Raw genomic sequence first — 56,072 nt, 5'->3', positions numbered from 1 at the left:
AGTACCACCATGGCACGCCGTTCACGACCGGAACCACGGTTGTATGTGGGCCGATCAACGGTGCCAGATGGGGGACCAGCGTGGGTAAGGATTGTGCCTTGACGCACAGGAAAACCACGTCCTGCTCGCCGAGCAGGACACAGTCGTCGCTGGCGTTTACCGGGGCGTTATGTTCGCCATCCAGGTCGGTCAGGCGTACGCCGTTTTCGTTTAGCGCGGTGAGTGTGTTGCCACGGGCGAACATATTCACTGGTTGACCTGTGGCCGCCAGGCGCGCCGCCAGGGTGCAGCCAATGGCACCGGCGCCAACAATGCACAGGCGTGAAGGGATCGAGCGAGCCATGGGGCTTTCTCCTTGCAAATAGGTTGCGCCCGCGAGACGGGCGCATGGTGGATCAAGTCGCGAGCATTTCCTGGTGCTTGCTGGCCAGGCCTAGGTAGGCCTCAATCACCCGCGGGTCATCGGCCAGTTCGGCGGCCGGGCCCTGCATGACGATCTGCCCGGTTTCCAGCACGTAGGCGTAGTCGGCAACACGCAACGCCGCGCGGGCGTTCTGCTCCACCAGCAAGATCGACACACCCTGGCGCCGCAGGTCGGCGATGATGCGGAAGATCTCTCGAGTGATCAGCGGCGCCAGGCCCAGGCTCGGCTCGTCGAGCATCAGCAGCTTGGGCTTGGCCATCAGCGCACGGCCTACGGCGAGCATCTGTCGCTCGCCGCCGGAAAGGGTCGACGACTCTTGCTTGCGGCGTTCAAACAGGCGCGGGAACAGGCTATAGACTTCCTGAAGGGTGCCGTCGAGGTACTTATCGCCTTTGCGGTAGCGCATAAAGCCGCCGAGGCGCAGGTTGTCCTCGACGCTCATGCTGCCGAACAGTTCACGCTTTTCCGGCACCAGGCCCAACCCGCGCCCGACCAGCACCTCGACTTCCGGTACGGCTTCCAGGGTTCCGTCGAAGTTGACTTGGCCCTTGGAGCCAAGCACGCCCATGATCGCCGAGAGCAGGGTGGTCTTGCCGGCGCCGTTGGGACCGATCACGGTGACGATCTGGCCTTCGCCGACGGTCAGGCTGGCATTGCTTAGCGCCTCGACCTTGCCATAGGCCACGCTCAGGTTTTTTATTTCGAGCAGGATGTTACGAGGTTGATTACTCATGGTCTTCACTCCGCTCCGCCGAGATAGGCTTCGAGCACCGCCGGGTTTTTTTGCACGTCATCTGGCAGGCCTTCGGCAATTTTCTGGCCGAATTCCATGACCGTGATGCGGTCCACCAGGCCCATGACAAAGTCCATGTCATGTTCCACCAGCAGTATTGCCATGCCTTCGTCACGCAGCTTGCGCAGCAGGTTGCCGAGGGCTTCCTTCTCTTTGTGACGCAGGCCGGCGGCGGGCTCGTCGAGGAGCAGCAGGCATGGGTCAGCACACAGCGCGCGAGCGATTTCCAGGATGCGTTGCTGGCCAAGGGCGAGGCTGCCAGCTTCTTCATAGAGGTAGTCGCCGAGGCCAACCCGCTCCAGTTGGCGCCGGGCCTCACGCAGCAAGTCGGCTTCTTCGGCGCGCTCCATGTGCAGCAGCGACGATACGATGCCCTTGTCGCCACGCAGGTGGGCGCCGATGGCTACGTTCTCCAGCACACTCATGGTTGATAGCAGCTTCACGTGCTGGAAGGTGCGGCTCATGCCCATGTGGGCGATACGTCGCGAGGGAATGCCGTTGATCTTCTCGCCAAGGAACAACACCTCACCCTCGGTGGGGGTGTCTACCCCGGAGAGCTGGTTGAACATGGTGCTCTTGCCCGCGCCGTTGGGGCCGATCAGCGCGAGGATTTCTCCGGCGCGGATCGATAGGTTCATCTGGTTGTTGGCAACCAGGCCACCGAAGCGTTTGGTCACGTTACGTGCTTCGAGGATAAGTTGGCCGCTATCTGGCAGGTCCCGGCGCGGCAGGCCGCTCGGCAGGTCATCTGCTCTGGGCGCGTTGTGGTCGTGGCGCCAACGGGCTGGAACCAAGCGCACCAGCAGTGGCCACAGGCCGCCCGGAGCACGCTGCATGAGCAATACGATAAGCAGGCCGAAAACGATCGTTTCGTAGTTGCCCTGGCTGCCCATCAGCGTCGGTAGCCAGTCCTGCAGCCACTGCTTGAGCATGGTCAGGATACCGGCACCGAGCAGGGCGCCCCAAACGCTGCCCACACCGCCGATCAGTGCCATGAACAGGTAGTCGATGCCCATGTTCAGTCCAAACGGCGTCGGGTTCACGAAACGCTGGGTATGTGCGTAGAGCCAGCCCGAGACGGTGGCGAACAGCGCGGAGATGAGGAACACCACCAGCTTGGAGCGAAAGGTATTCACGCCCATCGACTCGGCCATCACCTGGCCGCCCTTGAGCGCGCGGATGGCTCGGCCTTCGCGGGAGTTGAGCAGGTTACGGGTGATCAGGATGGCGACCAGCAGCACCGCCCAGATCAGGTAATAGATCTTCTCGCCCTTATCCAGCGTCAGACCGAACAATGAGATCGACGGCAGATCGGCGATGCCGCTCTGGCCGCCCAGCCCATCCAGGGTGCCGAACAGGTAATAGAGCGAAATGCCCCAGGCGATGGTGCCCAGCGGCAGATAGTGTCCGGACAGCTTCAGGGTCAGGGCACCGAGCAGCACGGCTACACAGACAGTGAGGGCGATGCCCACCAGTAATGACAGCCAGGGTGAACCGGCGGTCCAGGCGAGCCAGACGGGCAGTTGCTCGGCGGTGGTCAGATAGGCGCTGGTATACGCTCCGAGGCCAACGAACGCGGCCTGGCCGAAGCTGGTCATGCCACCGACCCCCGTGAGCAGGACGAGGCCCAGCACCACCAGGGTATACAGGCCTATGTAGTTGAGCAGGGTAATCTGGAAGGACGGCAGTAGCAGCGGCGCGACGCCGACGATGACGACCAGCAGGGTGACGAGGAGGCGCGGTTTCATTCTTCTTCCTCCACATGACGGCTAGTCAGTGAGCGCCAGAGCAGGAACGGGATGATCAGGGTGAACACGATGATCTCTTTGTAGTTACTGGCCCAGAACATCGAGAAGGCCTCCACCAGACCAACTGCCAGCGCGCCTAGGGCGGCGATGGGGTAGCTGACCAGGCCGCCGATGATGGCGCCAACGAAACCTTTCAGGCTGATGATGAAGCCGGAGTCGAAATACAGGGTGGTGATTGGGGCGATGAGAATTCCCGAGAGGGTGCAGAGAAAGGCGGCCAGAGCAAAGGTCGTCTTGCCCGCCAGGCTCGGCGATATGCCCATCAGCCGTGCCCCCATGCGGTTCACCGCAGTGGCGCGTAGCGCCTTGCCATACAGGCTGCGTTCAAAGAACAGGAACAGGCCGACGATCAAGCCCAGCGAGACAACGATCACCCACAGTGTCTGGCTATTCAGTGTCACTGGGCCGAGCTCCAACCCTGTTTCGGAGAACGGTCGAGTGCGTGCGCCATCGGGGCCGAACAGCAGCAGGCCGACCCCGACCATGGCCACATGCACGGCAATCGAGACGATCAGCAGCACCAGCGAGTGGGCGCCGGCGATTGGCTGGAAGAACAAGCGATACATCTGTGGGCCCATTGGCACCAGCAGGGCCAGGGTCAGCAGGGCCTGGATCGCCATGGGCAGGTTTGCCAGTAGTAGATTCTGTACCAGCAACACCATGGCTACGGCGTAGGCGAGCTTTATCGGCAGGTATTTGGGTAAGCGAAAGCCGTGGCCTTTGTGCAATGTGCCGAGCAGATCCAAGGTGCAGTCGATGACTGTCAGGGCGAGCAGCAGCCAGACCAGTCGGGTTGGCTGGCCAGCTTGCAGAGCCGCCATGGTCAGAGCGCCGAAGGTGACAAACTCACCCAGAGGGATCAAAAGAATTCGTGTCACGGTAAAGACCAGGAGAATGGAAAGCGCCAACAGTGCGTAGATCGCACCATTGGTCACGCCATCCTGACCCAGCAGCATGGCTATCTGAAAATTCATGGAGGCAATATCCTTCGATGACAGGATTCGTATTGCGCGCAGCGACTACCGGCCAAGAAGGCAGGTAGTGGTCTGGCGTCTAACGTACGGTCGGTGCCAGGCACCGGCTAAGGCGTGGCTGCTGTGTTACTTGAGCAGCACCCATTTACCGTCCTTGACGGTGATCAGCTCGCGGCCGCGTTTGTCGAAACCGCTGTGATCTTCAGGACTCATGTTGTACACGCCCTGGGTCGCAGCCAGCTCATGGGTCTGTTCCAGTGCATCGCGCAGTGCCGAACGGAACTCGGCGGTACCTGGTTTGCCTTTTTGCAACGCGGTGGGAATGGCGTGCTCCAGCAGCAAGCCGGCATCGTAGACATTGGCGCCGAATGTCGCTGGCGCGCTGCCATTTAGCTGGGTGTAATCATCGATGTATTTGCGCGCCACACTCTTGGATGGGTGATCGTCCGGTACTTCGTCAATCACCAGCATCAGGCTGGCTGCAAGGATGGTGCCTTCGACCTTGCGCCCGCCCAGTTGCAGGAACGGCGGGAGAGCCGCGCCATGGGTCTGGTAGACCTGGCCCTTGTAACCCTGGTCGAACAGGGTGGTCTGCGGCAGCACGGCCGAGCTACCCGGTGCGGCGACCAGTACGGCGTCCGGTTTGGCCATGAGGATCTTCAGGCTCTGGCCGGTGGTGGATGTGTCCTGACGCTGGAAGCGCTCGTTGGCGACGATTTTTATCCCGTTCTTTTCGGCCAGGGCCGTCATGACTTTGCCCCAGTTCTCACCATAGGGGTCGGCGGTGCCGATCAGGCCGAGTGTCTTTACGCCGGTCTTGACCATGTGCTCGACCAGCGCTTGGGCGATCAGGTCATCGTTCTGGGTGGTCTTGAATACCCATTTTTTTTGCTCCGTCATCGGTAGTACCACGGCGGCGCTTCCGGTTGGGGCGAGCATTGGCGTGCCCGACTCGGCAGCAAATTGAATCACCCCCATGGCATTGGGCGAGCCACTTGGGCCGATGATTGCGTCGACATGTTCTTCGTCGATCAGTTTCTTGAACGCCTTCACCGAGGCCGTCGGGTCGCTACCGTCGTCCAGCGAAATGTAGGTGATGTTCTGATCGCCGACTTTCTTCGGCATGAGCGCCACGCTGTTCTTCTGAGGGATACCGACCAGTGCGATAGGCCCGGTCGAAGAGGTGACGACACCGACTTTCACATCTGCCTGAGCCGCCATCGACGCGCAGAGCGCACTTAACATCAGGGTGGACACAGCTTTCTTGAACAGCATGTCGTGCTCCAGGGTGCAAGGCTAATAAGCGGGCTGAGTTGCGGTACCTATGGGGTATCCGCATAGCCTCTCGTAATGCGCTTGGTGATATTCACCGGCGAAAGCATCACCGCCTGACAGCGGTCGGCGTGCTAGCGACGAATTTGCAGATTGCATGCCAGAACTTGAGCTGCACCAGCAGTGCGCACACCTCGCTCATCTCCCCTCTCGACTAAAAAAGCCGGCGATCGGCAATCGTCGTTGGTCAGTCGCATCGTCAGTAAAAACAGCGATTTAAGTGATTTTTTTTCTGCTTTTTATGGCTAAAAATGTATGCAAAGAGCGTGGTTTTTTAAGATTTAAAATGACGAATATTTGTTTTCGATAGGTGTTTTCTTGAGCCTTTTTTCTGTTCAAAAAACAACCTGGTAACACTTGTCTGATTGCTGTTGACTCGGGTTTGTATGTGTAAATTATTGTTTTATATGAATTTATTTTTATTTATCGATGATGGGATGAACCTTTGGTAAAGCGTTACCAATCTGCACGTGACTGGTGCGATTCATGGAAATTCGCACCAAATCCGATCGATATTATTAAGTACAATTCAATTGACAATTCACGTAATTATGGCGATTTTAGATTTAGCGAATCGGCGGCCTCGTGCTCGCCACGCCAACAACGTTCGAGAAGGTAGACGGTATGACAATGGTGATCGAGCAAATGAAGGTAGGGGGTACTGGCCTGAAGGTGATGGTGAAGGACACCATCGATATTTCTGGCTATCCGACCCGCGCGTCCAGTAGGGCGCTACAGGATGTCGGTCCAGCTACGCAGAACGCCGCCGTGGTCGATGCCCTGTTTGATGGTGATTGCCAGGTTGTCGGCAAGACCGTTCTGCATGAGCTTGCCTATGGCACTACCGGCATCAACCATTACGCCGGTACTGCCGAGAATCCGCGATATCCCGGACGTATTCCTGGCGGCTCCTCCAGTGGCTCGGCGGCGGCCGTCGCTGCTGGGCTCTGTGATTTTTCCCTGGGCACCGATACCGGTGGGTCTGTGCGCATTCCTGCGTGCTGTTGCGGTGTGTTCGGCTTTAAGCCTACGTTCGGCCGCATTGATCGTCGGGGGGTGATGCCCGCGCAGAGCAGCCTGGATTGCGTCGGCCCCTTCGCGAGCCGCTTGTCCCTGCTGATTGAGTCGATGCGCATCATTGATCCTTCGTTCAAGCCATTACCGGAAGTCGCAGACATTTGTCTCGGTGTGGTCTCGGTGCAGGCATCGAGTGAGGTGCAGCGCGCTATCGACGCCGTGCTTCATGCCACCAACCTGACGCTCGGCAATGTACAGCTCAATAGCATGCAGGCTGCCTATGATGCCGGCATGGTGGTGATCAACCGCGAGACCTGGAATGCCTGCGGGCATCTACTCGATACCGGCTTGGTCGCCCCGGATGTCGCCGGTCGCTTGCAGGCAGCCGGGCAGACCAGCGATGACGCGCTGGCCGCCGCCGAACGAGTGCGCACCACGTTTACCGCCGAGGTAGATGCCGCCCTTGAGCGTTTTCCGGTTTTGGTCCTGCCGACTATGCCTGACTACCCATTGCGTCTCGAGGACGCGGCAGACACCCGTGCGGTGCTGGGGATGACCGCGTTCGTGAGGCCTTTCAATCTTTCTGGTCATCCGGCTCTGAGCATTCCCTTTGAAGGGGAATCCGGTTTGCCGGTCGGCCTGCAACTTATCGCCGCCAAAGGCGCTGACGAACTGCTTTTGGCGGTCGCTGGCGAGTTGTTGCGGCGTCTCGATTCCAACCTTCTCTGATCGTGGATCCTGTCATGACTTCGCTCACCCTGGTCGGCAATACGCCGTCTGCCGCCATTACCGACAATCAGGCCTTTTCGGCATTGTTGGTCGATATCAAAAAACGCGCCCGTAGTGGCGAATTCGACCGCCTTGGCTATATCGCCCAAGACGTGATTGACGCCTTCAAGACGCTGGGGGTTTACCGTGCTCTGGTGCCCCGCCGCTTCGGTGGTGACCAGTGCTCGCCAGGCGAGTTCTGTGCCATGGTCGAAGAGATTTCCAGGGCAGACGGTTCTGCTGGCTGGGTCGCCAGCTTCGGTATGAGCCCGGTCTACCTGGCGTCGCTGCCTTTGGATACCATTCGGCAGGTCTATGCAAATGGCCCCGACGTAGTCTTCGCCGGTGGCTTTTTCCCGCCGCAACCAGCCGAGGCCGTGCCAGGTGGCTTCAAGGTCAACGGCCGCTGGAAGTACTCCAGCGGCTGCATGGGGGCTTCACTGGTGGGCGTCGGTATCGCACCAAAAAACGGTGACAAGCTGGACTTGCCGCGCCTTGCGGTAATGCCACAAAGCAAGGTGCGTATCGAGCAGACTTGGGACACCGTCGGCTTGCTCGGTACCGGTAGTCATGACCTGGTGGTCGAGGATGTGGTCGTATCGGAGGAGTGGACGTTCGTGCGCGGTGGCGCGGCCAATCTTGACGAGCCGTTCTTCCGTTACCCCTCGCTGTCGTTCGCCACCCAGGTCCTTTCCGTCGTCGGTCTTGGCGTTGCCCGGGCTGCCTTGGACGAGCTCCGCGATATGGCTGCTGGGCGCATCTCGGTAACCGGTGCGCCGGCTGTGGCCGACAGGCCACTGGCCCAGGTTGAGATCGCTAAGGCTGAGGCTGCGCTGCGTGCGGCTAGAGCTTTCTTCTTCGAATCCATCGAGGACGCCTGGCAAACGGTGTTGCGGGGTGACTCGCTGTCGGTCGAGAAAACCAACCTGCTACGTCTGTCTTCGACCCACGCTACCCGCGTCGCCGCCGAGGTGGCGCGCACCGCGCAGATGCTGTCGGGCATGACCGGCGTCTACAACAGCAGCCCGTTGGCACGCTGCGTGAACGATGCGCAGGTGGTCACCCAGCATGCCTTCATGGGCGACATTACCTACCAGAATGCCGGCGCCGTCTTCTTCGGCAAGCAGCCCTTGCCGGGCTATCTCTGACCCTTATCTGGAGCCAATCATGAGTGAGAAAAAACCACTGCGCGTGCTGTTCTGCATGGGCATCAACCAGAACTTCTTCGATGCGCCGCGCGAGGAGCAACTGGAAGTATGGGGAGCGTTCAGTGCCATGTGGAACGGCATTCACGATCTGCCTGGAGTGACGGTGTTCGGCAACATGGACGATGACCAAAGCATGGTCGGGCCATCCAGCGGATACCCCTGGACCACTTACCTGCTGGCCGATGTGCCGGACATTGAGACTGTACACGCGGCCTGCAACCTGTTCCGAACCACACCGGTGGGCGAAGGCACCTACAAACTGTGGCGTTATGCCAAGGTCGAGGCCCGCACTGGCCGCGAACTGATCATCCAGCGCGCGTGATTGACATGTTGAACGAAGCCCTAATCGCCAATCTCGAAGCGCGTCTCAAGCGCTTCGAGGCCGAGCACGCCATACGCGCCTGTATGAATCGCTACATGGTGCTATGCGATGCCCTCGACGCAAGCACGCAACTGACTGAGCTGGCTGGCCTGTTCACGATCGATGCGGTCTGGGAAGGCAAGGGCGCCAAGTACGCCAACAGCTTCGGCGGCTATCGTGGGCGTGAGGAGATCGGCGCGATGTTCTCCACCTACATGCAGACCCCGGCGCACTTCGCCCTCAACGTGCACTTCCTCACCAGCGAACTGATCGAGGTCGGCACCGACGGCGCATCGGGCAGTTGGGTGATGTTGCAGACCTCAACCTTCGCCAGTGGCGCTTCGCACCTCAATGCCGCGCGGCTGACCGTGCGTTTCGCCGAGGAAAACGGGCAATGGCGCATGGCACATTTCCAGACCGAGAACCTGTTCAGTCGTCCGGTGGATGCCTGGAACAGCGAGGCGGCCTTGCCCGTTCCAAGCCGACCCTCGGCTGAATGAACCAAGACTTTTTAAAGTCGGCCAAACAAACCGACCAGGAGCCAACTGTGAATAACATGATCGATGTCGTGAACCTCGAATGTGATCCCGCCGAACGGGTGCAGGCGGACCGCGTACACACCTCGCTGTACACCGACGCGAAGCTGTTCGATGCCGAGATGGAAAAAATCTTCTACAGCACCTGGGTATGGGTCGCTCACGAGAGCGAAATCCCTGACTCTGGTAGCTACAAGAGTACTTATATCGGCAAGCAGCCGGTGATCGCCGTGCGTGATCGCAAGAAGCAGATCCATGTCCTGCTCAACCGCTGCCGCCACCGTGGTGCCACTGTTTGCGAGCACAAGAAGGGCAAGACCAACAGCTTCGTCTGCCCCTATCACGGTTGGGGCTACGCCCTGGACGGCTCTCTGCGCGGCATTCCGCACCCTGACAGCTACGGCGATTGCCTGGACAAGAGCGAACTGCCACTGGTCAGCCTGCGTACAGAGAGCTACGCCGGGATGGTCTTTGCCACCTTCAAGGACGACATCGAGCCGCTGGTGGACTTCCTCGGTCCAGCTAAAAAATGGATGGATCTGTTCATGAAACAGGGTGCTGGCTATGGCATCAAGGTGCCGGGCGAACACCGCTTCCGCTTCCCGGGCAACTGGAAGATCCAACTGGAAAACACCACGGACGCCTACCACTTTCCGCTGGTTCACAAGTCGTTCCTGCACTCGGTGGATCAGCAGACCATGGACATGCTCGATTTCGTTGATGGCTCAGGCTATGTCGAAGACCTCGGCAACGGCCACAGCGTGATGGTCATGATCCCTGACCTGATCGACCTGGAAGCCAACCTTGATGCACCGATTCCGACCCGCTTTGAAAGCCTGGCCCAGGAGTTGCGTGACGAAGGTATTGAGGACCTTCAGGTCCGCCGCATCGTCCGTGCGGTCGGTGGTTCGGGCTTCAACCTCAATCTGTTTCCCAACGTTGCCTGCTCTATGGCGTTCTTCCGGGTGCTGCAGCCGATCTCGGTCAACGAAACGGAGATCCATCACTCGGTGATCACCATGGATGGTGGCCCGGCAGCCGCCAACCGCTACCGCTTGCGTCTGCATGAGCACTTCCAAGGTCCGATGGGCTTCGGTACGCCGGACGATTCCGAAGCCTGGGAGCGTGTGCAGAAGGGGGCCAATGCTGGCGAAGATCTATGGATCATGCTCAACCGTGGCCTGCCAGGCGAGAAGCCGAGCGAAGACGGACGGATCAGCGACGTGTCAGCCGAAACAGGTATGCGCGCAGCGTACCAGCAGTGGAAAAAAATGATGTCGGCCTGACCGACCAGACCGACGGAGAACGCGAAAATGAATCTGCAATTGCTTCAGGAAGTCACCGCCTTTATCTGGCAGGAAGGCGACATGCTCGATCACAGCGAATACGACGCCTGGTTGGCGCTGTGGGCGCAGAAGGGCACTTACATCATCCCCATCGACCCGTGCGAGGAGGATTTCGAGAACAGCCTGAACTACGCCTATGACGACGCGCACATGCGTGAGCTGCGGGTGCAGCGGCTGATCGGTGGTGAGTCGATCTCGACGACTCCGCGACCGCGTACTGTACGCACCATTTCGCGTTTTCGCGTCCTGTTCAATGACGGCGAGTTTGTCACTGTGCGCTGTGCGCAAAACCTGCGCGAGTTCCGCAAGGACGTGCTCAAGCACTACAGCTCGGACACGGTGTACGAACTGCAACGCAGCGGCGAGAGCTTCAAGATCCAGCGCAAGCTGATCCGGCTGATCAATTCCGACGATACCCTCGCGGGTATCGGCTACATCCTTTGAGGGTCCGGCTATGAAGCAGATCGCACTGGTCACTGGTGCAGCCCAAGGATTGGGCTACGCCATTGCCGCCCGGCTGTTCGCCGCTGGCTACACAGTGGTTATCAGCGACCTTTCCCTGGAGCGCGCCCAGGCGGCTGCCGAGGCACTGGATGCCAGTGGTGAGCGGGTGTTGGCGCTCAAACTGGACGTTACCAACAAGGCCGATTTCGAGGCCGCACTGGCCGTTACTCTGGAACGCTTCGGTGCTCTACAGGTACTGGTAAACAATGCGGCAATGACCATGACCACGCCGGTCATGCAGATCAGCCCGGAAGAGTTCGACAGCGTTATGAGCCTCAACACCAGAAGCATCTTTGTCGGCTGCCAGGTATTTGGCACGCACATGGCGGCGGTCGGATACGGGCGCATCGTCAACATGGCTTCGCTGGCTGGGCAGAACGGTGGCACCGCTACCGGCGCGCACTACGCCGCATCGAAAGGCGCCATCGTCACCCTGACCAAGATTTTCGCCAAAGAGTTGGCCGCAAGCGGTGTGACGGTCAATGCCGTTGCGCCAGGGCCGATCGACTCGCCCATGGTGCATGCAGTGGTATCGCCGGAGCGCATGGGAGGAATGCTCGCCAATATTCCGGTGGGGCGCCTGGGGAATGCGGATTTTCTCGGCGACCTGATCGTGCAACTGGCACGGCCGGAAGCCTATTTCACTACCGGGGCAACCTGGGACGTGAATGGTGGTTTGTTCATGCGCTGAGTTTCAACGAAAACATAATGCGACGGCCGAACCAGCGGCCGCGTTCTTACCTTGACGTCCAATGCGGGTGAGCCCGAGATGATTGAAGAGCTCTTGACGGTGCAGGTGCGCAAGCGCCAGCTCCAGGGCGACGGTGTCGTCGTTCTTGACCTGATTCCGGTGGGTGGCGCCAAGCTGCCGGCCTTTGAAGCCGGTGCCCATGTGGATATCCACATCGCCCCCGGCCTGGTGCGCCCGTACTCGCTGTGCAGCGACCCGGCGGACAGCGCTGTATACCGCCTCGGCGTGCTCAGGGACCCCGCCTCGCGCGGCGGTTCCACGAGTGTGTACGACACGTTGCTAGAAGGGGCAGAGGTGCAGATCAGTGCGCCGCGCAACCTGTTTCCTCTGGCAAGCGAGGCGCGCCGCTCAATCCTTATCGGTGGCGGCATCGGCATCACCCCGATGATCGCCATGGCCTATGCGCTGCATGCCAAAGGCGAGGATTTTGAACTGCACTACTGTGGCCGCTCGCGCAGCCGCAGTGCTTTTCTCGACGAGTTGCAGAGCGCCGCTTTCGCCGAGCGCGTTCACACCCATTTCGACGATGAGGCACCCGCGCAGAAGCTCGACATGGACCGCGTGCTCGGCCAGGCCGAGAGCGGCGTACATGTCTACACCTGCGGCCCGTCCGGATTCATGGACTGGGTGATCGGTGAGTCGGTGAAGCATGGCTATGCCGATGACCATATCCACCGTGAATACTTCCAGATTGAAGTGGACAACAGCGGTGCCAGCTTCGAGGTGGTCGCCGCGCGCAGCGGCAAGACGGTGCAGGTCGCCGAGGGGCAGACGATCCTCGCGGCGCTGGCGGACGTCGGCATCCAGATCGAGATCTCCTGCGAGCAGGGCATCTGCGGTACTTGTCTATGTGATGTGCTTGAAGGCGAGCCGGATCATCGCGACGTGTACCTCACAGACGATGAGAAGCAGGCCAACGACCAGATCTTGATCTGCTGTTCTCGCGCCAAATCGAAAAAGCTGGTTCTGGATATCTGAGGAGGTAAAGCGATGGTCGATGTAAGCGGATTCCGCAATGCCATGTCCCGACTCGGAGGCGCCGTTTCGGTGATCACCACCGATGGCCCCGCAGGACGTTTTGGCTTCACTGCTTCGGCGGTGTGCAGTGTTACCGATTCACCACCCACTCTGCTGGTGTGTATGAACCGCGCGTCCTCTTCTAACGCGCACTTCAAGCACAACGGTGTGCTTTGCGTGAATGTACTGAGTGCAGACCTGAAGGACATTTCGGGCGTATTCGCCAATCGCGAGCTTGGCTCCGATCAGCGATTTTCCTCGACCGCCTGGACGTCCCTGGAAAGTGGTTCGCCGGTGATGGAGGAGGCCCTGGTCAACTTCGATTGCCGCATCGCTCAAGTTCATGAAGTGGGTTCGCACAGCATTTTTTACTGCGAAGTTCTGCGTATCAAAGAGGGCAGTGCTGAAGAGGGATTGGTGTACTTCAACCGGGCATATCACAAGCTCTGTGACGTATCCAAGGCGCTGTCCTGACGCTGTATTGGTCGTAACTTAAAAATCTTCCAAACCTATAAAACCCCCGACGCTTGCGTGCCGGGGAAGGGCTCTTGTTGCCTGCTTCGCGGATAACTGTGCCGTTCAGAGCACCCCGTGAATTGACTGCCAAGTTATCGATTTTTGTTGATCTGCTCACACCACAACACCCGGCTCGCCGGATAAAAAAAAGGAGCGTCACATGTTCCAAAAATCATCACTTGCATGCGTGTTTAAAAGTCTGTGCTTTATCGGTGGGGGCATTGCACCGATAGCCGCACAGGCAGACCTGGTCGACGACAGCCACCTGAAGGTGGACATGAAGAATCTCTATCTGAACCGTGACTTCACCACCAGCGACGCTGTCCAGTCCAAGGTCGGCAACTGGTCCCAGGGCTTCGACCTGCAATTTACGTCTGGCTATACCAATACGCCGATCCAGTTCGGTATGGACGTGGATGCCCAGTACGCTATTCGCCTGGATTCCCATGGCGACGACGGCTCTTTGCCTATGGACTCCAGCAGCGGCCGCGCCTCGGATAACTATGGCCGCGCGGGTGCCACATTAAAGATGAAGTACTCCAGGACCGAACTGAAGGTCGGTGATATGCGACCAGAATTGCCAGTCGCCTGGCACGACCCGAGCCGTCAGCTTGACACGATCTTCCAGGGGGCTGTGGTCGAGTCCAAGGAAATCGACGGTCTTACCCTCACCGGTGGACGTTTCTGGTCAGCGGTTACTCGCGAATCGTCCAACCACGAAAAGTTCTACAAGTACGGCTCCACCGACAACCTCGATAGCGACAAAGGCCTGGACTTCGGCGGTGCGACTTGGAACGTTACCAAGAACTTCCAGGCCAGCTACTTCTATGGCGTGATGCATGACATCTACAAACAGCACTACGTCGGCTTCGCCCACACTGTCGACTTAGGTGGTGACTTCCGTCTGCGTACCGATGCGCGTTACTTCAACAACAAGGAAGACGGTGACGCGTTGAACGGTAAGATCGATAACCGCGCATTCTCCGGCGGCTTCACTCTGACTAAGGGGGGACACAAGGCGAGCATCGTCTATCAGCGCATGTTCGGCGAAAGCATTTTCCCGACGCCCAACGGCTACATCCCGCAGTTCTACCTGCTGAACTGGGCCAACCAGCCATTCATGCGTCCACAAGAACGCTCTTGGGGGCTCGGCTACGGCTACAACTTCGCCGGGCTGGGCTTGCCGGGCCTGGCCTTCAGTAGCCGTTTCATCAAGGGCAGCGACATCGCCCAGGCCGGTCGCCCGGATGGCGCAGAGAATGAGCGCGACCTCGCCGTGAAATACGTGGTGCAGGAGGGGCTGCTAAAAGGCGTAGGCGTGGAGTGGAAGAACTATCTGGTGCAGCAGCGCGACTTCGGTCATGACTTCAGCGAGAACCGCGTCTACGTCACCTACACCTGGAACGTTTTCTAAGAGGCTGCCCGCGATCTGTTTCGAGTCGGTCAGATAGGGTGAAGCTACTTTTGTCTGGCCCTGGCTTGTGAGGTCGTGAGCAGACTCGACGTCGACCCCTTGCCCGCTTATGGCAAAAACCGTATGCGGGCAGCATGGATGTGGAGTTTTCTATGCATGCTCACTGTGAACAACCCAGGTCGCTGCGCCGCATCGTCGTCGCTTCGGTGTTCGGCAACGCCCTGGAGTGGTACGACTTCTTTCTCTACGGTACCGCCGCTGCCCTGGTGTTCGGTCCGTTGTTCTTCCCGCCCGGCACCGACCCGGTGATCGGCACTCTCGGTGCTTTTGCCGGCTTTGCCGTTGGCTTCGTCGCCAGACCTTTGGGGGGGCTGATATTCGGCCATCTTGGGGATCGCCATGGCCGCAAAAACGCCCTGGTGATCACTCTATCAATGATGGGGGGAGCGACCTTCCTGATGGGCCTGTTGCCGACCTTCGAGCAGGTCGGTTATCTGGCACCGATCTGTTTGGTGATTCTACGCATCGTTCAGGGCATTGCCTCGGGTGGTGAGTGGGGGGGAGGGGTGCTGATGCTCAGCGAGAACGCCCCAGCCAAACGAGTAGGTTTCTACGCGGCATGGAGTCAACTGGGTGTTTCGGGCGGCTTCGTACTCTCTGCCGTAGCTTTCTACCTGGTACAGATGCTGCCCGAACCGGACTTCATGAGTTGGGGTTGGCGCCTGCCGTTCCTGCTCAGCATCTTGATCTTTGGTGTCGGCATCTACATTCGCCGGCGCCTGCCGGAAAGTCGCGAGTTCGAGGCGGCGGTCGCAAAAAATGAGGTTCAGGCGCACCCGCCCGCGCTCCAGGTTCTGCGCGAGCATCCCAAGGCGGTACTGCAGGCTATGGGGCTGCGGGTGGCGGAGAATGGTGGTGCCTACATTTTCCTGTCCTTCTCCATGGCCTATGCCAAGTTCACCGGCCTGTCGACTCAGGTGGTGCTGATCGGGGTGATGCTGGCGATGACCGTGGAGGCCTTCAGCATTCTGTTTTGGGGCTGGCTGTCCGATCGTATCGGCCGGCGTGCGGTGTATGCCATCGGCTCGGTGAGCCTCGCGCTGTTCGCGTTTCCGTTCTTCTGGCTGATGGACACTCACCAGCCGCTGCTGGTGTACCTGGCCTTGTTGCTTGGCCTGCCGTTTAGCCATGCGGCGATGATAGGCACCCAGCCGGCGCTTATGGGCGAGTTGTTCCCCACCCATGTGCGCTACACCGGCCTGGCCATGGGGCATGAGATCGCCTCGATCTTTGCCGGCGGTCTGGCGCCTCTGGCTGCTACGGCGCTGTTCGCCGTTTACCGCGATGCCTGGCCGGTATCGCTGATGCTGGTGTTCTTCAGCGTGATCACGACCCTGACTCTACTCAGCATCAGCCGTAATCGCCCATATGCCATGCAAGAGGCAAGCGCCTAGTGTCCTTTTTATGGAGTTCCTGCTCCTTTGCCCGGGTCGCTCTCCCGAGCTTTTTTACCGTTGGACGATACCGTAGGTATCGCTGAGGATCGAAACATGCGTCGTTATTACCGCGGTACCGACTTGAGTCGCGTCCATAGCATTGCTGAGTTGGCAACGCTGGCCTGCCAGCGTCTGCCCCATTTCGTCTGGGAGTACCTGGCCGGCGGCGCCGAGGATGAGCTGACCTTGCAGCGCAATCGCCAGGCCTATGTCGAAGTCGGCCTGCAGCAGCGCGCGTTAGTGCCTTGCCATGTACCAGGTACCGCCCGCACGCTCTTCGGCAAGTCGGCTGCATTGCCGCTGCTGATCGGTCCCACTGGCTACAACGGCATGTTGCACCGTGATGCGGATATTCACTTGGCGCGAGCCGCGACCGCGCGAGGCGTGCCTTTCTGTCTGAGTACTGTGGCCAATGCCGCACTGGAGACGATCGTTCGCCAGGTGCCTGGCGTCGATTTGTGGTTCCAGCTCTACGCCATGCGCGATGCGAGCATTCAGGCTAGCCTCCTGGCCCGCGCTAGGGAGGCCGGTGTCAGTACCCTATTGTTGACCTGCGATGCGATGGTGCTGGGCAATCGCGAGTGGGACCGGCGCAACTTCGTGCGGCCCCGCCAGCTCAGCCTGCGCAACAAGCTGCAGGTGCTGCGCCACCCACGTTGGTTGCGTCAGGTGATGTGGCCCCATGGCTTGCCATCGATGGGGAACCTCGACCCTTACCTGCCTGAAGACGAACGCACGGCTCTGGGCTCGATGCAATTTATCGGTGAGCAGATGGATACGCTCCTCGATTGGGACGCCCTGGCTTGCGTGCGTGACCAGTGGGCCGGGCAGTTGCTGCTCAAGGGCGTGTTGCACCCGGCAGATGCCGAGCGCGCCATTGCCCTCGGGTTGGATGGTGTGGTGATCAGCAATCACGGTGGGCGGCAGTTGGACGGCGCGGCGAGCGGACTCGATGCCCTACGCCTGATCGCACCGTTGGCCCGTGGCCGCCTGACACTGCTGCTCGATGGCGGCATCCGCCGAGGTAGCGACATCGTCAAGGCCCTGGCTCTGGGGGCCGATGCCGTGCTGCTAGGGCGAGCCAGCCTATATGGCGTCGCGGTCGCGGGAGAGGCCGGCACGGCTCGTGCGCTCGACCTGCTCGCAGAGGAGCTGCGACGTACACTCAACCTGATGGGCTGCCCTGACATAGATGACCTCTCGGCCGAATGGCTGACCTTCAACATGCGGCCCGCCGTTGTGCGGGCCTACTGACCGATTGGAGTACCCATGCGCTTGTATGAACTGATCACCTTCACCGTGCGCGTGCGCACCCCGACCGTCGCCCTGGCACGTATCGAAGCGGCCCTGGCGCAGAGCCTGGATGGCGTAGAGTTGATGGGCTGCTGGCTCTCGGAGATTGGTCCGCAGAATCGCATCGTTCTGCTACGCGGCTTTCCCAGTGAAGCACTGCGCCAGGCCGAACGTGAGCGTTATCTGCTGGCTGACGATGCCTTCGGTATCGGCGAGTTCCTGCTCGACATGCAGGCCGACGACTACTGCCTGTTTCCCTTCCTCAAGCCCCTGGCTCCCGGCGCCCACGGGCCTTTCTACGAATTGCGTGAATACGATCTGATTCCTTCCGGCCTGCAACCGACTCTCGATGGCTGGGCCAAAGCCGTGTCGGCGCGCACTGGCGCAAACTACTCATCGGTGTATGCGGCTTTTTACGCCACCTCGGGCGCCCTACCTCGCTACCTGCACATCTGGCCCTACACCAACTTGGAGCAACGCCTTGACGTGCGTACGCGCGCAGTGGCCGACGGAGTTTGGCCTCCGGAAAACTCAGGGCCGCAACTGCGAACCATGCATTCTATCGTCTACCTGCCCGCGAGCTTTTCGCCGTTGTGCTAAACCTTAACGCCGTCTGTTTAAGTTGCCTGTTGGCGTCGACGCCGAATTGACCTAGTTGCCGAGATGTCACTGACCCAGTCTGATTCCTCAAAAACCATTGCCTGTTCTACATTGGTGTCTATTTGAGGTGGGGTCAGTCTTGCATCGGCACTTGGTTCAATTTGGCGTCGGCGCCTACAGGCATCGCCGTCAGGTTTGATCGTGACGACAGAAAAGCCCTCCCAAAAGGGAAGAAAAGTATTAATATCGCGCATAAGAACGCCGGTTTTTTAGATGTGTTTGCTCGCACGAACATCATCCATCAAATCGGCGTTCTTGTTTCTGTGTTTCCCGGGATTCCGTGAAGAACCTTTTTTTGTGCCTGCCATTCAGCTCGGCGCTCCCTGTGCGGCCTCGGCGTGGAGGGGCGCGATGGGGCGTCGACCGAGGAAAATGAGCACCGCCGCGGCCGTCAGCAAGGTGACGCCCGCCAGCAGTTGCAACAAGTTGTTGAAGCCGGCGATATAGGCCGTGCGCAACACCGCCACGGGCAGGCTCGCACTGGCGTGCTGCACATTGCCCATGACCAGGCTCTGCGCAATGACGGAAACGTCCAGCGCCGTGTGCTGCGGCAGATGATGCGCAACCAAGGCGCTCAACACCGCCAGGGTGACCGCCAGCGCCACGCCCTCACTGGCCACGCGTGTGGTATTGAAAATCCCCGCCGCCATACCCGCACGTTCTTTGGGAACCACGCTGATCGCCAGCCCGTCCATCAAGCCCCATGGCAACCCGGTGCCGATGCCGATGATCAGCATCGCGACCACTGTCTGCCACGACTGGCCGACCTGAACCAGGCTCAGCGCATACAAGCCCGTCGCCGCGATCAGCAGGCCAATGGCGCACAGCACGCCCGCCGACAGCCAGCGCGTGAGCGTCGCCGCGAGCATCGGCACCCCCAGCATGGGCGCCGACAGTGCGAGCATCATCAAGCCTGCCTCGGACGCGCCGTGGCCTTCGACGCCGATAAAGCGCAGCGGCAGCAACACGATCAGGACGATGTAGCAGTAACAGGTGCCGATCGGCAGCAGTTGCACGCCAAGGAAGCGCGCAAAGCGAAACAGCTGCAGGTCGAGCATCGGGTGGCGGACGCGATGTTCAACGAGGATAAACACCAGCAGCAACACGGCGGTCGCCGCCAGCAGGTACCGCGTGCTCGCCGCGCCCCAACCCTGTTCCGGCGCGAGGATGACCGCTGTGGTCAAGCTCACCAGCATGGCCGAAAACGTCAGCACGCCGGCCGTGTCCAGGCGCAGTGCCCGGGGATCGCGGCTTTCTCGCAGGGTCGGCGCGGCGAGCATGAGCGAGAGGCCTGCCAGCACGGCCGTGCCGAGGAAAATCGCGCGCCAGCCCCACTGTTCGATCAGCAGCCCCGACAACAGCGGGCCAAACGCCAGCCCCGCGCCGAAGGTGGTGCCCAGCAGGCTGAAGGCGCGCGTGCGCGCATGCCCGTCAAATTCCTGGGCCAGCGCCGCACAACCGCTGGCCAGCGCGATGGCCGCCGCGACGCCTTGCAGTGCGCGCAAGGCATCCAGCCAGAGCATGCCCGGTGCCACCGTCAGCCACAGGGAGGCGCCAGTAAACAGTGCCATGCCCCATAAAAACAAGCGCTTGCGCCCATAGCGGTCGGCGAGGGTGCCGGCGGCCATCAACAAGCTGCCGAAGCTGAGCATGAACGCGTTGGTGATCCACGCCAGTTGTGTGGGGTGGGCGGCGAATGTCTGGCCGATAAATGGCGTGGCGACAGCGCCGCCGGTAAAGCTCATGGGTAACACCAACGCCGCCAGGCAAATCGCGGCCAGGATGGCATGGCGGCCCGGGGCGGGCAGGGTCTCGGTGGTGGTGTGCATGGGGGTATTCCGGCTGTTTTATGAAGACAAAGACTCTAGGCAGGATGCAATCGTCGATAAACAGCCTTACATTCCATTTATAGCGGACTAAATGGATGTAATGGCGTGACGGATAATCTCAGCGGCGTGATCGCCTTCGTCAAAACGGCAGAAGCCCTCAGCTTCGTGGGGGCCGCGCGGGCACTGGGGGTTTCCGCCTCGGCGGTGGGCAAGAATGTCGCCAAGCTCGAAGCCTCGCTGAATGTGCGCCTGCTGCACCGCAGCACGCGCAAAGTCGGCCTGACCGCCGAAGGTCACTTGTTCTACGAGCGCTGTCGGAAAATTCTCGACGACCTGCACGACGCCCGCGCCATGCTTTCCCATGCCATACAAGCGCCCCGTGGCAAGTTGCGCGTCAGCCTGCCGACCATCGGCTACCGCTTTCTCTTTCCGCATATGCTCGCGTTCAGGCAGACCTACCCGGAGATCGAGCTGGAATTGGATTTCAACGACCACCTGGTGGATGTGATTGAGGAGGGCTTCGACGTAGTGATCCGCAGCGGCGGCCTGGCCGATTCGAGCTTGATGGCCCGCAAGCTGGGGCCGTTCAGGTTTGTGCTGTGTGCATCGCCCGCGTATCTGCGCGAGCACGGACGGCCGGCAACCCTCGCCGATCTTGAGCGCCACCCATGCTTGCGTTATCGGTTTGCCACCACCGGCAAAATCATGGACTGGACGTTGTCCGCCAACCCCGCGATCACGGCGTTGCGCCTGCCCACCGCGCTGACGTTGAACAATATGGAAGCCATGCTCAGCGCCGCCGTCGATGGCCACGGCATTGCCTACGTGCCGGACTTTCTCGCCCGCGAAGCGCTCGCCCAAGGGCAGTTGGACACTGTGTTGGAGGGCCATTGCGAGGACGAGGGCCAGTTCTGGGCGTTGTGGCCGTCCAGTCGCCATCTCTCGCCGAAAATCCGCGTGTTCGTGGACTTCGCCGCCGCGCGCCTGTTCACAACCCGACCAACCGGTAGCCCACCTGCAACTCGGTAATGAAGTACTGCGGCTGCGCCGGGTCGGCCTCGAGTTTTTGCCGCAAATGCGCCATGTGTACACGTAGGTAGTGGGCGCGGTCGACGTAGTCCAGGCCCCACACTTCCAGCAGCAGTTGCCGGTGAGTCAGCACCCGGCTCTGGCCGCGAATCATCGCGCAGAGCAAGCGGTACTCGATGGGCGTCAGGTGGACCGGCTGGCCCGAACGCCCATGGCGGTCGCAACAAAAAACACCAGGGAGAGGCCAATAAACATCAGGTCGTACATGGCGAACTCCCTAGAATTTTTCTGCGCGAATAAGTGCGTAGCCCAAGTAAGCGAACAGCCCCACGGCGCATAAGCCGCTGGCGATATAAATGAACGTGAGTGTGAGCACGGTGTAACTCCCCTGAATGAATAAGCCGTAATGGCGGACGCGGGGAGGTTAATCGCTGGGGTATCAAGCCCAGGCACTGATTAGCGGCGGCGGTATTAAGACGGTATAGAGACGAAATTATGCGGGGCGAACGAAAAAAAGGGATAGCCCGCCGCCCGGGTATCCCTTGAAAAACTGGGGTCCTGCTGATGTTGACGCGCTGTTTATTTGGCTTTCTTTTTCTTCTCGCTGCGCGTGGCGAGGTGCTCGAAGCAAAACGCGGCGGTGCCGAAGAGTGCAATCATTGAGAGGACGACCATGCCTAAAGTTGAACTTTCCACGATGACTTCCTACGGATGTTTGGGGGTAGGAAGTGACGGTAGAACGTTCGCGCTTAGTGACTCAATAGAGGCGACGTAATCGTTATGGCGAATTGGCAATCTATACGCATTCTTTACGAAAAGTAGAACAACACAACATCTGCTTATTGTAATGAGATCTAAATGTGGGAGGCAGCAAGCCCCCTCCCACACAGCCCCCAACCTTACAAGTTGCGGCTATGCCGATAGTCGCTGACGGCTTCGTACACCGCTTTACGCAACCGGTTGATCCCGCCGATGGGGCGATGCGCCTCCAGCCCGAACCATGGGTTGAACGACTGGTTGTCGCACGCCAGGTTCAGCGCCGGCGTGTCGAAATCCTGGGCGGGGATCGTCACCTTGGCCACGGTTTCATAGGGCGCATCGCTTTCCTTCCATTCGATGCTGGTGTCTTCGATCGGCATGAACTTCTGCGGGTTCTGCCGCTGGATCTGCAACACGAAACACGCCGGTACGCGGTCGGTGGACAGTTGCTGGTTCAGCGCACTGCGCAGGAAGTTCGGCAGGTCCTGGTTCTGTTTGGGCGGCACGTAATCCGGGCAGCTTTGCGGGTCGGGTGCGACGCGGAACTTGGCGTTGGCCGCGCCGAACTTGTAGGGCGAGACGGAAAAGTACGTGGTCTGGGTCGGGCTGGCTGGCGCGGGGGCCAGGGTCGCCAGGGCGATGAACAGGTGGCGCACCTGCCAACTGCGCGGGTCGAGCTTGGGAAAAAATGCCAGGACCTTCTTGCCGTCCGCCTGGGCCCCGATGTTCTGCGCGTATTCGGCCACGTCGCTGACAAAGAAGTTCGGGTGGCTGAACATCACGAAGTCCTGCTCGGCCCGCGCTTGCTGGTCGGCGAGCAGCTGTTTGCCCGGCACGTCGAGCAGCTTGATGGCCATGCCGCGCGCATCGCGGATGCTGTCGAATTGCGGGTAGGCGTTGCCGTTGGACAACCGCATCATGGCGTGCCAGGTCTTGCCCGGTTCGGCGAACACACCTTGGCGTAACGCCGGGTCGAGGTCGGCCAGCACACTGACTTCGGCCTTCACGCAACCGTGGGCCTTGGCGTGGGCGTCGCGCAGGTAGCGCGTGCCTTCGCGGTGTTGGTCAACGATACGCACTGCCGTCTGGATAATGCCTTGGGTCATTGCCGCTTCACCGGACGGGATCTGCTCATCCGGCGACACCGGACCGCTGTACTGCCAGGCGTACCAGGCGGTGGCGGCCAGCCAGCCGAGCAGGCCAAGGGCCAGCAGCCATGCCAGGGTTTTGCCGAGCACGGCGCCGAGGCGCAGCCACAGGCGCGCGAGCATGGAAGGTTGCTGGTTGTGCGAGTGGATAATCATGGCAGTTGTTGCTCCAGCGGGCCGCCGAGGACTTTGAGGTATTCGAGCAGCGCCCAGCGTTCCTGGGGCAGCAGGCCGCGGCCGATGACCCCGTTGCCACGCTGGCCGGCACGGAATTCATGGCCGCTGTTGTGGTTGCCGGTGATGCGCGTATCGAACAGGAAGGCATTTTTGAACGCGTCGGTCTGAAAGCCCAGGTGGCGAGGGTCGTAGTCGAAGGTGCCTTTATAGAAGGTGGTGGCGCGCTCGTCCTGGGGCGAGAGCAACTGGTAGATCGTCGGCACCGAGCCGTTGTGCAAGAACGGCGGGGTGGCCCACACACCGGCCAGTGGCCGCGCTTTGTAGGCGCGCAATTCGCGCACGCCGATGGGCAGGCCGTAACCGTCCAGGCGTGGGCGCTCGGCCGGGGTAACGCCAGCGGCGCGGTAGGCGTGGTCTTCAACGAAGGCGGTGACGTAGGCCAGTCCCTTGGCCACGGAGATTTTTTTCAGGTCCAGCGGTTCGGTGGGCGTGGGGTGCAACTCGACATTCAGTTTGGCCAGCTCCGCCGGGTCCCATTTCAAGGCGCTGAGGTCATAGCGCTGGTCGGCAATGTTGTTGGCGGCGCCAGGGTCGGTGCCGATGGCGTCCACCGGGAGCATCTTCAGTTGCTGTACCGGGCGGCCATTTTGCTGGGTGACGGCCGGCACATGGCAGCCGGCGCAGTTTTCGGCGAACAGTGCGCGGCCCTGGGCGGCGAGGGGCTTGTCGATGGCGCCGAACAGGTCTTCCGGCCAGGTCGGCGGCTTGAGGCGCTGCAGGGTTTCTTCGATCAGGTTCAGGTCGCGCACCCGCACGCTCGACGGGTAGCGCGCGTCGCCCTGAAGCGGTTGGCCGGCGTTGTCGAAGAAGCCCAGGGTGGCTCCCACGCCGAGGGCTTCGCCGATATTGCGCGCCATCGGTTGTTGCGCTGAACCGTTCCATTGCACCCAGTCGAACGTCCAGATATCCCACAACTGCGGGTAGTCCACAGGCGCGTTGGCAACGCGGTAATTGTCCGGCGAAATCGCGTCGCCGAAGCTGGCGTTGGCGATGCGGCCGAAGGCATCGGTGCGCCCCGGGCCTTCTTCGGTGGGGTAGAGGCCGCGATGGGTGTCGTTCCAGGCGACTTTGAGGAACTGGTTCAGCGACTGTTTGAAGTCCTGGCGCAGCAGTTGTTCATTGTGAGTGTCGTAATCGTGGCCGAGCACCTTGCGGGCGAAGCGCTCGAATTTCCAGGGGTTGTAATACGTCGCGGCGAGGCTGGCCACCAGGGCCTGGCCGAAACTGCCGCCGCGCAAGGTCGGCACGCTGGACGGCAGCACGTGCTGGGCCGAACCGCCGTCGATGCGCAGGGCCTGGCCGTTGAAATGCAGTTCGCCGGTGTGGCAGGCGGCGCAGGTGATGTCCAGGTATTCGGTATTGTTGCCGGCATTCTTGTGTCGAGCGAAGCCGACCGGCAGGTTGCCGGGGTTTTGTGTGCTGGGCACTTGCTTGGGGTCGACCAGGAAGCCGAAGCGTGCCAGGTACTCCGGGGCGGCGAAGCGCTGTTCGGAAAACGGCAGTTCCAGCGCGGTGAACCAGTCGTAATGCAGGCCTTTTACCTGGGTGCCCTGGGGCGTGAAGTAATAGGTCTGGCGGTCGGCGGCACTCCATTGGTCCTGGTAGCGTACCTGTTCCACGGGCACGTAGTCCGGCAGCCTGGGGTTGACGGTGTAATAGAGCACCACCGCCAGGATCAGGCCCAGCAGGGCGAGAATCAGCAATAAAACACGGGAAAAAATGCGCAAGATAACTATCCTTGTCGAGTGATTGCGTTGTTATGCCACTACGCCACAGGTGCGGCAAGTGGCCATGGTCCTGCTGACAGGCAGTCCCGCGATCCGTCGCGGGCGCCCATCATGAATGAAAATGCGTTTAAACACGTGAACTTATCAGAAGTTTCCTGCTCAGATGCCGGTAGCCATTGGTCGTGGCCGCCTGATAAGCTCGCGACTTTATTCGATTGCCCTTTTGGCGCATGAACAAGGAAATAGCATGAAACAGCATCGGTTGGCGGCGGCGGTGGCCCTGGTTAGCCTGGTACTTGCGGGTTGTGATTCGCAGACCAGCGTAGAGCTGAAAACCCCGGCGCAGAAAGCTTCCTACGGTATCGGCCTGAACATGGGCAAAAGCCTTGCCCAAGAAGGCATGGATGACCTGGATTCCAAAGCGGTAGCCCAGGGCATTGAAGATGCCGTCGGCAAGAAAGAGCAGAAGCTGAAAGACGACGAACTGGTTGAAGCGTTTGCCGCACTGCAAAAGCGTGCTGAAGAACGCATGGCCAAAATGAGCGAAGAGTCGGCAGCCGCCGGCAAGAAATTCCTCGAAGACAACGCCAAGAAAGACGGTGTAGTCACCACGGCTTCCGGCCTGCAGTACAAGATCACCAAGAAAGCCGACGGCCCTCAGCCTAAGCCGACCGACGTAGTGACTGTTCACTACACCGGCAAGCTCACCAATGGCACCACCTTTGACAGCTCCGTGGATCGCGGCAGCCCGATTGACCTGCCGGTCAGCGGCGTGATTCCGGGTTGGGTCGAAGGCCTGCAACTGATGCACGTCGGCGAGAAGGTCGAGTTGTACATCCCGTCCGACCTGGCTTACGGTGCCCAGAGCCCGAGCCCGGCGATTCCGGCCAACTCCGTGCTGGTATTCGACCTGGAACTGCTGGGCATCAAGGACCCGGCCAAGGCTGAAGCTCCTGACGCACCAGCCGCCAAGAAGTAATCGGCGCCTGAACACCCAACGCCCCGTCTCGACGGGGCGTTGTTGTTTCTGCCGCACGCTTGCACACTCAAGCCTGTGCAAACCCAAACGAACGTCCGCAACGTGCGGCAGTCTGATCAAGACTCGAGTGCAGGTAGCCGGACGCAAGCGCCAAGTCAATGAATTCTTGGGTTTTTTTGATGTGCGCAAAAAACGCCCGATCTGACTGAAGGCCTTGTAAACCGTGGCTCTCAGCGGTGAAAACCGGCTCTGTTCACAAGGTTATCCACAATTTGTGTGGATAACCTTCTCTGTCCCATGGAACTGGAGTGCCGAATGAAACCACCCTTCAATTTCGCCCGTTTTCTGCCCATGGCCGCGCGCTTGCTGGGGCGTGGGCGCTTGCCGACGCTGTTGTTCGCCGTGGCGGCCAAGGGCGCAAGCCAGGGCAACCGCCTCGGTAAGCTCAAGGATGACCTCAAGTTGCTCCAGGCCCTGTGCCTGGCCTACTGGCGGGGCGAGTACCGCGCGATCAGCCCGAAGGCGCTGGTGTCGGTCGTCGCAGGACTGATGTATTTCCTCAGTCCGATCGATGCGATACCGGACTTTATTCCCATGTTCGGCATGCTCGACGACATCGCCGTGCTGGCCTGGGTCATGAAGAGCCTGAGCGCCGAACTGAGCGCCTTTCGCGCCTGGCGTGAGGCGCAGCGTCCGGAAAAGCTCGCCGTGGTTGAGCGCCTGCCTGCGACGCCCGCGCTGCTGGCCCAGGAAAACCGGCAAAAAACCCCATGATACGGCGATCCCCCTGCGACCTTTGTGGCTGTTAGGATTACACTCCTTAGGAAAGCGCTTAAGGAAAGTGCTTACTTAGTAAGTGTTGTTATCCTACGGGGCTGTCATGGATATTCAGATAATTTCACGGGATGGCGAACCCGAATATGCGGTGTTGCCATGGGATCAGTACCAGGCGCTGCTAAAAGCCGCCGGTCAGCAGCAACCCGCATCAGCACCTTCTTCTACTGCCCACGCCGCGCCAGCCCAGGACCTGCACCCGCTTGCAGACCTGCGCGGCTTGCGCGAAGCCAAGGGCCTGGCTATTGAAGCCCTGGCCCGTACCGTGGGGATCAGCCCCTCGTACCTCGGATTGATCGAAAGTGGTGAACGCCAGCCGGATGCCGCGATCCGCCGCAGTCTGGCCTGGGAATTGGGCGTGGCAGGTTGGAGGGATGAATCTTGAGCCTACGTATCAGCCGTCAACACTGGGATGGGTTACTCCACGAACTGGACCAGGCGCGCCGCCAGCGCCACTTGCTGACTTACCGTGCGCTGCTGGAGCGCCTGCAATTTCCCACGCCGGCGATGCAGACCCTCACCGCCGCCCTGGAACATCTGGCGGCGCTGGACGCCAAGGCCGAGCAGCCGTTGCGTAGTTCCCTGGTGATCAGCCAGGGTGCCAGCCGCCTGCCGCGTACCGGTTTTTTTGAATGCGTGGAGCGCCTGGGGCGTTTTTGCGGGCCTTCCGATGGCGTGGCCGCCGCGTCCTGGCACGCTTCGGAGGTGGTGCGCGTGTTCGAATACGAGTACCCGGAATCCGCCGAGGCTTAAATCGGCAGGGGCAGCATGTCCAGGCTGTCGATCACGTGGATGCTGTAACCGGCGATGTCCTTGGCATGGTGTTTGGCCTGGGACGCCAGTTCCGCCAACTGGCTGGCATCGAGTTGTCCACAGGCCTGTGGATACAAATGCACCACGCCGATGGACAGCGACAACAGAGCATATTCCTGGCGCACACCCTGGCGGTTCAAGGCCACAAAGCAGCCGGCGTCCAGATGTTCGGCGCGATAGAAGCGTCGGCATTGGGTGTGGAAATCGTCCAGCAGTTGATTGAGCCGTTTGCGCCAATCCTGCGGCCCGAGCACCAGCAAAAAGTCATCGCCGCCGATATGCCCGACAAAGTCGCGGCTGGGGTCGACCCGGTCATTCAGGCATTGCGCCAGGCACAGCAGTACTTCATCGCCACGCCCGTAGCCATAGATGTCATTGAACGGCTTGAAGCTGTCGATATCCACGTAGCAAATCACCGACTCGCGTTGCTGCTGCAACAGTCGCGTCAGGCACTGCTGGATCGGCACGTTGCCCGGTAGCAGGGTCAACGGGTTGGCGTAGCGCGCCTGCTGGATCTTCAGCTCGGTGATCAGCTTGAGCACATCGATCACCCGGCCCAGGCCGAGGTAGTCGCCGTTCAGCGTGATGATGAAGTCTTCCTCAATGCGTTGGCGGGCGCGGCTGGTCAGCAGCCGGCTGACCTGTTGCAGGGACTGGCTCAACTCCACCGCGAGAAAATCATCGCTCATCAGGCGGCTGATCGGCTTGCGCGCGAACAGGTCGGTGGCGAAGGGTTTGAGCAGGGCGTCGGACAACGAATGGCGATGCACAATCCCGACCGGTCGGTCGCGCCCATCCAGCACCGCCAGAGAGTTGAGGTTGGCCTGGCGGCGGAAGGACTCCAGCACCTGGGCGGTGGCGGTGTCCTGATTCACTGCCGGCTGCTCGTTGAGCAGGGCGCTGAGGTCACTGCCTTCTTCGCTGAGGGCAATGTTGGAGTTGTCGGGTTTGGGTAGCATCAGGCGCGCTTCCTGCGGCGGGTGTTCTTGGGGACGACAGAGCAAATAACCCTGGATCAGGTCGACCCCCATCTCGGTCAGCACCGCCAGTTCTTCCGGCAGCTCGATGCCTTCGGCAATCACCTGGGCGCGCGACGCCCGGGCGATCTGCAGGATAGAGCCGACAAATTCGCGCTTGAGCGCGTCCTGGTGGATGCCGTCGATAAAGTGCCGATCGATCTTCACGTAATCCGGACGCAGTTCCGACCACAAGCGCAGGCTGGAATACCCCGCGCCCAAGTCGTCGAGCGCGATGGCGAAACCCATGTCGCGGTAGTGATGCAGGGCGGTTTGCAGCAGGTCGAAATCGTCGGTGGGCGACTGCTCGGTGAGTTCGATCACCACTTGGTTGGGGGGGATGCCGAAGTCCCGCAGCAGTTGCAGGGTGCGGCCCGGTTGGTGCGCGGTTTCCATCAGGGATTCCGGCGAGATATTGAGAAACAGCTTGCCCGGCAACTTCTGCTCGCTGAAGCGTCGGCATGCGCTTTCGCGGCAGGCTATTTCCAGTTCGCTGAGGCGCCCGGCATGGCCGGCCACGGCAAACAGGGCGACCGGGGAGTGCAGCGGGCTGTTGGACGGGCCACGGCTGAGGGCTTCGTAGCCGAGGATACGCCGCTCGGACAGGCAGATGATCGGTTGGAACAGGCTGTGTAAACTGCCTTGAGCCAGGATAGAGCCCAATGCATTCAGCTGTTCGGTCATGGTCATGGCGATCTCGATCTCGATCGAAAAAAAAGGACCGCAGGCGGTGAGCCGACGGTCCTTTATTTCACGACAGAATGATGTCTATATGATGACACTCTGCAGCGTGATCACATTAAATAGCCATCATTTATTGCTTGGCCACCTGTTTGGTCACTTTCAGGTAGTCCAGCAGAATCCGGCCTGTCTCGGCCAGGTAGGCGTCGTCTTCCGGCTTGGTTTTATCCGCCTCGGTCGGCAGCGCGTCTTCATCTTCTTTCTTCAGTTCCTTGAGTGGGGCTTCGCCCTTGGCCTTGCGGCGGACGTTCTCCAGCACCAGTTGCTGATTCTCGATGTCGGCGTGCTGCTTGCGACGATCCACTTCATTGAGGCTGACGGATTTTTCTTCCATCAGTTTCTTGGCCAGGGCCAGCTTGTCGCGGATGAACATGAACTCGGCATCCTTGGCGGAGCGGGTGTCGTGGTCAGCCTTCAACTGCGCCAGGAATGGCTTGAACGGGTCCGACGCGGGCTTGATCGCAGGACGGATGGTGTCCCACGGCATGGCCTCGGGCAGGGCGCTCTCGCCGATTTCCTTGGTGTCGATGATCGACGGGAAGTCGATGTCCGGCAGCACGCCCTGATGCTGGGTGCTCTGCCCGGAAACCCGGTAGAACTTGGCCAGGGTCAGTTTCAGCTCGCCATGGTTCAGCGGCTGGATGGTCTGCACGGTGCCTTTGCCGAAGGTCTGGCCGCCGATGATCAAGGCGCGGTGATAGTCCTGCATGGCGCCGGCGAAAATCTCCGAGGCCGAGGCCGACAGGCGGTTGACCAGCAACGCCATCGGGCCTTTGTAGAAGGCGCCCGGGTTCTCGTCTTCGAGCACGTCGACACGGCCGTCAGCGTTGCGCACCAACACGGTGGGACCCTTGTCGATAAACAGGCTGGTCAGCTCGGTGGCTTCCTGCAGGGAGCCGCCGCCGTTGTTGCGCAGGTCGATGACCACGCCGTCGACTTTTTCTTTCTGCAGCTCGGTCAGGATCTTCTTAACGTCGCGCGTGGTGCTCTTGTAGTCCGGATCGCCAGCACGGAAGGCCTTGAAGTCCAAGTAGAAGGCCGGGATTTCAATCACGCCCAGCTTGTAGTCCTTGCCATCCTGCTTGAGGTTGAGGACCTTCTTCTGCACGGCCTGGTCTTCGAGTTTCACCGCTTCACGGGTGATGGACACGATCTTGCTGGTCTGGTCGTTCGGCGCATTGGTGTGCGGAATCACTTCCAGGCGCACCACGCTGCCTTTCGGCCCACGGATCAGCTTGACCACTTCGTCCAGGCGCCAGCCGACCACATCGACCATCTCTTTGTCGGCCTGGGCCACGCCGATGATCTTGTCGGCAGGGGCGACCTGCTTGGTCTTGTCTGCCGGACCGGCCGGTACCAGACGCACGATTTTCACCTGGTCATTGTCGCTTTGCAGGACGGCACCGATGCCTTCCAGCGACAGACTCATGTTGATATCGAAATTTTCCGCGTTATCCGGCGACAGATAATTGGTGTGCGGATCGTAGGACATCGCGAAGGTGTTGATGTAGGCCTGGAAGATATCTTCGGCACGGGTCTGGTCCAGACGTGCCAGCTGATTCTTGTAGCGCTTGGTCAACAGCTCTTGAATGGCCTTCGGCTCTTTGCCGGCGATCTTCAGGCGCAGCACTTCGTCCTTGACGCGTTTGCGCCACAGGTCATCCAGGGCGGCGGTGCTGGTCAGCCAAGGGGCGTCCTTGCGATCCACCAGAAGGCTTTCCTTCTCGGTGAAGTCGAACTTGTCGATGCCTTTGTCCAATTCACCCAGGGCGAAGTCCAGACGCGCTTTGACGCGGTCCAGGTAACGCTTGTAGATGGTGAACCCGGGCTGCAGGTCGCCACTCTTGAGGAAGTCGTCGAACTGGGTCTTCCACTTGTCGAACTCAGCGATGTCGCTGGCCAGGAAGTAGCTGCGCGACGGGTCCAGCAGCTTGAGGTAGCTGTCATAGATGATCACCGAGCGAGCGTCGTCCAGCGGCGGCTTGCTGTAGTGATGACGCTTGAGCAACTCGACGACGTTAAGGCTGGCAATCACCTCATCGCGATCAGGCTGAAGATTGTCCCAGCTGTTGGCTGCGAACGTATTGGTCGACATCGACGACAAGCCGAGACCAATGAAAAGAGCTAGGGCGGTGCTGGGGAACAAATGCTTCATGCTGATTCGACGCGGGGGCAATTGATAACGCATATTAGGCCGTCTTTGAAGTCGCCGGTTCCATTTGGGCCGGTCGCATAATGCAAAAAGCCCGGCGATACAGCTACGGGCTCAGTCCAGACTCACTATGGAGGCACTGTGAAAGCATTGCAAGGCGTTGAAGGTCATGTGGAGTGGTTGGAAGAGCCGAGTCCTACATGCGATGTAGGTCAGGTTCGCATTCGGGTGGCGGCTGCGGGCCTCAATCGTGCCGATTTATTGCAGCGTGCGGGGCTGTATCCGCCGCCGCCGGGCGTCAGCAAGGTGTTGGGCCTGGAGTGTTCCGGGGTGATCAGCGAGGTCGGCGCGGGTTCGTCCTGGCAGGTCGGCGACCGCGTCTGCGCGCTGCTGGCCGGCGGCGGCATGGCCGAGGAAGTGGTGGTGGACGCCCGTCACGTGCTGCCGGTGCCGGAAGGCCTGTCGTTGATCGAAGCGGCGGCATTGCCCGAGGTGTACAGCACCGCGTGGTTGAACCTGTTCCAACTGGCGGGCGTCAAGCCCGGCGAGAAGGTGTTGCTGCATGCCGGCGCCAGTGGCGTGGGTTCGGCGGCGATCCAGCTGTGCAAGGCGTTCGGCAGCCCGTGCTGGGTCAGTGTCGGCTCGGCGGATCGGTTGGCCTACTGTGAAGCCCTCGGCGCCCAGGGCGGCGTGGTCCGCACGGACGGTATTGAAGGGCTGCGGGATTTCGGGCCGTTCGACGTCATCCTCGACCCGGTCGGCGCCAGCTACGCGGCGCTGGACCTCAAGTTGCTGGCCCTGGACGGTCGTTGGGTGCTGATCGGCCTGATGGGCGGGCGCGAGGCGCAACTGGACCTGGCGCAGGTGCTGGGCAAGCGAGTGCAACTGCTGGGCTCGACCCTGCGCAGCCGTGACGATCAGTTCAAGGCCGACCTGTTCAGTGACCTAAGCCAGCATGTCTGGCCGTTGTTTGCCGAAGGCCGCTTGAGCCCGCAACTGGCCAAGACCTTCCCGATCAACGATGCCGAGGCGGCGTTTGCGGAGCTGGCGACCAACCAGATTTCCGGCAAGTTGGTGTTGGTGATCGACGACAGCCTGACCTGATCCCGAATTGGAATGGGGTCAATGTGGGAGGGGGCTTGCCCCCGATGGCGGTGTATCAGATGAAATATTCTTCACTGACACACCGCCATCGGGGGCAAGCCCCCTCCCACATTTGGATCTTGGTCGAATCAGGCCCAGCGGTGGACCGGCCAGCCGGCTTTTTCGGCGTGCTCGCGCAATACCGGGTCGGGGTTCACCACCTGCGGGTTATCCACCTTCAGCAGCAGCGGCAGATCATTGCGCGAATCCGAATAGAAGTACGCGCCTTCCAGGGTTTCCCCTTCCTGCTCCAGCCATTCGAGCAAACGGGTGATCTTGCCTTCGCGGTAGGTCAGGACGCCGACGGTACGGCCGCTGTACACGCCGTGGCTGACATCCAGCTCGATCCCCAACACTTCGTCGATGCCGATACGCGCCGCAATCGGCGTGACCAGGTGGGTGCCCGACGCGGAAATCACCAGCACCCGGTCGCCGTTCGCGCGGTGGCGGGCGATGGTGCGGGTGGCGTCGCTGTAGATCAGCGGTTCGATCACGTCCTCGACCCAGGGCTCCACCAGGTGCTCGATCTCCTCCGGCGTGCGGCCGATCATCGGCTCCAGGCTGAAGTCCATGAACTCTTCCATGGCCAGCTTGCCCTGGCTGTAGGCGTCCATCAGTTCGTTGTTCTTGCGCATGAACGACTCGGGGTCGACCCAGGCCAGGCGGCCCATCTGCTCGCTCCACAGGGTGGCGCAGTCGCCGTGGATCAGGGTGTCGTCCAAATCAAAAATTACCAATGCCATCCGTCACACTCTCTTAAAAAATCACTGCTGCTCAGGCTACTTCACACAGTGCGCTCGGGTCGATGGAAAGTGCCAGGCGCTGGCCGTCGGGGTGCAGATCGTCCGCCGAGCGGTTGAGCACGTCCACCACCAATTCCACGCCGCGCGCTTCGATACGGTAGCGAATCACGTTGCCCAGCAGGCTGTGGCTGCGCACCAGGGCGTCGAGTTCGCCGCTGCGGCTCAGTTCGATGGCTTCCGGGCGAATCGCGATGCGCCCGCTGATCGGCCGTTGCAGCAGTTGGCTGGCCTTGTCCGCGTCGAGCAGGTTGTAGTTGCCGATAAACCCGGCGGCAAACACATCCACCGGCGCGGTGTAGAGGGTTTCGGCATCGCCGCTTTGCACGATCTTGCCCTGGTTCATCAGGAAGATCCGGTCGGACATGGTCAGCGCTTCTTCCTGGTCATGGGTCACGAAAATCGTGGTCAGGCCCAATTCGCGCTGGATCTGGCGGATCTGCTCGCGCAGGTGCTTGCGGATGCGCGCATCCAGCGCCGACAGCGGTTCATCCAGCAGCAACAGGCGCGGGCGGGTCACCAGGGAGCGGGCGAGGGCCACGCGCTGGCACTGGCCGCCGGACATCTGGTGCGGGTAGCGCCCGGCCAGCTCCTTGAGCTCCACCAGTTGCAGCACGTCCTGCACGCGTTTGTGGCTGTCGTCGGCGTTGACCTTTTGCATGCGCAGGCCGAAGGCGACGTTTTGTTCCACGGTCATGTTGGGGAACAGCGCATAGCTCTGGAACACCATGCCGATCTGCCGTTTCTGCGGGCTCAAGGGCACGATGTCGTGGCCGTCGAGGAGGATCTGGCCACTGTCGACCGAGGTCAGGCCGGCGATGCAGCGCAGCAAGGTGGACTTCCCGCAGCCGGACGGGCCGAGCAGGGTGACGAATTCGCCCTTGGCGATCTCGCAGTTGATGTCACTGAACACCGGGGTGCCGGCGTAGCCTTTTTGCAGGTGTTGGACGCTGACGAAGCTCATTGGCTTTTGTCCTTGTTCAAGATGTTGGCGGCCCAGGTCAGCACCAGCACAAAGAAGAAATAGGAAATGACCACGGCACTGGTGAAGTGGCCGCTGCTGTTGCGCATGTTGTTCAGGTACACCTGCAGGGTTTCGTAGCGCGTGCCGACGAGGATATTGGCGAACACGAACTCACCGAACAGGAACGAAAACGACAGCAGCAACGCCACCATCAGGCCCTTGCGCAGGTTGGGCAGCACCACCAGGATCGCTGCCTGCCAGGTGCTGGCGCCGAGCAGTTGCGCGGCGTCCATCAGGTCGCGCAGGTTGATGGCTTGCAGGTTGTTGGTGATCGCGCGGTACATGAATGGCAGCGCCACGGTGAAGTAGCAGCCGATCAGAATCCACGGCGTCCCCACCATCGCCAGCGGCCCGGAGCCATAGAGTTGCAGCAGGCCCACCGACGACACCACCGGCGGCACCGCGAACGGCAGCAGGATCAGGATGTTCATCAACGCGTCGAGCCTGGGGAAGTGGTAATGCACCACGAACAGCAGCGGCAGGATCAGCACCACCGACAAAATCAACGCGCCCACGCACACCAGCAGGGACTGGCCGAAAGCCATCAGAAAGCGCGGGTCGCTCCACAGTTGCACGTACCACTTCACGGTAAAACCGGCCGGCAAGATCGTCGCCGACCAACTGCTGGCAATGGAGTAGACAAAGGTGCCGATCAGCGGCAGCACCAGGATCGCGAACAACAGATACACCACCACCCGGTGGTAGAGGGAGGCCGGGCCGGCTTCAGCGCGAGACATGGTAGCTCCTCTTGAGCAGCAGTTGATGGACCACGGTGACCACGGTCATCAGCGCCACCAGCACCACGGCCAGGGCGCTGGCCATGTTCGGGTCCAGGGATATGTCGCCGGACACCATCGCCGCGATCCGGATCGGCAATACGTTGAAATTGCCGGTGGTCAGCGCGTAGACCGTGGCGTAGGCGCCGAGGGCGTTGGCCAGCAGGATCACGAAGGTGCCGAGCAGCGCGGGGGTCAGCACCGGCAGGCCGATGTGGCGCCAGAACTGCCAGCCGTTGGCACCCAGCAGGGCGGCGGACTCGCGCCAGTCTTCGCGCAACGCATCGAAGGCCGGGTAGAGCAGCAGCACGCCCAGCGGGATCTGGAAGTAGGTGTAGAGAATGATCAGGCCGGTCTTGGAGTACAGGTTGAAGTCCTGAATGATCCCGGCCTGCTTGAGCATGATGGTGATGCTGCCGTTGAAACCGAGCAGGATGATGAAGGCAAAGGCCAGGGGCACGCCGGCGAAGTTGCTGGTCATGTTGGCGAAGGCGGTGACGAAGTTGCGCAGCGGCGAGTCCACGCGGCGCAACGAGTAGCTGCCGAGCACCGAAATGATGATGCCGAACACGCTGGAGTAGAAGCTGATCTCCAGGCTGTACTGGATCGCCTGCAGGTAGAACTTTGAACTGAAGATTTTGCTGAAGTTGGCCAGGCCCCAGCCGAACTCTTCCGATTGCAGGCTGTTGATCATCACCCACGCCAGCGGGGCAATTTCAAACACGATGAAGAACAGCGCGAAGGGCATCAGGCACAGGATTGCCAGCCATTTGCTGCGGGTCATGGCACTCACTTCAACAGCTCCCGGCAGACAGGTTTGTCGTGGGGCACGCCCAGCAACGCGCAGACGGTGCCGCACAGCTCGGTTTGCCTGGGCGTGGCGTCGGGATCGAAGGTGAAGGCCGAGCCGAGCACGAACAGTGGCACTTCGCGTTCTTCCGGCAGCAGGCCGTTGTGGGAGCGGTCGTTGTTCATGCCGTGGTCGGCGGTCACCAGCACCTGATAGCCGGCGTCGAGCCAGCCTTGCAGGTAGTCGGCCAGGAGGATGTCGGCCGAGCGTGCGCTGTTGCGGTATTGCGCGCTGTCGAGGCCGTGCTTGTGGCCGGCGTCGTCGATGTTCATCGGGTGGACGACCAGCAGGTTCGGCGCGTGTCTGCAGCGCAGGCTTTCGGCGTCGGCGAACAGGTGCGAATCCGGGTAGTGGTCCTGCCAGTAGAAGTGCCCGTGCTGGATCGCCAGGGTCTTGTCGTCGGTATGCCGGTCACGGGCGGCGATAAAGGGCGTGCGGTTATACAACTCGCTGACCCAGTGATAAGCCGCCGCGGCGGTGGTGAGACCGGCGTCGCGGGCATAATGGAACAGGCTGCGCTGGTTGGACAGGCGCGACACATGGTTGTGGGTGATGCCGCTGTCGATCGGCGGCACGCCAGTGAAGATGCATTCGTAGAGCGGCCGGGAGAGTGACGGCAGTTCACATTCGAGTTTGTAGAGGGCTGCGCGTCCTGCGCCGACGTAGGCTTGCAGATGCCCCATGGCATGACGGGCAACCTCGAAGTTCAGGCCGTCGAGCACCACAAGGATGACGTTGTGCTTCATAGGGGGAGACGCTCCGCAACAGATGGGTTTGGATCGGGTTTGCGGTTGGAATCGGAACAAATGTGGGAGCAGGCAAGCCTGCTCCCACACTGACCGCATCTACAGCTCAGGCATTACTGCATATTGATGATGACTTCTTCCTGCCACTTCTGCGGCAGTGCCTTGGAGCTCTTCTCCCAGGCGGCGGCATCCTTGATCGGGGTGACGTGCTTGTATTGCTCGTTCGGCAGCAGCTTGTCCTGCACTTCCTTCGGCAACGTCAGGTGTTCGGCGCGAATCGGCCGCGCATTGCCCTTGGCCAGGTTGATCTGGCCGGCGTCGCTGAAGATGTATTCGCGGGCCAGTTTGGCGGCGTTCGGGTGCTTGGCGTATTTATTGATGATGGTGGTGTAGCCGGAAATCACCGAACCGTCCGATGGGATCAGCACCACGTAGTCATCCGGGTTGGCCATCTTGGCTCTGTAGCTCAAGCCGTTGAAATCCCAGACCACGCCGACTTCCACTTCGCCTTTTTCCATGGTGGCGATGGTCGGGTTGGCGAGGGACAGGCGACCTTGCTTGGCGATGTCGGCGAACATCAGCAGGGCCGGCTGCAGGTTTTTCTCGTCGCCCTTGTTGGCGATGGCGGCGGCCAGCACACCGTTGGCGGCTTGGGCGGCGGTGCTCACGTCACCGATGGAGACCTTGTATTTGCCGCTCTTCAAGTCAGCCCAGCTGGTTGGTACGTCCGAGCCGTGCAGCAGCTTTTTGTTGACGATAAAGGCGATGGTGCCGGTGTAGGCCAGCGCCCAGTTGCCGTCTTTATCTTTCGCCCAATCCGGGACCTGGGCCCAGGTGCTTGGTTTGTAAGGCTGGACCACGCCCTGTTTCACCGCGATCGGGCCGAAGGCCGCGCCGACGTCGCCGATATCGGCACTGGCGTTGTCTTTCTCGGCGGCGAACTTGGCGATTTCCTGGGCCGAGCTCATGTCGGTGTCGATGTGCTTGAGGCCGTAGGTCTTGGCCAGGTCATCCCAGGTGCCTTTCCAGTTGGCCCAGTCATCGGGCATGCCGACGCTGTTGACGGCGCCTTCCGCTTTCGCGGCGGCTTCGAGCGTTTTTAGATCGGTATCAGCGGCCATGGCGGCGGTGCTCATGGCAATGGTCGAGCCTAACAGTGATGCCAGGAAAAGCTGTTTCATCCGAAGCTCCTTTGGGCGTTTTCAACGCGGCGTTTTATATGAACGTTAGCGGTGGTGTTGGTCTAGGTCAGCAATACCTGAGCCAATCTAGGCGGGATGGATGACAGTTTCATGTCGATGTCGTTTTTGAAGCACCGATGTCGCTCGGCGCAGGTTTAGCGTAGACCATGCCCAAGCGCCCGCAGGCCTTGGACTTGGCCGACGGATTGCAAGGTTTATCACGAGGCTCGACCGGGGTTGTCATCTGTCGGTCATCTGCAATGCCTAGGCTGGCATGCAGTAATACAGGCCCATTTAATGAGCGGTTTATGCACCTGAACGGTGCTGGTCTAGTCCAGATAGGTAACGTTGATGCGTGATGAGGCAATCAAGGCGGTGACATCCATCGGCCTGGCGCTGCAAGAGCAGATCGACCATGGCCTTTTGCCGCCCGCCAGCAAACTGCCCGCCGAGCGCAAGCTCAGCGAGTTGTTTGGTACCACCCGGATTACGGTGCGGGAAGCCTTGTTACAACTGGAGGCCCAAGGCCAGATCTATCGCGAGGAGCGCCGTGGCTGGTTTGTCTCGCCGCCGCGCCTGGCCTACAACCTGATGCAGCGCAGCCACTTTCACGCAATGGTCAACGATCAGGGCCGCGTGGCGTCGACCGAGGTGATCAGCGCGCGGCTGCAACCGGCATCGGCGGCGGTGTGTGCGTGGTTGCAATTGCCGGCGCTGTCCAGCGTGATCCAGATCTGCCGCCGGCGCAGGATCGATGAGCGCCTGGTGTTGTATGTGGAGCACTACCTGAACCCGCAGTATTTCCCCGGGATTCTGGCCTGCGACCTGAACCAGTCGATGACCGAGCTGTACGCGCGCAAGTACGATTTGCACTACGGGCGGGTACGCTTCGAGATTGTGCCGACCTCACTGCCGGTGGAAGCCGCCGCCGCGTTGCGCGTGTCGGTGGGCAGCCCGGGCTTGCGTATCGCCCGGGTCAACTATGACCAGCATCAGCGTTTGATCGACTGCGACCTGGAGTTCTGGCGGCATGATGCCATCCACGTGGGCGTGGATGTCATGGGCTCAGCGTCTTGATCAGTTGATCCACATTGCTTTCCAACGCCGTCACCGGGTCGGCGCCGTCGACGTTCAAGACCAGCAGTTGCGCGCCCCCGGCCTTCACCGCGGTTTGCACCGCCGCGCTTGGCGGGCGATGGTGCAGCACCACGGCCACCTCGTTGTCCTTCAGGCGGCTGCTCAGTTGCTGTAAGGCCTCGGGCGTCCAGTCGGCATCTGGGCGTGCGTCGGTGTCGAGCACTTCCAGGTTCAAGCTGCCGAGCAGATACGCAAAGTGATCGCTCAGGCTGACCACGCTCAGGTTATCCGCCTGGGCCAGCCGTGCTTCGCTGTCGGCGGTGAGCTTGAGCAGGCGCAGCTTGAGGGTGGCCAGGTTGGCGTCGATTTGCGCCTTCGCGCCCGGTGCCAGGCGGCTCAGGTCGGCGGCCATCACATCGGCCATGCGCCCCATATTGTTGCTCGATTGCCACGGCTGGCTGTTCAAGCCATCGCTGACGCCCGGTTGCACGGCGATCCCCGGCAGGCCACCGTCCACCGGGCGCGCGGCGTCCACTTCGACGATGCGGATATTGCTGCGTCGCGCCACCGGGTACAGCGGGTCATCGGCCCACAGCGAACGCAAGCCGATGACGGCATCGGCATCCATCGCCAACGTGCTCAAGGCCGGCGCGCCACGGCCGGTGAAGTAGGACACCTGCCGCGAACCGGGCAGGTTGGCCGGCGCGGCGCGTTCGAGCTGTACGTCGCTGCCTTTAAGCAGCAGCTCCGCCAGGCCATAGGTAATGGGCAACGAGGCGAGGACCTTCACAGGTTTTTTCGCTTTGGTCAGCGCGGCGTGGCCCAGGCCTTGGTTGACTTTGAAACTCTTCGGATCAAAACCGTCGACGGCCAGCGCCGACGCGCTGCTCAGGCAAGCGATGGCCAAGGCCAGTGAGCGAAAGACAGGGTGCATTATCCAAGATTCCCTTTGAGGCTGGGCACGGTGCCGCGCGCGATGGCGGCGAGGGCGAAGGCAATACCGGCGACCAGGATGATCGCGGCGCCGGAGGGGATGGGCAGGTCGAAGATGATCGGCAGCAGGATGCCGCACAACGTGCTGACGGTGGCAATCGCCACGGAGACCCAGAAGAAGCCTTTGAGCGACTGGCTCAGCAGGCGTGCCGCCGCCGCCGGAATCACCAGCAGCGCGCCCACCAGGATCGCCCCGATGACCTTGACCGCTGCGACGGTGATCAACGTCACCAGGATCACGAACAGGTAATCCAGGGTCTTCACCGCCACCCCGCGTACCGCCGCCAATTGCGGGTTGAAGCTGGCGAGCATGATGCGGTTGTACAGCGGCAGGGCGAGGGCCATCACCAGCGAACCGACAATCGCCAGCACCAGCAGGTCGTTGCCATTGACCGTCAACACCGAACCGAACAGCACGTTTTCCAGGATGTGAACGTTGATCTTGCCCGCCAGTATCAACAGCAGGCTTGCGCCCAACGCCAGGGACACCGAGAGGAATACGCCGATCAAGGTATCCGGCGCCAGGCCGGTGCGGTTGCGCAGGTAATTGAGCAGGATGCCGAACAGCAGGCAGTAGCCGAACAGCGCGCCATAGGGCCCGGTGTAGGGTTCGCCGAGCAGAATGCCCACGGCCACGCCGGTCAGCGCGGCATGGCCGACCGCTTCGGAGAAAAACGCAAAGCGCTTGACCACCACCAACGTCCCCAGGCCGCCCAGCACCGGGCCGATCAGCAGGCCGGCGAGCAGGGCGTTGACCACAAAACCATAGGCCAGCGCCTCCGGTAGGTAACCGGAAGAGGCCCAGCCCTGGACCATCAGGCGAAACGCTTCATAACTCATGGCGCCAGGCTCCGAGGATGGGTGGAGAACAGGGTCAGCAGGCGATCCGGGGTCAGTGCCGCTTTGGGCGTGGCGTCGAACAGCACGCGGCGGTTCAGGCCGGTGACGCGGTCGGCGAGGCGGCCCACGGCGTCCAGGTCGTGCTCGATCCACAGCACGGTGATCCCGGCGCGGCGCCAGTCATTGAGCAGACGTTCGAACACCTGGATACCGGCTTCATCGAGGGCCGACATCGGCTCATCCAACACCAGCAATTGCGGGGCCGGGATCAGCCCCTGGGCGAGCAGCACGCGCTGACGTTCACCCCCCGACAACGCGCCCATGCGCCGTTTGCGTTTGTCCTGCAGGCCGACCCGTTCCAGGGCCTCGCCGATGGCGCCGGCGTAATGCCTGGACAGCCCGAGAAATGCCGGGCGCCGCTGACACATCGCCGCCATGAAGTCATCCACGGTCATCGGCAGGCCGCGGTCGAACTCCAGCGCCTGGGGCACATAACCAATGGTGCCGGGCGTGTCCGGCCACGTCAGGCGCAGTTGCCCCTGGTGCGGCGTTTGCCCCAGCAGCGTCTTGATCAGCGAGCTTTTCCCACCGCCGTTCGGGCCCACCAGTGCATGGATGCTGCCCGGCTGCACCTGGAAGCTCACGCCATCGAGGATCACGGTGCGGCCCAGGGTCAGCGACACCTTGTCGAAGTCGATCGTCGGGCCGACGCTGACCATGCTCAAGCGTTGCGCCGCCGTCATGCCCCCGACTCCTGAATCGCCCGCACCACGGTGTTGAGGTTGCCGGTCATTTCCACTTCGTACTTTTCAGCGCTGTATTTGCCGTAGGAGATATGCGACAGCGGGTACAGCCGGACCCCGGATTCACGCTGGATGGTCTCGACGTAGGTGGACGGGAAATCCATCTCCGAGAAGATCACTTTCACATCCAGGGCGCGCAATTCATCGATGGTTTTCTTCAACTGGCTCGGGCTGGGTTCGATGCCGTGGGCCGGCTCGACCACGGCGGTGACTTCCAGGCCGAACTCGCGCAGCAGGTAGTCGTAGGCTGCGTGGACTGTGGCCACGCGCAAGTCCGGGTTGGGCGCGCGGGTCAGCTTGGCCAGGGCCTCGGCGCGCATCTGCCGCAGGCGCTTGCCGTAGGCGCGGGCGTTCTGGGTGTAGGTTTTGGCGTTGTCCGGGTCGAGCTTGCCCAGTTCGCGGGCGATGTTGTTGACCTGGGCAATCGAGGCACTGATCGACAGGAAGGTGTGCGGGTTGACCACCTTGCCGGCGCCGCGCGCGGCGTTGCCGGTGGCGGCCAGCAGCGGCACGTTGGCGTTGGCTTCGATCACCGGGATGTCCGGCCGCTCGCTGGTGGCGATCATGCGGTCGGCGAAATCGTCGTGGCCGACCCCGTTGAGCACGATCACATCCAGGGTGCCGATGCGCTTGATGTCGTCGGCGCGCGGTTCGTAGGCATGTGGGTTGAAACCGGCCGGAATCAGCGGCACCACCTCGGCCTTGTCGCCGACGATGTTGGCGACGTAGCTGTAGTAAGGATGCAGGGTGATGCCGATCCGCAGGCGCTTGGCTGCCTCGGCGTTGGCCAGCGGAGCGAGCAGCAGGCTGATCAGGCTGAGCAGCAGCAGGCGTACAAGGGGCGATGAAATAGACATGGGCACTCGGTCTTCTCGGTCAGTGACGGTGCTGGCGGGTCACGCCGGCGTCGAATTGCGCGACCACTTGCTGCCAGCCGGCCGCGATCAGCGCCTGGTCGGTGAGGTCGGCGGGGGCGGTCAGGTCCGGGCGGCGGTTGAGCCAGATGTCCGGCTCGGCGCCCGTTACCCGCATCAGTAGCGAGCCGCTGGTGGCCGGCGCCTGGCTCACGCCGAGGTAGGCCGACGGCGCCAGCAACTGCCAGCGATGATCGCCACGGCTGACCGAGCTGGCGTCCTGGGCAAAGGGCGCAAAGCCTTCTTCGGCCAGTTGCGCGGGCGTCGGCAGGGCGCTGTGTGCCTGCTGCAGCCAGTGGATTTCATCCAGGGTCACGCGCAGGTCGGCGTAGATGCCTTGCTCGGCGGCGCTGAGGTCGCGGCGCGCGTCCAACTGGTGGCTGGGCACGGCAACCACGGCCTGGGTTTCACCGTGCAGGGCCACCACCGTACCGGCCACCGCCAGAATGATCAGGCACAGCAGCAGGACATAGAGGGTTTCGTGCCCGGCCCCGGCTGGGCGTACCACCTGTGTCGTACTCATTGGGACGGGATATCCGCTTGGTCGATTTCAACGACGTGACCGGGGCCGGCATCGAACAGCACGTAGAACTCGGCTGAGGGTTTCTTGAAAGTCAGGGTCGAGTCCGCGCCGAGCTTGCCGGGCACGAGGATGGTTTCGTCGTAGCCGATCACATCCAGGGTCACGCCGGGGGCGCCGCTGCCGTCGGAAAAACCGCCGGTGCATTGGATCTGTTCGCCGGGGATTTCCTTGCATTCGCACATCGGGTTGTGGGCCACGGCTGTGGGACAGAAACCGACGCACAGCAACAACGTGGCGCAGGCGCGGCTCAGGCGTATCAATGTCATGGTTTGACTCCTTGCTTGTTCAGCCAGGCAATGGTGGCAGGCGAGGCCTGGCTCAGCGCAATGGAACCCTGGTGCATCGTGCCGTCCCAGCCTTCCATGGTGACCCACAGTTCGGCGTCGGCCGGCGTGCGCTCGGGCACCGGCAGCAGCGCGCCCATGCGGTACGGCGTGCCGAAGAAGATCACCCCGGCGGCGCGCAGGCTGCGCGGTTTGCCGATACGCAGATAGGTTGCCTTGACCTGCTCGGCGCAGTTGGCGCACAGGGCCGCATTGAAGAATTTCATCGGGCCGGCTGGGTCGGGGCGCGGGCCTTCGTTGCGGAACTCGGCGAGGGTCAGGCTCCAGGGCCCGACCTGCACCTCGCCGGCCACCCGCTCGCCGATGCCGCTGTCACCGCGAAACAGCGCGGCGTCGGCAAAGTACTTGGGCATGAAGCCCAGGGGCACCAGCAACAGCAGGACGTTAAGGTGGAACCGCCATTTCAGCCACACGGCGCGCAGTGGCGAAGGCGTTGCGGCAGCGACCTTGCTCATTGGTTGCCCTCCGCCATTTCAGCCTGCAGGGCCGCGACCGCTGCCGCCTGGCGCGGCGCCTTGTGGCTGCGCTTGAGGGCATGGAGGGTGGCCAGGGCCGTGCGTTTGGTCCAGATCAGCAGGCCGCTCAACACCATCATGCTCAACACCAGGCCGAAGAATGCCCAGATCAGCTTGATCCACAGCCCGCCAAAGTCGCCGGTGTGCAGCGGGCGCATCGACTCGGTGACGAACTCCAGCGTCGAGCGGTTGGACAGCAGGTGCGAAACCGCGACTTCGCCGGTGTAGGGGTTGATCTGCGCGGTCTGGAACATCAACGGGTACCAGCCCCGCCCGCCGATCTGCAGATGGCTGTAGGCATTGAGTGGCAGGAACACGAAGCTGGTCTCCAGCCCCGGAATCCGTTGGCTGGCGATTTCGATCGCGTCGTCCAGGGCAATCATCGGCGCCGGCACGCCGGGGGCGGACGTCGGTACGTTCTCCCGGGCGATCACCGGCACGATGGGTTCGCTGGAGATGGAAATCTGGTTATCCCCCAGGATCGCCTGAATCAGGAACCAGGTGCCGGTGATGGAAATGACCGCGATAAACCAGATCGACCAGATACCGCTCAGGCGGTGGAAGTCGCCCCAGAAGATCCGCGCGCCATGGCGGATGCGCAGGGTCGGGCGCAAAAAGCCCTTCCAGAAGCGCTTGTACACCACCAGCCCGGTGATCAACGACGCCAGCAACGGCAGGCCGAGCGCGGAGACCAGGTACCAGCCCCAACTGAACCCATTGGTGAATGGCACCAGCCACCAGCCGTGCAGGGCGCGGGTGAATTGTTTGAAGTCGAACGCCGGGCTGATGCCCTGGATCGCCCCGGTGTAAGGGTTGACATAGACCTCCACCGAGCGCCCGTCGGGGTAGCTGAGGGTGACACTCAGGGCGAAGTGCGACTCGTCCGGGCGGATGATGGATTGCACGATCACCAGGGGCTCGGCGCGTTTGATGGCGTTGATCACCTGGTCATAGCTCAGCGGTTCGGCGGCGTCCGACGGCTTGCTGGCGCGGATTTCCGGGTTGGCCAGCCAGACGATTTCCTGGCTGACCACGGCCAGGGTGCCGGTGACGCAGACGATCAGTACAAAAAACCAGATGGGTAATGCCAGCCAGCTGTGTACGAGAAACCAGAGTTTTGAGCGCGACTTCTTCGACATGTGAATGGGAGTCTTGATCGGAGGGGGGCAATGAGGGCCCGGAAAAGACCGGTCGTAGCTTTTGCTGACGCGACAGGCTGTATCTAAGTTAAGACGGATGAGAATGAGAAATCCCTAACCCAGATATGAAAGCAAATGTTTCAGGTTCACATTCGGGGCGCTGAGGCCGCGGTGCTGGGCAGCCCCCGTCTCAAGCCGACCCTCGATCAAACAGTGGCAGCGGGCCTGCCCGAGCGCCATCGCGAGCAAGCCCGTTCCCAGGCTCAGCCTTGCTTGAACAGCGCTTCGGCGCGCTGGCGGATTTGTGCTTCGTTCAGATCCTCCTTGCGGGAGGCCAGGAACCACACATGGCCGAACGGATCTCTCAGCGTGGCGGAGCGGTCGCCGTAGAACTGGTCCTTGGGTTCGGAAATGGACAGGCCGCCGGCTGCGACCGCTTGTCGATACTGCGCGTCGACATCGTCCACATATAAATGCAGGCCGACACTGGTGTGGCCATCGCGCGGGCTGCCGAAGGCCATTTCACCGCAGGGCGAGGCGAGCATGATCGCCGAGTCTCCGATACGCAGTTCAGCGTGGCCGACCTTGCCGTCGGGCATGTCCAGGCGCATGACTTGCGTGGCGTTGAAGGCTTTTTTGTAGAACTCGATGGCTTCGGCGGCTTTTTCGACGCCCAGGTAGGGCGTGATGCTGTGATAGCCCTCGGGAATAGGTTTTACGCTCATATCATTCTCCCTGAATTGTGTTTATGAAGGGACGGCCCTTTCACTATAGGCCACGCCAGCCGTGGCTTGCGGGCAACCGACGAGGTGTTGCCCAGGCAACAGTGAACAGGCAGATCGTTGCGCCATAAGTGCTGCGGCGGGCGCCAGCCGCAGCGACACCACGGGTTTCAGGGCGCGGCGCTGTCCCAGGGGTTTAAGGTGAACATTTCCCACAGGGAGCGGTTTTTCAGCTGGGCTCCAACAACTGAGCCCCCGGCCCACGCTCACCGAGCAGGTCGCCCTGATTGCGCAACGGGCAGGCTTCCAGCGACAGACATCCACAGCCAATACAGCCATTGAGCTTGTCGCGCAGGAGCATCAGCTTGTTGATGCGCTCGTCCAGATCTGCCCGCCACGATGCCGACAAACGCTGCCAATCTTTAGCCGTCGGCGTGCGTCCATCCGGCAGGGCCTGCAACGCTTCACCAATCGTCGCCAGCGGAATCCCCAGGCGCTGGGCGATCTTGATCACCACCACCCGGCGCAGTACGTCGCGCGGGTAGCGCCGCTGGTTGCCGGCATTGCGATTGCTTTTGATCAGCCCCTTGGTTTCGTAGAAATGCAGGGCCGTGACCGCCACGCCGCTGCGGGCAGACAGTTGGCCAACAGTAAGCTCCTTGGTAACCATGAAAAACTCCGGATTAACCCTTGACCTTGACTTAACTAGAGGTTTTACCCTGCGTGGTATCGAATCACAAGATTCTGCCTACAGAGAAAGGGGAGTGTTCATGCAGGTATCAGAGAAGAATCGCAGTTTCACTCAATTGATCGAGTTTCAGGTCGAGCCCCAGCAACAGCTCGCCCTGGTCGCGGCATTGTCCATCCAGAGCGAGCGCCTGGCCCAAGGGCACGGCGGCTTTCTCAATGCGAGTGTGCAGGTCAGCGATGACGGGCGGCGGGTACTCAATTACCTGCAATGGCGCTCACGCGAGGACGGCGAGGCGGCCTTCCAGTGCGTTGAGCACGGCGAGGAAGATTTCTGGACACTGATACGCGCCCACCAGGCCACGGCCGTGACCTTCGGTTCGTTCCAGGTGCTGCACAGTTTCGAGCGCAGCCATGACAATGCGTTGCACTGCCGTTTAAATGGATAGGTGCAGCATGCGCTCACCCTGAACGTTTCCCCCCGGGCGGCGCTTGTTCACCGCCAGTTCGCCGATCTTGATCAGGCGCGTGCGTGTGACGTTGCGGCTCAGGCCCAGCAGGTTGGCGGTGTGGACCTGGTTGTAGTGGCTGAAGCGGTAGGCGGCACGCAGCAACGCGTCCTCGACTTTTTCATGCAGGGCACCGGCCTGTTCCTCGAACAGCTTTTGAAAGGCCCGTTCAAGCAAGGCTTCGGCACTGTTGTCGGTGCCGTGCGGGCTGTCGTCCTGACGCTCGATGCGCAGGTTCGACAGGCGTAAATCGTCGCGTTCGATCACGCCATTGCGGCAGATCAGCAAGGTGTGGTGAATCACGTTTTCCAGCTCGCGGATATTGCCCGGCCAGCTGTAGTTTTTCAGCTTGTGTTCGGCCTCGCGGCTGATGGTGACCGGGCCGTAGCCCAGGCGCTGGCTGTAGGCTTCGATGAAGTGTCGGGTCAGCGGCAGGATATCGCCGGGACGCTCGCGCAACGGGCTGAGTTCCAGGCTGACCACGTCGAGACGGTAGTAGAGGTCCTCACGGAAGTGCCCGGCGTTGATGGCTTTTTCCAGCTGCACGTTGGTCGCCGCAAGCACGCGCACATCGATGGGAATGCTCTTGCGCGAGCCCAGACGCACCACCTCCCGCTCTTGCAGTACGCGCAATAACTTGACCTGGATCGCCATCGGCAAATCACCGATCTCATCGAGGAACAAGGTTCCGCCGTCGGCCTCTTCGAACCAGCCGGCCTTGGCGCTGAGGGCGCCGGTGAAGGCGCCTTTTTCATGGCCGAACAGTTCGGCTTCCACCAGCGATTCGGAAAACGCCCCGCAGTTCACCGCCACGAAGGGCCGGTTGCGTCGTGCGCTGAGGTTATGAATGTGGCGCGCCACCAACTCTTTACCGGTCCCGGTTTCGCCGATGATCAACACGCTGGCTTCGCTGGGCGCCACTTGCTGGATATGGTCGAGCAGTGCCTGGGATTTCGGGTCTTCGAAGACCTGGGCCGTGGCGCGGATCGAGGTGGCGAGGGCGGGCGAGGGCGGTAAGGTTAAAAGCTGCATGGGCACCTCTTTATGAATAGAACGTAGGAGTCGGCAGGGACTGGTTCAACGCCCAGTCCCCCAGTTCGTGGAGTTTGTAGTCCACCGGGTCGTGCAGGCTTTGCGTGCGCAGGTTGCGCCAGTGCCGGTCCAGGCGCAGTGACGCATGGGTGGAGCGCGCGCCGGTGACTTCAAACAGGCGGCTGCACAACTCCAGGCCCTGGCGGCTGGCGGCGACCTTGGCGGTGGCGATGGCGATGGCCAGTTGGCCGCGTTCGTTTTCGCTGAGGTTCGGCCCCTGGGCCCAGGCTTGATCGAGCAGCGCGGCGGCGCGTTCCACCAGCAGGCGCACACCTTGCAGGGCCACCCAGAATTCGCCGTAGTGGTGCAGCACGTAAGGGTCTTGGCGCACATCCTCGGCGGTGGATTTATGCCACGCACGGGTTTCGGTGAGGGTGTAGTTGCGCGCTTCATCAAAGGCACCTTCGGCTATGCCGAGGAACATGTGCGTGAAGGTCAACTGCGCGATCAGTGGGCGCAGGCAGGCGAACGGTGTGCTCAGAGGGCCCGGGTCGAGCAGCAATTCCGACTCCTCGACGCGCACCCGTTCGAAACTGGCGCTGCCGCTGTCGGTCTGGCGCTGGCCGATATTGTTCCAGTCGTTGTGCAAGGTGATGCCGCTGCGCCCGCTGGGGATGGCGGCGATCAGCAACTTGCCGCCGGCGCTCTCATCCACCGCCGAGGCGATCAGCATTTCCGAGTCGCTGGCGCCGGAGCAGAAGCTCTTCTTGCCGGAGAACTCACGCCAACCGCCGAAATCCTTGACCTGCGTGCGCGTGTCCAGCGGGTTGAGGGCGTTGCCCCAGAACCAGTTTTTGCGTGCGGTCTGTTCGAACCACGGCTGCCATTGGTCCGGCCGCGAAAACAGGCGCACCGTAGCGAGCATCAGGTGGTGAAAACCGAAGACATGAGCGATGGAGCTGTCGACCTTGGCGAATTCACGCACGATGGCCAGGGTGTCGCTCCAGCGCGCACCGCCCGTGGCGCGCGGCCCGTTCACGTACATCCGCGAGTTTTTCGGCGACGGCGGCGGGTGGTTCGCCCCAGGTCAGGTACACGTCCACCTGTTCGGCGGCGAGGTCGTGGGCGGCGTCGGAGGAACCGCCGAAGTACAGCGGCGGATAAGGCTTCTGCACCGGTGGGTAAAGTGCCTTGGCATTCTGCACACGCAGGTGTTTGCCTTCGAAGTCCACCGATTCGCCCTGCAATACGCGGCGCCAGATCTTGAGGAATTCGTCGGAGACTTCATAGCGTTCGCGGTGGTCGAGGAAGCTGCCGTCGCCGCGGTTTTCGTCGGGGTCGCCGCCGGTCACGACGTTGATCAGCAGGCGGCCGTTGGACAGGCGATCCAGGGTCGCCGCCATGCGCGCCGACACTGTGGGCGAGATGATGCCAGGGCGAATTGCCACCAGGTAGCGCAAGCGTTCTGTCAGCGGCACCAGCGCCGAGGCGATTACCCAGGAGTCTTCGCACGAACGCCCGGTAGGAATCAACACGCCGTAGTAGCCAAGGCTGTCAGCGGCCTGGGCGACTTGCTTCAGATAATTGAGGGTGACCGGACGGGCACCTTGGGTGGTGCCCAGGTAATGACAGTCGCCATGAGTGGGCAGAAACCAGAAAACATCCATGACGAATCCTTAAGCGATTTTCAACAGTGAGGGGGCGTGCGCGGCGAACAAAGGGGCTGCGCGTTCTGCCGCAAGGCGAATACGGCTTTTCAAGGCTTCGTTGGTGATTTGGTAATCGGTGAAATCGGCTTCGGTGGCATATACGCCGATCGGCAAGGTCAGGGCCTGGAAGAAGCTGAACAGCGGGCGCAACTGGTGATCGAGTACCAGCGCGTGCCGTTCGCTGCCGCCGGTGGCGGCCAGCAGCACAGGGGTGTCGATCAGCGAGTTGAGGCCAACCAGGTCGAACAGATGCTTGAGCAGGCCTGGATAAGAACCGCGATAGACCGGTGCGGCGACGATCAGCAAGTCGGCCTGTTCGATGGCCAACAGTTGGGATTCGACCTCGGCCGGCAACTCATCGCGCGACAGTGCGCCGCCCAGTGGCCGGGCGATATCACCGAGTTCGATCAGGGTCGTCTGGATCGGCAACAACGTTGCCAGTTCGGCCAGCACGGCCTGGGTCAACACCAGGGTACGGGACGGGCGCCAGGTTCCGCCGGAGAGGGCAACGACATTCAGGGGACGGGTCATCAACAGTTCCTTTTTCAACAGTGGCATAGCAGGGGAAGTGAGCCGGTCTGAGCAAGCGCTGTACCAACGGCTGCAGGCCTTGATCCGCCTGGGCTGCGGGCTCACTGCTGAAAAACGTTGCTGTTGTCTGCCTGGTGTTTTGTTGAATGGCTGTTGCCTGCGCAACAGTTGCCTGGCGAACAGTGTCGAATTCGCGTGGAGCCATTTATAGAGGGTTATTTTTATTCCGTAAATGAACGTATTTCCATATTTATAGATCTTAAAAGAATATAAGGGTGGCGCTGATGAGGGTGTGGCGACGGGTGATAGCGACTATCACGGATGGTGATTTTTCACTGTCCAGGGGCGGGAGTAACCTGTGTTCATTGACTTGAGACCTTCTTCGCAGAGCCGTCGCCATGAACCGATTTTTTGCTGTTTCCTTATTACTCGTCACTTCTGTCGTTGCCGGTTGTGCGACCCATCCTTCGCCTGAATTACGCCCTTACACGGCGCAAGAAACCCGGGAACTGGCGCTGGAGGCGTTGAGCCGTCGCGGCTTGTCGTTTGACGAATATCAACGCCAGCGGGCTGCCCTGACCGGTCAGGCACAACAACCTTTCAGTTTTGCTCACCAGGGCGAAATGAACGCCGAACGTAATGTGACCCTGCATGGCCGCTCCAGTTGAGCCGGTGCTCAGTGGCAAAAAGCCCGAGGTTTCTCAAGAAGCCTCGGGCTTTTTGTTTGCCATGGCGCTATGTCAGCCTGTTAAGCTGAATTTCAGGAGCGTTCCTACGCACATTTACGTCAAGTGGTCCTTTTTTAATGGCATTCGATCGGGTAAACCTGACGACCTCTGTTCCGGTCGATGCCCCTGAGACGTTGCTCTCGGGAACCTGCTCTGCGAGTCCCTAAGGTTATGAATAAACGTCCGTTGTATTTCGACTACGCCGCCACCACCCCGGTGGACGAGCGGGTCATCCAGGTGATGGTCGAGTGTCTGGGCTTGCATGCCAATTTCGGTAACCCTGCGTCCAGTTCCCACGCCTTCGGCCAAGCGGCCCGGCAAACGGTTGAACAGGCGCGTCGCCAGGTGGCCGAGCTGGTCGGTGCCGAGCCGGAGCAGATCGTCTGGACGTCCGGCGCGACGGAGTCCAACAACCTCGCGATCAAGGGGGTGACTCAAGCGCGGGGCTTGGCGGGTGGGCATATCATCACCAGCCAGATTGAGCACAAGGCTACGCTGGACACCGCGCGGCAGATGCAGGAGGCCGGAGTGGCCGTGACCTACCTGGCGCCGGACGCCGATGGGTTGATCAGTGCCGAGGCGGTGAGTGAAGCACTGCGTGAGGACACCTTCCTGGTATCGCTGATGTTGGTGAACAACGAGTTGGGCACCCTCAACGACATCCCCGCCATTGGCGCGCGGGTGCGTGAACACGGCGCGTTGTTGCATGTGGACGCGGCACAGGGCGCGGGCAAGGTGGCGATCGACCTGGCGCAATGGCCGGTGGATTTGATGTCGTTTTCCGCGCACAAGGTGTATGGCCCCAAGGGGATCGGCGCGCTGTATGTCGGGCCGCGGGCGCAGCGGAAGGTGTTGGCGCAGATTCACGGCGGTGGCCACGAGGGCGGCTTGCGCTCCGGTACACTGGCAACCCACCAGATTGCGGGCATGGGCGCGGCGTTCGCCTTGGCGGCGCAGGCGTTCAGTGAAGAGCAGGCGGCGATCGTGGCCTTGCGCCAGCGCCTGCTCGATCAACTGGCGTCGGTCGCAGGTGTGCGTCTCAATGGCAGCGCCACCCAGCGTATTCCCCACACCCTCAGCCTCACCTTAGGTGAAGGCGAGTTCAACGCCGCGGCCTTGAGTGCGGGCATTGCTTTTTCCGCCACCTCGGCCTGCAATTCGGCGAGCAATGCGCCCTCCCATGTGCTGCTGGCGCTGGGGCATGATGCCCACAGCGCCGGTCGAACCATTCGCTTGAGCCTGGGGCGGTTCACCACCGAGCAGGATATCGACCAGGCCGTGCAGTTGATCAAGGCCGCCCTTGCCAGTGCGCCGGCGTTCTGGGCGGTCTGATTCTTCATTCGTAATCCATAACAATTATTCGTGGTTAGCAGGAGACACAATGAGTACGCAGCCTTTGACCCATGGAACGGTTCCCCAGCGCTTGGCGCATACCCGTGAATTGATGCGCCGCGAAGGCATTCATGCCTTGCTGGTGCCGTCCGCTGACCCGCACCTGTCCGAATACTTGCCGGGCTATTGGCAGGGGCGTCAATGGTTATCGGGCTTCCACGGCTCGGTGGGGACGCTGATCGTCACCGCGGATTTCGCCGGTGTCTGGGCCGACAGCCGCTACTGGGAACAAGCGACCAAGGAACTCAAGGGCAGCGGTATCGAGTTGGTGAAGCTGCAGCCGGGTCAACCTGGCCCGCTGGAGTGGCTGGCCGAACAGACGCCGCAGGGCGCCGTGGTGGCGGTCGACGGTGCGGTAATGGCCGTGGCGTCGGCGCGTACCTTGGGCGGCAAACTGGCGGAGCGCGGTGCTCGCCTGCGTACCGACATCGACCTGCTGAATGAAGTCTGGAGCGACCGCCCGGCGTTGCCGAATCAGCCGATCTATCAGCACCTGCCACCGCAGGCCACCGTCAGCCGTGGCGAAAAACTCGCTGCACTGCGCGCCAGCTTGAAAGAAAAGGGCGCCGACTGGCACTTCATCGCCACCCTGGATGACATCGCCTGGTTGTTTAACCTGCGCGGTGCCGATGTATCGTTCAACCCGGTGTTTGTGTCCTTCGCCCTGATCAATGCGCAACAGGCCACGCTGTTTGTGGCGCTGAGCAAAGTCGATGCCGCGCTGCGGGCGGTGCTTGAGCAGGATGGCGTGACCTTGCGCGATTACAGCGAAGTCGCCGATGCCCTGCGCGCGGTGCCATCGGGCGCGAGTGTGCAGGTTGATCCGGCACGCGTGACCGCCGGTTTGCTGGAACACCTGGATGCCAGCGTCAAGCTGGTGGAAGGGCTGAACCCGACGACGATTGCCAAATCCCGCAAGAGCCTGGCCGACGCGGAACATATCCGCCTGGCCATGGAGCAGGATGGCGCGGCCTTGTGCGAGTTCTTCGCCTGGCTGGAGAGTGCGCTGGGCCGTGAACGCATCACTGAACTGACCATCGACGAACACCTGACGGCCGCACGTACCCGCCGTCCCGGTTATGTGTCGCTGAGTTTCAACACCATCGCTGCGTTCAATGCCAATGGCGCGATGCCGCATTACCACGCCACCGAAGAAGAGCATGCGCTGATCGAAGGCGATGGCCTGTTGCTGATCGACTCGGGTGGCCAGTACTTGGGCGGTACTACCGATATCACGCGGATGGTGCCTATCGGAGCGCCGAGTGATGAACAGAAGCGTGATTGCACCCGCGTGCTCAAGGGGGTGATCGCCCTGTCCCGTGCTCATTTTCCCAAGGGCATTATGTCGCCACTGCTCGATGCCATCGCGCGCGCGCCGATCTGGGCCGAAGGTGTGGACTACGGCCATGGCACGGGGCACGGCGTAGGTTATTTCCTCAATGTGCATGAAGGTCCGCAGGTCATCGCCTACCAGGCCGCTACTGCGCCGCAAACCGCGATGCAGCCGGGCATGATCACCTCCATTGAACCGGGTACTTACCGTCCGGGGCGTTGGGGCGTGCGTATCGAGAACCTGGTGTTGAATCGCGAAGCGGGCAAGACCGAGTTCGGTGAGTTCCTCGAGTTCGAAACCCTGACCTTGTGCCCGATCGACACCCGTTGTCTGGAGCCGTCGTTGCTGACGGCGGAGGAGCGCCAGTGGCTCAATGCGTACCATGCCGAGGTGTGTCAGCGTTTGAGCCCATTGCTCAGTGGCGCTGCGCTGGAGTGGTTGCAGGTACGCACCGCGGCTATTTGATCGGTCGCTGCTCGGCAAGTGCCGCTTGCGATTTACGCGCAGGCGGCCGGTCGCAGCGTCGCGAAGGGCTGCGCGGGGTCGAGGCGTTCGGTGGGCGCTGCGGAGCAGTCGGAAGTGGACTGCTCGGGCCGCTATTTACAGATGACGATCATGCTCCGGCTGGTGTAACCAGCAGGGTTGAGGCCGAAGGGGTAGTCCCCAGGCTCCTCGGAGTTGTCACCGGACTTGGCGATAACCCGGTAGCCCTTGGCGCCGCATGAGTTGACTGCACTGGTGTAGCACTGGTCCCAAGAGGAGGACAGCCCTGAACAGTTGATATGCAGCCCTTTTTTGCCCCGTTTCACTTCTGTCTTGGTGGTCGCGGCACAGCCAGCAATGGCCACGACCATTAACAGTATCAAAATTCGCTTCATTCCCATCCTTAATAGCCGCTTCGAAAAAATTGCCTGAAGCTGGCTTTACTCGCTCTCGATTGTAGCGTTCGCGCTGTCCTTGTCGAAACTCTCCATGAATGACATTTGTTTGCGGCCTAAACATGGCCCAAATGAGCGACAAATACCAGAGTTACCGTCAAAGATGATTAATCGGCTGGTACTAGAGGTTTGGCCTCGTTTCGCATGGTCAGCGTGGCGCCAACGGAGGCCAGGATAATGCAGGAGATGGCCAGCCACTGTGCGAGCGACAAATGCTCCTGCAGGAAGAACAGGCCCGAGAGCGCGCCGAATGCGGGCTCGATGCTCATCAAGGTGCCGAAAGTACGGGCGGGCAGGCGAGTCAGCGCGACCATCTCCAGGGTGTAGGGGAGCGCCGTGGACAGGATGGCGACGCCGATGGCAACTGGAATCAGCGCAGGCGTCAGCAATGCCGTACCCGCATGAACGATGCCGATCGGTGCGACGAACAAGGCGGCGATCATGACGCCGAGGGCAGCAGTTTGCACGCCGTTATCATTCCCTGCCTTTTGGCCGAACAGAATGTAGAGCGCCCAGCAAACACCTGCGCCTAGTGCATAAGCCGCACCGACCAGGTCAATCCCGGTGCTGGTTTCTCCCGTGGGGATCAACAGCAGAAGACCGACAACCGCGAGGGCGATCCACAGAAAGTCCACCGCGCGGCGCGATGCATAGAGGGCGACGGCGAGCGGCCCGGTGAACTCCAGGGCTACCGCGATACCAAGGGGGACTGTGCGTAGCGACATATAGAAGAGGAAGTTCATGCCGCCTAACGCCATTCCGTAAACAATCACGGTGCGCAGGGATTTGGCCGTCAGCGTGGCCCGCCATGGGCGCAATATCAGCAACATGATGATGCTGGCGAAAATCAGGCGCAGCGTGGTGGTGCCTTGAGCGCCGACGATAGGGAACATGGTCTTGGCCAGCGAAGCGCCGGACTGGATGGAAGCCATGGCGATCAACAGCAGGCCGACAGGAAACAGTGCCGAGGCCAGGCTGCGAGGGGAGGTGGTCATTGGGGTGTTCGTCCGAGGTCATATTTGAGTAGCAAAGAGCCCTATCATGCTTAAGTGTGTGTCGCTGAGCAATATATTGCTCAATTATCAGTTTTCTACCTTCTATATAGAGTGGATTTGGAGGTTTTCCGCTGTTTGATAGAAAAACCAAATTAAAGGTTGACGGCAAATCCTGGACGTCTATAATTCGCCCCACTTCCGGCGCAGTCGAAACGGAAAACTCCTTGGTAAACAAAGAGTTATGCAAGATTCGACAGCGGCCTGCTTCAGTTCATCGAGGCCTGGA

At 61.2% G+C, this 56,072-nt stretch carries 56 protein-coding genes and 2 pseudogenes (1 of these 58 running past the window's edge); 24 read left to right on the top strand and 34 right to left on the bottom strand.

The genetic code is table 11. The features are described 5' to 3' along the window. The 5 genes from INT12_RS22085 to INT12_RS22065 form a co-directional block, all read right to left on the bottom strand. Positions 1–343, bottom strand: partial view of a ketopantoate reductase family protein gene (locus INT12_RS22085; RefSeq protein WP_017846858.1) — the 5' end (the start) only. Its footprint begins 713 nt before the window's first position; only the first 343 of its 1,056 coding nucleotides appear in the window; the start codon lies at positions 341–343; its stop codon lies off the left edge, out of view. A gap of 52 nt (positions 344–395) precedes the next feature. Beyond that, positions 396–1,157 (bottom strand): ABC transporter ATP-binding protein, encoded by a 762-nt coding sequence (locus tag INT12_RS22080; protein ID WP_017846859.1) that lies wholly within the window; start codon positions 1,155–1,157, stop codon positions 396–398. A gap of 5 nt (positions 1,158–1,162) precedes the next feature. Then, on the bottom strand, positions 1,163–2,965 hold the full coding sequence (locus INT12_RS22075; protein WP_193040786.1) for an ABC transporter permease subunit: 1,803 nt from the start codon (positions 2,963–2,965) through the stop codon (positions 1,163–1,165). Next, entirely contained in the window at positions 2,962–3,999 is a 1,038-nt protein-coding gene (locus tag INT12_RS22070; RefSeq protein WP_017846861.1) for a branched-chain amino acid ABC transporter permease, read from the bottom strand. The genes INT12_RS22075 and INT12_RS22070 overlap by 4 nt, the downstream gene beginning before the upstream one ends. A gap of 126 nt (positions 4,000–4,125) precedes the next feature. Next, positions 4,126–5,274 (bottom strand): ABC transporter substrate-binding protein, encoded by a 1,149-nt coding sequence (locus INT12_RS22065; protein WP_017846862.1) that lies wholly within the window; start codon positions 5,272–5,274, stop codon positions 4,126–4,128. Positions 5,275–5,955: 681 nt separating this feature from the next. Between INT12_RS22065 and INT12_RS22060 the strand changes: the two genes are divergently transcribed. The 13 genes from INT12_RS22060 (at position 5,956) to INT12_RS22000 (ending at position 18,158) form a co-directional block, all read left to right on the top strand. Further along, positions 5,956–7,077 (top strand): amidase, encoded by a 1,122-nt coding sequence (locus tag INT12_RS22060; RefSeq protein WP_026140004.1) that lies wholly within the window; start codon positions 5,956–5,958, stop codon positions 7,075–7,077. A gap of 14 nt (positions 7,078–7,091) precedes the next feature. Beyond that, entirely contained in the window at positions 7,092–8,264 is a 1,173-nt protein-coding gene (iacA, locus tag INT12_RS22055) for an indole-3-acetate monooxygenase (RefSeq protein WP_193059015.1), read from the top strand. 19 nt (positions 8,265–8,283) lie between these two features. Beyond that, a complete protein-coding gene (locus INT12_RS22050; RefSeq protein ID WP_017846866.1) occupies positions 8,284–8,646 on the top strand; it encodes a hypothetical protein in 363 nt (120 codons plus the stop codon). Between the two features lie 5 nt (positions 8,647–8,651). Next, positions 8,652–9,185 (top strand): nuclear transport factor 2 family protein, encoded by a 534-nt coding sequence (locus INT12_RS22045; protein WP_169885625.1) that lies wholly within the window; start codon positions 8,652–8,654, stop codon positions 9,183–9,185. 56 nt (positions 9,186–9,241) lie between these two features. Beyond that, positions 9,242–10,507 (top strand): aromatic ring-hydroxylating oxygenase subunit alpha, encoded by a 1,266-nt coding sequence (locus tag INT12_RS22040; protein WP_226926277.1) that lies wholly within the window; start codon positions 9,242–9,244, stop codon positions 10,505–10,507. 27 nt (positions 10,508–10,534) lie between these two features. After that, a complete protein-coding gene (locus tag INT12_RS22035) occupies positions 10,535–11,011 on the top strand; it encodes an aromatic-ring-hydroxylating dioxygenase subunit beta (protein WP_017846869.1) in 477 nt (158 codons plus the stop codon). Positions 11,012–11,021: 10 nt separating this feature from the next. Beyond that, positions 11,022–11,762 (top strand): SDR family NAD(P)-dependent oxidoreductase, encoded by a 741-nt coding sequence (locus tag INT12_RS22030; RefSeq protein ID WP_017846870.1) that lies wholly within the window; start codon positions 11,022–11,024, stop codon positions 11,760–11,762. A 78-nt stretch (positions 11,763–11,840) separates the two neighbouring features. After that, complete coding sequence (locus INT12_RS22025) at positions 11,841–12,800, top strand: PDR/VanB family oxidoreductase (RefSeq protein WP_193059014.1); 960 nt, start codon at positions 11,841–11,843, stop codon at positions 12,798–12,800. Positions 12,801–12,812: 12 nt separating this feature from the next. Further along, positions 12,813–13,313: a flavin reductase gene (locus tag INT12_RS22020; protein ID WP_026140007.1), complete on the top strand. Its 501-nt coding sequence runs from the start codon at positions 12,813–12,815 to the stop codon at positions 13,311–13,313. Positions 13,314–13,515: 202 nt separating this feature from the next. Further along, complete coding sequence (locus tag INT12_RS22015; protein WP_079443223.1) at positions 13,516–14,769, top strand: OprD family outer membrane porin; 1,254 nt, start codon at positions 13,516–13,518, stop codon at positions 14,767–14,769. Between the two features lie 152 nt (positions 14,770–14,921). Beyond that, positions 14,922–16,223, top strand: a complete 1,302-nt coding sequence (locus INT12_RS22010) for an MFS transporter (protein WP_052743417.1) — start codon at positions 14,922–14,924, stop codon at positions 16,221–16,223. A 96-nt stretch (positions 16,224–16,319) separates the two neighbouring features. After that, positions 16,320–17,519 carry an alpha-hydroxy acid oxidase gene (locus INT12_RS22005; protein ID WP_017846875.1) on the top strand — a complete coding sequence of 400 codons (1,200 nt, stop codon included), beginning with the start codon at positions 16,320–16,322 and terminating at the stop codon, positions 17,517–17,519. A 15-nt stretch (positions 17,520–17,534) separates the two neighbouring features. Further along, the gene (locus INT12_RS22000; RefSeq protein WP_046491074.1) at positions 17,535–18,158 is read left to right on the top strand and encodes an NIPSNAP family protein; all 624 of its coding nucleotides are present in this window, start codon (positions 17,535–17,537) and stop codon (positions 18,156–18,158) included. A 368-nt stretch (positions 18,159–18,526) separates the two neighbouring features. Here the strand turns inward: INT12_RS22000 and INT12_RS21995 are convergent, their stop codons facing one another. Further along, on the bottom strand, positions 18,527–20,047 hold the full coding sequence (locus INT12_RS21995) for an MFS transporter (RefSeq protein ID WP_193040632.1): 1,521 nt from the start codon (positions 20,045–20,047) through the stop codon (positions 18,527–18,529). A 105-nt stretch (positions 20,048–20,152) separates the two neighbouring features. Between INT12_RS21995 and INT12_RS21990 the strand changes: the two genes are divergently transcribed. Further along, positions 20,153–21,076: a LysR family transcriptional regulator gene (locus INT12_RS21990; RefSeq protein ID WP_169885617.1), complete on the top strand. Its 924-nt coding sequence runs from the start codon at positions 20,153–20,155 to the stop codon at positions 21,074–21,076. On the opposite strand, the pseudogene INT12_RS21985 reads toward INT12_RS21990, so the two are convergent. The 4 genes and pseudogenes from INT12_RS21985 to INT12_RS21970 form a co-directional block, all read right to left on the bottom strand. Then, positions 21,036–21,284: pseudogene (locus INT12_RS21985) on the bottom strand (winged helix-turn-helix domain-containing protein); the annotation flags it as partial. The gene INT12_RS21990 and the pseudogene INT12_RS21985 sit on opposite strands and share 41 nt — an antisense overlap. A 69-nt stretch (positions 21,285–21,353) precedes the next feature. Continuing rightward, positions 21,354–21,452: a K(+)-transporting ATPase subunit F gene (gene kdpF / locus INT12_RS21980; RefSeq protein WP_074851717.1), complete on the bottom strand. Its 99-nt coding sequence runs from the start codon at positions 21,450–21,452 to the stop codon at positions 21,354–21,356. Between the two features lie 523 nt (positions 21,453–21,975). Then, positions 21,976–23,106, bottom strand: coding sequence for a catalase family protein (locus tag INT12_RS21975; protein ID WP_371920074.1), 1,131 nt, complete (start codon positions 23,104–23,106; stop codon positions 21,976–21,978). A gap of 29 nt (positions 23,107–23,135) precedes the next feature. Next, the gene (locus INT12_RS21970; RefSeq protein WP_046491068.1) at positions 23,136–24,947 is read right to left on the bottom strand and encodes a di-heme-cytochrome C peroxidase; all 1,812 of its coding nucleotides are present in this window, start codon (positions 24,945–24,947) and stop codon (positions 23,136–23,138) included. A gap of 247 nt (positions 24,948–25,194) precedes the next feature. On the opposite strand from INT12_RS21970, the gene INT12_RS21965 reads away from it, so the two are divergent. The 4 genes from INT12_RS21965 to INT12_RS21950 all read left to right on the top strand — a co-directional run bounded on the left by INT12_RS21965 (position 25,195) and on the right by INT12_RS21950 (position 27,513). Further along, on the top strand, positions 25,195–25,926 hold the full coding sequence (locus INT12_RS21965) for an FKBP-type peptidyl-prolyl cis-trans isomerase (protein ID WP_017846882.1): 732 nt from the start codon (positions 25,195–25,197) through the stop codon (positions 25,924–25,926). 315 nt (positions 25,927–26,241) lie between these two features. Beyond that, on the top strand, positions 26,242–26,700 hold the full coding sequence (locus INT12_RS21960) for a YkvA family protein (RefSeq protein WP_017846883.1): 459 nt from the start codon (positions 26,242–26,244) through the stop codon (positions 26,698–26,700). A 106-nt stretch (positions 26,701–26,806) separates the two neighbouring features. Next, on the top strand, positions 26,807–27,145 hold the full coding sequence (locus tag INT12_RS21955) for a helix-turn-helix domain-containing protein (RefSeq protein ID WP_017846884.1): 339 nt from the start codon (positions 26,807–26,809) through the stop codon (positions 27,143–27,145). Further along, positions 27,142–27,513: a hypothetical protein gene (locus tag INT12_RS21950; RefSeq protein WP_017846885.1), complete on the top strand. Its 372-nt coding sequence runs from the start codon at positions 27,142–27,144 to the stop codon at positions 27,511–27,513. Before INT12_RS21955 ends, INT12_RS21950 begins: the two co-directional genes overlap by 4 nt. Here the strand turns inward: INT12_RS21950 and INT12_RS21945 are convergent. Then, complete coding sequence (locus tag INT12_RS21945) at positions 27,510–29,279, bottom strand: bifunctional diguanylate cyclase/phosphodiesterase (RefSeq protein WP_193059013.1); 1,770 nt, start codon at positions 29,277–29,279, stop codon at positions 27,510–27,512. The genes INT12_RS21950 and INT12_RS21945 overlap by 4 nt on opposite strands. A gap of 124 nt (positions 29,280–29,403) precedes the next feature. Further along, entirely contained in the window at positions 29,404–31,485 is a 2,082-nt protein-coding gene (locus INT12_RS21940) for a carboxy terminal-processing peptidase (RefSeq protein ID WP_169886158.1), read from the bottom strand. Between the two features lie 138 nt (positions 31,486–31,623). On the opposite strand from INT12_RS21940, the gene INT12_RS21935 reads away from it, so the two are divergent. After that, on the top strand, positions 31,624–32,586 hold the full coding sequence (locus tag INT12_RS21935) for a zinc-binding dehydrogenase (RefSeq protein ID WP_026140008.1): 963 nt from the start codon (positions 31,624–31,626) through the stop codon (positions 32,584–32,586). A 128-nt stretch (positions 32,587–32,714) separates the two neighbouring features. Here the strand turns inward: INT12_RS21935 and INT12_RS21930 are convergent, their stop codons facing one another. The 6 genes from INT12_RS21930 to INT12_RS21905 form a co-directional block, all read right to left on the bottom strand. Then, positions 32,715–33,368 carry an HAD family hydrolase gene (locus tag INT12_RS21930; RefSeq protein ID WP_017846889.1) on the bottom strand — a complete coding sequence of 218 codons (654 nt, stop codon included), beginning with the start codon at positions 33,366–33,368 and terminating at the stop codon, positions 32,715–32,717. A gap of 31 nt (positions 33,369–33,399) precedes the next feature. Further along, entirely contained in the window at positions 33,400–34,389 is a 990-nt protein-coding gene (locus INT12_RS21925) for an ABC transporter ATP-binding protein (RefSeq protein WP_057005837.1), read from the bottom strand. Then, the gene (locus tag INT12_RS21920) at positions 34,386–35,186 is read right to left on the bottom strand and encodes an ABC transporter permease (protein WP_017846891.1); all 801 of its coding nucleotides are present in this window, start codon (positions 35,184–35,186) and stop codon (positions 34,386–34,388) included. Before INT12_RS21920 ends, INT12_RS21925 begins: the two co-directional genes overlap by 4 nt. Then, a complete protein-coding gene (locus INT12_RS21915) occupies positions 35,173–36,009 on the bottom strand; it encodes an ABC transporter permease (protein WP_164887057.1) in 837 nt (278 codons plus the stop codon). The genes INT12_RS21920 and INT12_RS21915 overlap by 14 nt, the downstream gene beginning before the upstream one ends. 5 nt (positions 36,010–36,014) lie before the next feature. Beyond that, complete coding sequence (locus INT12_RS21910; protein WP_017846893.1) at positions 36,015–36,821, bottom strand: alkaline phosphatase family protein; 807 nt, start codon at positions 36,819–36,821, stop codon at positions 36,015–36,017. Between the two features lie 113 nt (positions 36,822–36,934). After that, positions 36,935–38,002: an ABC transporter substrate-binding protein gene (locus tag INT12_RS21905; RefSeq protein ID WP_017846894.1), complete on the bottom strand. Its 1,068-nt coding sequence runs from the start codon at positions 38,000–38,002 to the stop codon at positions 36,935–36,937. Positions 38,003–38,353: 351 nt separating this feature from the next. Here INT12_RS21905 and INT12_RS21900 point away from each other — a divergent pair, with 351 nt between their 5' ends. Beyond that, positions 38,354–39,079, top strand: coding sequence for a UTRA domain-containing protein (locus tag INT12_RS21900; RefSeq protein ID WP_017846895.1), 726 nt, complete (start codon positions 38,354–38,356; stop codon positions 39,077–39,079). Here the strand turns inward: INT12_RS21900 and INT12_RS21895 are convergent. The 10 genes from INT12_RS21895 to soxR all read right to left on the bottom strand — a co-directional run bounded on the left by INT12_RS21895 (position 39,060) and on the right by soxR (position 46,602). Continuing rightward, on the bottom strand, positions 39,060–40,013 hold the full coding sequence (locus tag INT12_RS21895; protein ID WP_193040658.1) for a metal ABC transporter solute-binding protein, Zn/Mn family: 954 nt from the start codon (positions 40,011–40,013) through the stop codon (positions 39,060–39,062). The genes INT12_RS21900 and INT12_RS21895 overlap by 20 nt on opposite strands. After that, a complete protein-coding gene (locus INT12_RS21890) occupies positions 40,013–40,912 on the bottom strand; it encodes a metal ABC transporter permease (protein WP_017846897.1) in 900 nt (299 codons plus the stop codon). The genes INT12_RS21895 and INT12_RS21890 overlap by 1 nt, the downstream gene beginning before the upstream one ends. Continuing rightward, a complete protein-coding gene (locus tag INT12_RS21885; RefSeq protein WP_017846898.1) occupies positions 40,909–41,655 on the bottom strand; it encodes a metal ABC transporter ATP-binding protein in 747 nt (248 codons plus the stop codon). The genes INT12_RS21890 and INT12_RS21885 overlap by 4 nt, the downstream gene beginning before the upstream one ends. Continuing rightward, positions 41,652–42,572, bottom strand: coding sequence for a metal ABC transporter substrate-binding protein (locus INT12_RS21880; protein WP_193040659.1), 921 nt, complete (start codon positions 42,570–42,572; stop codon positions 41,652–41,654). The genes INT12_RS21885 and INT12_RS21880 overlap by 4 nt, the downstream gene beginning before the upstream one ends. A gap of 19 nt (positions 42,573–42,591) precedes the next feature. After that, on the bottom strand, positions 42,592–43,152 hold the full coding sequence (locus tag INT12_RS21875) for a DUF6162 family protein (protein ID WP_169886154.1): 561 nt from the start codon (positions 43,150–43,152) through the stop codon (positions 42,592–42,594). Continuing rightward, complete coding sequence (locus INT12_RS21870) at positions 43,149–43,478, bottom strand: hypothetical protein (RefSeq protein WP_046491045.1); 330 nt, start codon at positions 43,476–43,478, stop codon at positions 43,149–43,151. Before INT12_RS21870 ends, INT12_RS21875 begins: the two co-directional genes overlap by 4 nt. Then, entirely contained in the window at positions 43,475–44,011 is a 537-nt protein-coding gene (locus INT12_RS21865) for a hypothetical protein (RefSeq protein WP_017846902.1), read from the bottom strand. The genes INT12_RS21870 and INT12_RS21865 overlap by 4 nt, the downstream gene beginning before the upstream one ends. Further along, positions 44,008–45,210 carry a PepSY-associated TM helix domain-containing protein gene (locus tag INT12_RS21860; protein WP_046491043.1) on the bottom strand — a complete coding sequence of 401 codons (1,203 nt, stop codon included), beginning with the start codon at positions 45,208–45,210 and terminating at the stop codon, positions 44,008–44,010. Before INT12_RS21860 ends, INT12_RS21865 begins: the two co-directional genes overlap by 4 nt. A gap of 263 nt (positions 45,211–45,473) precedes the next feature. Beyond that, the gene (locus INT12_RS21855) at positions 45,474–45,935 is read right to left on the bottom strand and encodes a VOC family protein (protein WP_046384136.1); all 462 of its coding nucleotides are present in this window, start codon (positions 45,933–45,935) and stop codon (positions 45,474–45,476) included. A gap of 226 nt (positions 45,936–46,161) precedes the next feature. Continuing rightward, the gene (gene soxR / locus INT12_RS21850; RefSeq protein ID WP_017846905.1) at positions 46,162–46,602 is read right to left on the bottom strand and encodes a redox-sensitive transcriptional activator SoxR; all 441 of its coding nucleotides are present in this window, start codon (positions 46,600–46,602) and stop codon (positions 46,162–46,164) included. Positions 46,603–46,702: 100 nt separating this feature from the next. Between soxR and INT12_RS21845 the strand changes: the two genes are divergently transcribed. After that, positions 46,703–47,068: an antibiotic biosynthesis monooxygenase gene (locus tag INT12_RS21845; RefSeq protein WP_017846906.1), complete on the top strand. Its 366-nt coding sequence runs from the start codon at positions 46,703–46,705 to the stop codon at positions 47,066–47,068. Here INT12_RS21845 and INT12_RS21840 read toward each other — a convergent pair. The 4 genes and pseudogenes from INT12_RS21840 to msuE all read right to left on the bottom strand — a co-directional run bounded on the left by INT12_RS21840 (position 47,057) and on the right by msuE (position 50,400). Continuing rightward, a complete protein-coding gene (locus INT12_RS21840; protein ID WP_046491040.1) occupies positions 47,057–48,160 on the bottom strand; it encodes a sigma-54 interaction domain-containing protein in 1,104 nt (367 codons plus the stop codon). The two genes, INT12_RS21845 and INT12_RS21840, sit on opposite strands and share 12 nt — an antisense overlap. A 10-nt stretch (positions 48,161–48,170) precedes the next feature. Continuing rightward, positions 48,171–49,199, bottom strand: coding sequence for an acyl-CoA dehydrogenase family protein (locus INT12_RS21835; protein WP_413468885.1), 1,029 nt, complete (start codon positions 49,197–49,199; stop codon positions 48,171–48,173). Further along, a pseudogene (locus INT12_RS21830) lies at positions 49,174–49,827 on the bottom strand (LLM class flavin-dependent oxidoreductase); the annotation flags it as partial. The gene INT12_RS21835 and the pseudogene INT12_RS21830, both read right to left, overlap by 26 nt. Before the next feature lie 9 nt (positions 49,828–49,836). Beyond that, positions 49,837–50,400, bottom strand: coding sequence for an FMN reductase (msuE, locus tag INT12_RS21825; protein ID WP_046385331.1), 564 nt, complete (start codon positions 50,398–50,400; stop codon positions 49,837–49,839). Between the two features lie 398 nt (positions 50,401–50,798). Between msuE and INT12_RS21820 the strand changes: the two genes are divergently transcribed. The 3 genes from INT12_RS21820 (at position 50,799) to INT12_RS21810 (ending at position 54,318) form a co-directional block, all read left to right on the top strand. Further along, on the top strand, positions 50,799–51,068 hold the full coding sequence (locus INT12_RS21820) for a hypothetical protein (RefSeq protein WP_026140011.1): 270 nt from the start codon (positions 50,799–50,801) through the stop codon (positions 51,066–51,068). A 231-nt stretch (positions 51,069–51,299) separates the two neighbouring features. Continuing rightward, positions 51,300–52,460 (top strand): cysteine desulfurase family protein, encoded by a 1,161-nt coding sequence (locus INT12_RS21815; protein WP_193041123.1) that lies wholly within the window; start codon positions 51,300–51,302, stop codon positions 52,458–52,460. A gap of 49 nt (positions 52,461–52,509) precedes the next feature. Continuing rightward, complete coding sequence (locus INT12_RS21810; protein WP_193041124.1) at positions 52,510–54,318, top strand: aminopeptidase P family protein; 1,809 nt, start codon at positions 52,510–52,512, stop codon at positions 54,316–54,318. A 131-nt stretch (positions 54,319–54,449) separates the two neighbouring features. Here the strand turns inward: INT12_RS21810 and INT12_RS21805 are convergent, their stop codons facing one another. After that, positions 54,450–54,731: a hypothetical protein gene (locus tag INT12_RS21805; protein WP_017846914.1), complete on the bottom strand. Its 282-nt coding sequence runs from the start codon at positions 54,729–54,731 to the stop codon at positions 54,450–54,452. 167 nt (positions 54,732–54,898) lie between these two features. Beyond that, positions 54,899–55,786, bottom strand: a complete 888-nt coding sequence (rhtA, locus tag INT12_RS21800) for a threonine/homoserine exporter RhtA (protein WP_017846915.1) — start codon at positions 55,784–55,786, stop codon at positions 54,899–54,901. Positions 55,787–56,072: the final 286 nt, after the last annotated feature.

It is taken from the genome of Pseudomonas sp. K8, assembly GCF_014889455.1.
In the GTDB taxonomy this organism is placed as follows: Bacteria; Pseudomonadota; Gammaproteobacteria; order Pseudomonadales; family Pseudomonadaceae; genus Aquipseudomonas; species Aquipseudomonas veronii.
The sequence above is the reverse complement of the archived record's forward strand: the minus strand, read 5'-3'. Positions and strand labels throughout refer to the sequence as shown.

Bases quoted from the DNA above. Each gene is read 5' to 3' on its own strand.
- INT12_RS21960 (WP_017846883.1), top strand. From the start codon at position 26,242: ATGAAACCACCCTTCAATTTCGCCCGTTTTCTGCCCATGGCCGCGCGC.
- INT12_RS21845 (WP_017846906.1), top strand. From the start codon at position 46,703: ATGCAGGTATCAGAGAAGAATCGCAGTTTCACTCAATTGATCGAGTTT.
- INT12_RS22065 (WP_017846862.1), bottom strand. From the start codon at position 5,274: ATGCTGTTCAAGAAAGCTGTGTCCACCCTGATGTTAAGTGCGCTCTGC.
- INT12_RS22060 (WP_026140004.1), top strand. From the start codon at position 5,956: ATGACAATGGTGATCGAGCAAATGAAGGTAGGGGGTACTGGCCTGAAG.
- INT12_RS21920 (WP_017846891.1), bottom strand. From the start codon at position 35,186: ATGTCTCGCGCTGAAGCCGGCCCGGCCTCCCTCTACCACCGGGTGGTG.
- INT12_RS21925 (WP_057005837.1), bottom strand. From the start codon at position 34,389: ATGAGCTTCGTCAGCGTCCAACACCTGCAAAAAGGCTACGCCGGCACC.
- INT12_RS22010 (WP_052743417.1), top strand. From the start codon at position 14,922: ATGCATGCTCACTGTGAACAACCCAGGTCGCTGCGCCGCATCGTCGTC.
- INT12_RS22000 (WP_046491074.1), top strand. From the start codon at position 17,535: ATGCGCTTGTATGAACTGATCACCTTCACCGTGCGCGTGCGCACCCCG.
- INT12_RS22080 (WP_017846859.1), bottom strand. From the start codon at position 1,157: ATGAGTAATCAACCTCGTAACATCCTGCTCGAAATAAAAAACCTGAGC.
- INT12_RS22015 (WP_079443223.1), top strand. From the start codon at position 13,516: ATGTTCCAAAAATCATCACTTGCATGCGTGTTTAAAAGTCTGTGCTTT.
- INT12_RS21940 (WP_169886158.1), bottom strand. From the start codon at position 31,485: ATGAAGCATTTGTTCCCCAGCACCGCCCTAGCTCTTTTCATTGGTCTC.
- INT12_RS21885 (WP_017846898.1), bottom strand. From the start codon at position 41,655: ATGACGGCGGCGCAACGCTTGAGCATGGTCAGCGTCGGCCCGACGATC.
- soxR (WP_017846905.1), bottom strand. From the start codon at position 46,602: ATGGTTACCAAGGAGCTTACTGTTGGCCAACTGTCTGCCCGCAGCGGC.
- INT12_RS22025 (WP_193059014.1), top strand. From the start codon at position 11,841: ATGATTGAAGAGCTCTTGACGGTGCAGGTGCGCAAGCGCCAGCTCCAG.
- INT12_RS21975 (WP_371920074.1), bottom strand. From the start codon at position 23,106: ATGCTCGCGCGCCTGTGGCTGCGCCTCGGCGCCGTGCTCGGCAAAACC.
- INT12_RS21805 (WP_017846914.1), bottom strand. From the start codon at position 54,731: ATGAAGCGAATTTTGATACTGTTAATGGTCGTGGCCATTGCTGGCTGT.
- INT12_RS21860 (WP_046491043.1), bottom strand. From the start codon at position 45,210: ATGTCGAAGAAGTCGCGCTCAAAACTCTGGTTTCTCGTACACAGCTGG.
- INT12_RS21900 (WP_017846895.1), top strand. From the start codon at position 38,354: ATGCGTGATGAGGCAATCAAGGCGGTGACATCCATCGGCCTGGCGCTG.
- rhtA (WP_017846915.1), bottom strand. From the start codon at position 55,786: ATGACCACCTCCCCTCGCAGCCTGGCCTCGGCACTGTTTCCTGTCGGC.
- INT12_RS21815 (WP_193041123.1), top strand. From the start codon at position 51,300: ATGAATAAACGTCCGTTGTATTTCGACTACGCCGCCACCACCCCGGTG.
- INT12_RS21895 (WP_193040658.1), bottom strand. From the start codon at position 40,013: ATGCACCCTGTCTTTCGCTCACTGGCCTTGGCCATCGCTTGCCTGAGC.
- iacA (WP_193059015.1), top strand. From the start codon at position 7,092: ATGACTTCGCTCACCCTGGTCGGCAATACGCCGTCTGCCGCCATTACC.
- INT12_RS21915 (WP_164887057.1), bottom strand. From the start codon at position 36,009: ATGACCCGCAGCAAATGGCTGGCAATCCTGTGCCTGATGCCCTTCGCG.
- INT12_RS22030 (WP_017846870.1), top strand. From the start codon at position 11,022: ATGAAGCAGATCGCACTGGTCACTGGTGCAGCCCAAGGATTGGGCTAC.
- INT12_RS21865 (WP_017846902.1), bottom strand. From the start codon at position 44,011: ATGAGCAAGGTCGCTGCCGCAACGCCTTCGCCACTGCGCGCCGTGTGG.
- INT12_RS21810 (WP_193041124.1), top strand. From the start codon at position 52,510: ATGAGTACGCAGCCTTTGACCCATGGAACGGTTCCCCAGCGCTTGGCG.
- INT12_RS22050 (WP_017846866.1), top strand. From the start codon at position 8,284: ATGAGTGAGAAAAAACCACTGCGCGTGCTGTTCTGCATGGGCATCAAC.
- INT12_RS21905 (WP_017846894.1), bottom strand. From the start codon at position 38,002: ATGAAACAGCTTTTCCTGGCATCACTGTTAGGCTCGACCATTGCCATG.
- msuE (WP_046385331.1), bottom strand. From the start codon at position 50,400: ATGACCCGTCCCCTGAATGTCGTTGCCCTCTCCGGCGGAACCTGGCGC.
- INT12_RS21965 (WP_017846882.1), top strand. From the start codon at position 25,195: ATGAAACAGCATCGGTTGGCGGCGGCGGTGGCCCTGGTTAGCCTGGTA.
- INT12_RS21910 (WP_017846893.1), bottom strand. From the start codon at position 36,821: ATGAAGCACAACGTCATCCTTGTGGTGCTCGACGGCCTGAACTTCGAG.
- INT12_RS21875 (WP_169886154.1), bottom strand. From the start codon at position 43,152: ATGAGTACGACACAGGTGGTACGCCCAGCCGGGGCCGGGCACGAAACC.
- INT12_RS22045 (WP_169885625.1), top strand. From the start codon at position 8,652: ATGTTGAACGAAGCCCTAATCGCCAATCTCGAAGCGCGTCTCAAGCGC.
- INT12_RS22070 (WP_017846861.1), bottom strand. From the start codon at position 3,999: ATGAATTTTCAGATAGCCATGCTGCTGGGTCAGGATGGCGTGACCAAT.
- INT12_RS21995 (WP_193040632.1), bottom strand. From the start codon at position 20,047: ATGCACACCACCACCGAGACCCTGCCCGCCCCGGGCCGCCATGCCATC.
- INT12_RS22075 (WP_193040786.1), bottom strand. From the start codon at position 2,965: ATGAAACCGCGCCTCCTCGTCACCCTGCTGGTCGTCATCGTCGGCGTC.
- INT12_RS21840 (WP_046491040.1), bottom strand. From the start codon at position 48,160: ATGCAGCTTTTAACCTTACCGCCCTCGCCCGCCCTCGCCACCTCGATC.
- INT12_RS22005 (WP_017846875.1), top strand. From the start codon at position 16,320: ATGCGTCGTTATTACCGCGGTACCGACTTGAGTCGCGTCCATAGCATT.
- INT12_RS21855 (WP_046384136.1), bottom strand. From the start codon at position 45,935: ATGAGCGTAAAACCTATTCCCGAGGGCTATCACAGCATCACGCCCTAC.
- INT12_RS21890 (WP_017846897.1), bottom strand. From the start codon at position 40,912: ATGAGTTATGAAGCGTTTCGCCTGATGGTCCAGGGCTGGGCCTCTTCC.
- INT12_RS22040 (WP_226926277.1), top strand. From the start codon at position 9,242: ATGATCGATGTCGTGAACCTCGAATGTGATCCCGCCGAACGGGTGCAG.
- INT12_RS21955 (WP_017846884.1), top strand. From the start codon at position 26,807: ATGGATATTCAGATAATTTCACGGGATGGCGAACCCGAATATGCGGTG.
- INT12_RS21820 (WP_026140011.1), top strand. From the start codon at position 50,799: ATGAACCGATTTTTTGCTGTTTCCTTATTACTCGTCACTTCTGTCGTT.
- INT12_RS21870 (WP_046491045.1), bottom strand. From the start codon at position 43,478: ATGACATTGATACGCCTGAGCCGCGCCTGCGCCACGTTGTTGCTGTGC.
- INT12_RS22035 (WP_017846869.1), top strand. From the start codon at position 10,535: ATGAATCTGCAATTGCTTCAGGAAGTCACCGCCTTTATCTGGCAGGAA.
- INT12_RS21930 (WP_017846889.1), bottom strand. From the start codon at position 33,368: ATGGCATTGGTAATTTTTGATTTGGACGACACCCTGATCCACGGCGAC.
- INT12_RS22020 (WP_026140007.1), top strand. From the start codon at position 12,813: ATGGTCGATGTAAGCGGATTCCGCAATGCCATGTCCCGACTCGGAGGC.
- INT12_RS21880 (WP_193040659.1), bottom strand. From the start codon at position 42,572: ATGTCTATTTCATCGCCCCTTGTACGCCTGCTGCTGCTCAGCCTGATC.
- INT12_RS21945 (WP_193059013.1), bottom strand. From the start codon at position 29,279: ATGACCATGACCGAACAGCTGAATGCATTGGGCTCTATCCTGGCTCAA.